A 42,220-nucleotide genomic window follows, 5' to 3' on the forward strand; every position below is an offset into this window, starting at 1 on the left:
ATGGGTGTACGGACTCATAGCCGAGTTCTCCTTGTAGTTGGTGTTGTGGTGATTCCATTTTACAAGGACTCAGGCTATGAGTCTTTTCTATTTGACTAATTTGTTGCACTTGAATTGTAAATCCGTCCCGACTAAAAAAAGTGGTGAGAAATTCACTGACGGCCAGTGGCATACGGTCAAAGTTGACTGGGCCCCCGATACCGCAAAAGACGGCGGTGGGAGTTTAACTTTTAGTATTGAACTCAGCTCAAGCCACACCTTCAGCAAGACCATGACGTGGACGGCAGCCGACATCACCAAAATCTTCGGTGCCACTGCGATTTCTCAAGGGGTTAGCTGGGGCTTTACCGGCTCTACCGGGGCCCAAGCCGAAGAAGGTGTTGTGACTTTCGAAACTATTCCTGGCTTAGTTGATGCTAGTGTGGCCGCCACCGTCACCAGTCGTGATGGCTCCGCTGCGCCGAAGTCGATTTATGAAGGCGACGCGCTTGCCCAGACTTACACGATTACTTATAACAGTAGTAACAGTAAGCAGAATTGGCCGGTGCAAAATTCGACGAATACGGCGACATTGACTGGCACGCTGCGCACGACCACTGGTTATGGCTTTGAAGTCAATGCTAATGGCCAAGTGAACGTCACCATCCTCCAGAATGGAGTGCCACGGACGGCGGTGGGGACACCGACCAAAACGGCTCAGGTGACTGATAAGTTTGGGCAAACTAAGACTTATGCGACCCAGGTTGATGTCAGCTTACCAGGGTTTCTGAATTCAATTAGCGGGGCTCAAAGTTATACCGTCACAGCTCCAATCTTGGCCGCAAAGAAGAATGATGCTGCTACGGAAGGGGCCGGGGTCGTTGTGGGTAACAACGCTCGTTATACGACAACCGTGACCACGCCAGCCGTACTCGAAAATCCACTGGGCATTGGCGCGCCGAATTTTCTCTTTAAAAATTTGAGCGTCGGCCAGATCATCAAAGGGCTCTCCGGGGTCAGCGGCACGATGGATGGCACTGGCAATCTTGCCGCCGCGGCTCCAACGGGCGTTCATACGACAATTACTGCTTCTATGACGCCAGTTAACTTCGAAGCCGGCACTGGCTACACGGCTGGCAACACGACCATTAGCTTCACCTATAGTGGCAAGACGGTAAACCTGCCGGATAACAACTCCACACAGACTGTTTACAGTGCTAATACGCCGCCAACCACTGGTGCAATCACCAATCTGAAGTTGAACATGGCGCCGTACCCGCAAATCAAACTTGGTAACTATTCCTCGACGATTACTTGGACCATTGCGGCAACACCGATCGCCGGTTAAAGAGAACGAACATAACGTGTCAAAAAGAGCCGACCAACTTGGCAATCAAGTTGATCGGCTTTTCGTTTACACTGAAGTTGTAGCGGTAAGAAAGCAACGAGCTTATTCTGTCGGTGCCACCCGCCGCATCTCCGCATACTCCGGTTTCGTTTCGAATTCATGCCGGGCAAAGGAGCACAGCGGCTCGATCTTCTTACCTTCCTCGCGGGCCTGGTCCACCACAGCTTTCACCAGCTTGCCGGCGATGCCTTGGCCGCGCAGAATGGGGTCAACGTAGGTGTGGTCGATGACATAATTCTGACCATCATCGATGGGCTGGAAGGTCACTTCCGCAATCAGTTTCCCGGTATCGTCATTTAAGAAGTAACGGCCGGTTTCATGTTGAAAGGTCATCATAAATCCCCCTTTTGGCTCGGCTAGGCGAGTCTTCTTTGACTATATGGTAACAATTTGAAAAGGTTAGTTCAAGAAAGCGCTGACAGCCGCAAAAAGCGGGACGGCTCGTGGTAGAATGTGACGTATACCATTAAGGAGGAGACACGATGCGAAGTCGCGGCTTTGAAATTGTTTCGGCGTTTGAAAATCAGGGAGTGAAGCTTCCGGAGCGGCAAACCAAAAATGCCGCTGGGTATGACTTTTTTGCTCGGGAGGATTTTGTCCTCAAGAGTATTTGGCGCTATGACTTTATTCGCTTGTTTCGGCTGATCAAAAACGAACACCCGTTGACCGAACAGGACTTCACGCGGGCCACGAAGATCCTGAAGCCGTTGTTGGTGCCGACGGGGGTCAAGGCCTACATGCAGCCCAATGAAGTGCTGATTTTGGCTAACCGTTCCAGCAACCCGTTGAAGCGTGGGTTGGTGATTCCGAACGGGATTGGCGTGATCGACGCGGATTATTACAACAACACCAGCAACGAAGGCGAAATCTTTATCCAAATGCTCAACTTCTCGCCGCGGGATGTGGTGATTGAGCAAGGTGAGCGCATTGGCCAAGGCATCTTCATGCCGTATCTGCTGGCCGATGGCGACACGGGGAACGAGAATGCCCGCACTGCCGGGTTTGGCTCCACTGGGAAGTAATAGCAAAGGAAGCGAGTAGATGGCCAAGGCGAGAACCAAATATGTTTGTCAAAATTGTGGCTATATCTCGGCCACCTTCCTCGGCCGCTGCCCGAATTGTGGGGCGTGGAATTCGCTGGTGGAAGAAACCGAAGCACCAGTGAAGACGGCGGCGCCGCGCAAAACCAGCGGCGGCACTAAAGTCACCCCGCAGCGGCTCAATGAGGTGTCGCTCAAAAAAGAGCCACGCGTGGCCACCGAACTCAATGAGCTGAACCGCGTGCTCGGCGGCGGAATTGTGCCAGGCTCTTTGATTCTGATTGGTGGCGATCCTGGAATTGGGAAGTCGACGCTGCTGACGCAGGTGTCAGGGTACCTGGCCCGCGGCGGGGCGAAGGTCCTGTATGTGTCCGGGGAAGAAAGTGCCAGCCAGATCAAACTGCGGGCGATGCGCCTGGGCGTGGGTGATTCAGGGATGTACTTGTATCCGGAAACGGATATGCCCAGCATCACTGCCGCCATCGATGACATGGCGCCAGATTACGTCATCATCGACTCGGTGCAGACCATGAACGTACCGGATATGAATTCGGCAGTGGGCTCAGTCAGCCAAATTCGCGAAGTGACAGCCGAACTGATGCGCATTGCCAAGACTAACCAGATCACGATTTTCATTGTTGGCCATGTCACCAAGGAAGGTGCCATCGCGGGACCGAAGATTTTGGAGCACATGGTGGACACGGTGCTGTACTTTGAAGGCGACATGCACCACACCTACCGCATGCTGCGCTCGGTGAAAAACCGCTTCGGCTCCACCAATGAAATCGGCATCTTCGAGATGCACCAAAGCGGCTTGGCAGAGGTGGCTAATCCGTCCGAACTCTTTCTCGAGGAACGCTTGGCTGGTGCCACTGGTTCGGCGGTGGTGGTGTCGATGGAAGGCACGCGACCGATTTTGGTTGAGTTGCAAGCCTTGATGACGCCGACGATGTACGGCAACGCCAAGCGGACGTCTAGCGGTTTGGACCATAACAGAGTCAGCCTGATTATTGCCGTGCTAGAAAAGCGCGCCAACCTGATGCTGCAAAACCAGGACGCTTACCTCAAGGCGACTGGTGGGGTGCGGCTGGATGAACCGGCGATTGATTTGGCGATGGCGCTGGCGATTGCTAGCTCGTATCGCGATACCGAAATTGCCCCGACGGACTGTTTTGTCGGCGAAATCGGCTTGACTGGCGAGGTGCGCCGAGTCAATCGGATTGAGGATCGCATCAAAGAAGCGGCAAAATTGGGCTTTAAACGTATTTTTGTCCCTAAGAATAACCTGCAGGGCTTCGCTTCCCGTGATAAAATTAAGGTGATTGGTGTTGCCAGCGTCAGTGAGGCGCTGCAAGTCGTATTCAATCAGAAAGGAGGAACGAAATGAGAAAACGTGTGATTGCAATCGTGTTTGGGTTAGTCGGCGTCGGCGTTGGTGTCAACACGCTGCCGTTCTTGTGGATGCTGTTGCATCTGGACAGCATTGCGTGGTTGAACAACGCGATCGTTGACGGGTTGATCGGCGCCGTGGTGTTCTTGGCCATTTCTGAAGTGGCGTCCGGTTGGATTATCCGCAAACTCGATCAAGCAGAAAAATATCTCAGCACGAAATCGGCATCGTTCCTGTTGTTTGGTGTGTTAGGCACGATTGTTGGCCTGGTGTTAGCTGCCATTATTTCAATTCTCTTTTATAATCTCCCCGGGCCATGGGGCGTGCTGTTGCCGCTGGTTTTGATGATGTTGCTTGGTTACTTCGGCTTTCGGCTGGGGACCACGCGGCGCGACGAATGGCGCAAGCTCTTCGGCCAGCGCAATCGTGACCGCGATCGTGATAAAAAAGAGGATGACAACGCGGCGCTGCTTGATCGCCGGGTGGGGGACAACTTCCGCAAGTACAAGTTGCTCGATACCAGTGTGATCATTGACGGCCGTGTGCAGGCGATTGCCAAAACTGGTTTTTTAGAAGGCACGTTGCTCGTGCCAACCTTCGTGGTGCATGAGTTGCAGCTGATTTCCGACTCGGCCGATGCCTTGAAGCGCGGCCGCGGCCGCCGCGGGCTGGATATCATTAACCAGATGAAGGCCGATGACGAAATCAACGTGGAAATGTACGACGGCGATTTCGAAGACATGACTGAAGTGGACAGCAAGCTGCTGAAGTTGGCCAAGATGTTGGATGGGATTGTGGTGACCAATGACTACAACCTCAACAAAGTGGCGCAGTTCCAAAACGTGCCCGTGCTCAACATCAACGAGCTGGCCAATGCGCTGAAGCCGGATCTCATTCCAGGCGAGCCGATGACCGTCACGGTGATCAAGTCCGGGACTGAGCGGCAGCAAGGGGTCGCCTACATGGAAGACGGCACGATGGTTGTGGTCGAAGATGGCCAGTTCTACATGAACAAGCCCCTGAACGTCATTGTGACCTCTGCCATCCAAACGGCAGCCGGCCGGATGATTTTCGCCAAGCCTGCCCATCAGCAGCAGTCCTTGCGCGATGAAGCCGGCAAGGATGCCAAACCAGAGGCGTCAGAACCGAAGAACGCTAAAAAGAAAAAGTAAGGCCGAGGCGCTCGCCGTCTAGCCGACCGAGTCGCCAGTGCTTCGTCGCTGGCGGCTTTTTTTGCAGAAAAACGGCGCTGGTGCCGCAATGAAAACTCGCAACCGGGCGTGTTCGAAGCCGCCCCTTGTGGTACACTGTCAATGCAAGTGCACTGCGCTTTATTTGGTGCACGCCCCAGTTTGGGGAACAAAATTATGGAGGCATCGTGCATTGACAGATCGACCAATTCGGGTGCGTTACGCACCGAGTCCAACCGGACATTTACACATCGGGAACGCGCGGACGGCGCTGTTCAACTATTTGTTTGCCCGGCATAACAACGGGACAATGGTGCTGCGGATCGAAGACACAGACACCAAGCGCAACATTGCAGATGGGGAAAAGAGTCAGATCGAAAACCTGCACTGGCTAGGGATCGACTGGGATGAAGGCCCTGATAAAGGCGGCGACTTTGGCCCTTACCGGCAATCTGAACGCAAGGCTATCTATGAACGCTATATCCAGGAACTGATGGATAAAGGCCAAGCTTATGAATCCTACAAAACCGAAGCCGAATTGGAAGCCGATCGTGAAGCTCAAAAGGCCAATCATGAAATGCCGCATTATGTCTACGAATACGAAGGCATGACCGAGGCCGAAAAACAGGCTAAAATTGCCGCTGCTAAGGCGCAAGGCCTACAGCCGGTCATTCGCTTCCACATTCCAACGGACAAGACCTACGAATGGAATGATATCGTCAAAGGCGACATTTCCATCGAAGGTAAAACCATCGGTGGCGACTTTGTCATCATGAAACGCGATGGCATGCCAACCTATAACTTCGCGGTGGTGGTTGATGACCATTTGATGGAAATCACCCATGTGCTGCGTGGGGATGACCACATTGCCAACACGCCCAAGCAAATCGCGATTTACGAAGCGCTGGGCTGGGAACCACCGGTATTTGGCCACATGACTTTGATTATCAATGGCGAAACCGGTAAGAAGCTGTCCAAGCGTGACGAGTCCGTGCTCCAGTTCATCGAACAGTATCGTGAACTGGGCTACCTGCCAGAAGCCATGTTCAACTTCATCACCTTGCTGGGTTGGTCACCAAAAGGGGAAGACGAAATCTTCTCCAAGAAGGACTTCATCAAGCTCTTTGATGAAACCCGCCTGTCCAAGAGTCCGGCGCGCTTCGATAAGAAGAAGCTGGAATGGGTCAACAACCAGTACATCAAGAAGACCGATCCGAACGAACTGACCGCCTTGGCCAGTGAGAACCTAATCGAATCCGGCCGGTTGCCTAAAGATCCAGATCCGAAGACCCTGGAATGGGCGCGGCAACTGATTAGCCTGTATATCCCGCAGATGAGTTACACCGGCCAAATCACCGAGCTGTCCAGCATTTTCTTCGAAGCCCCTAAGGCTTTGGATGAAGCGGCGCTGAAGGAATTGGCTGACGACAACGCTTTGCCAGTCATTCAAAACGTGGCCACCAAGCTGCGCGCTTTGGATACCTTCTCGGCTTACTTCATCAACCAGGCGGTTTACCACACCCGGCTTGAAACCGGCGTGAAGGGCCGCAAGCTCTACATGCCAATTCGTATCGCCACCACCCGTGAGATGCACGGCCCGCAACTGGCCGAAACCATCGAACTGATGGGTCGCGAAAAAGTCTTAGCTAACATCGATTACGTTTTGCAAGCTTTACAGAAGTAAGCCGGTGCATAAACAGCCACTCCCAGCGGGGTGGCTGTTTGATTCATTGCCCGGGAAATAGCGGTACCTTGCTTCAATGGAAATTGTTTTAATTAACCCTGGTAACTTCGCGCCAATCCTGTTACAATAATTGTTGCAAGTTACTTATATTGTCACAGGACGAAAGGAGCGCTTTTTATGACAACATATGCTTTAACTGCCGCGACGGGTCACTTTGGCCAAACCGCGGTCAAACAATTGGTGGCGCTAGTCGGGGCTGAGAATGTAGTGGCGTTGGCCCGCAATGTCGACAAGGCTAAGGGCTTAATGCCAGCCGGCGTGACGGTGCGGCCTGGTGACTACACGGATCAAGACCAGTTGACGGCTTCACTGCAGGGCGTGGATCGGTTGCTGTTTATTTCGTCGCTGCCAGGTGGGCAGGTGTCGCGGATACAGCAGCATCAGAACCTGATCAATGCGGCCAAGACGGCGCAAGTCAGCTTTGTCGCTTACACCAGTTTCCCTCATGCGGACCAGTCTAAGGCCCCACTGGCGGCTGATCATCAAGCGACTGAGCAGGCACTGAAGGATTCGGGCTTAACGTATGCCTTTTTGCGCAATAACTGGTACTTAGAAAACGAAGCCAATGGCCTGAAGAAGGCAGCGGCCGGCAAGCCACTGGTCTATGCGGCTGGCACTGGCCAAGTTGGCTGGGCCTTGGAACGGGAATACGCCGAAGCGGCGGCCAAGATTTTGGTGACCGATGCGCCGCAGGCCGTTTATGAATTGTCTGGCCCAGCGCGGACCTATGCGGACTTGGCGGCGGCCATTGATGGGGCGACGGCGCAGTCGCTTGATGTTGCGGCGTACAAAGAAGGGCTGGAAGCGGCGGGCTTGCCCGCCGGTGCGGTTGCTGCGTTGTCGGGCATTCAGCAGTCGATCCGCGAGGGCCAGTTGACGCCAGACGGTGATACGCTGTCCGCCGTTCTAGGCCATGAATTGACCCCGCTGGCTGACGCGATTCAGGCAGTGCTGCGAGGGTAAATCGATGAAATACTCGCATAAGCTCAGCGACGGGGTGCACATTTTGGCCTATGTCGACATCTACCAAGACGCTGATCTCTCCAGCAGTGCCATTGCTGCCAGTATCGAAGCCAATCCAAGCTTGGTGCGGCGGCTGATGGCCCAGCTGGTTAAGGCTGGCCTGCTGACGAGTCAGCCTGGAGCCGCCGCGCCGGCGCTGGGCCGACCAGCGGCTGAGATTTCGCTGCTGGATGTCTACCAGGCTTTGGAAGGCAACCAGGAGCTGCTGCACATTGATGAAAAAACCAACCCGCAGTGTATCGTGGGCGGCAATATTCAGGCTAGTCTGAATGTGGCGTACGCGCAGGTGCAGCAAGCGGCTGAAGCGCAAATGGCGGCGATTAGTTTGCAGGGGATTATCTCAGATATTCTGCAGCGTGAAGCGGCGAAACATTAGTCCGATTGAACAAAAAAGGTCAACGTCTTTAAGGCGTTGGCCTTTTCTGATGATACGAATAAGTGAGCTTGAAGGAACTGTTGGTTTAAGCCGCGTGTTTCTTGAGCAGGAACGCCCCGCCAACTGCGGCAATAATGGCCATGAAGCCCAATCCGGCCATGGCCGCTTCTTTAGCATCGCCAGTCCGTGGCAGACTGGCCTTGGTGGTCTTCTTGGCTGCCGTGGTAACCACTTTATGGCCCAATTTCTTGGCCGGGGTCTTCACGGATTTTGGCGCCGGCTTGCCTTGGTTATCCTTAGCGGCTTGCTTGCCGGTGTCGGTTGGTGTCGGGGTGGTGTCAACCGGTGTTTCTGCTTTGGCCAAGGCATCGATGGTCAAAGACAGAGGTGCGATGTCAGTCATCCCAGTGCTCAGCACGACAGCTTGCTTGGCATCCGTCAGCGGGACGTCGATTTCATACTTGCCACCGGCGCCAATCACCGTTTCGGCTAAAGGTGCGCCGTCAACAGACTTGGCATAAATGGGTTCGCCAGTTGATAGGTCTGGATCAACGACGGTACCAGTGATGCGAGCGACTTTGGCGTCTTGGTCGTAGGTCACTTTGTCCGAGGTGATTTCTTTTTTGGCCAAGTCAGCTTTGGTAATCAGACCCAGTTTGCGCTTCAAGCTAAGTAGCCGGAAGACGTGCTGGTTGATTTCGCTTTCTGACAAGTTGCCCGCTTTAACGGCATCGAGCAGTGCAGGAATGGCTTTCGCGTAATCATTATTCATGATGCCGTCGTTACCAGCTTCGGCAGCCAGCACGTCGACAGCAACGTCATTATGTTCCTGAGCAAACTTGGTGATGGCGCCCATACCCAGGCCGTCGGTGATAATCACACCTTGGAAGCCAAGTTCTTCGCGCAGCAAACCTTGAACAACCTTCCGTGATAGGGAGGAAGGATAGTCAGGATCAACAGCCTTCATCACAATATGAGCAATCATAATGGAATCAACGCCGGCTTCAATCCCAGCCTTGAATGGCAGCAGGTCCTCTTGTTCAAATTGTTCCTTGGTGCGATCAACCACGGCAAAATCCGTGTGCGTGTCAATCGCCGCACCATACCCAGGGAAGTGCTTCAACGTCGCGGCAACATTTTGCTGCCAAGCAGGAACCACCTGCGTGATGTAGTCCGCTGTGGCTGCGTAGTCTTGGCCAAACGAGCGGGCGTAGATAAAGGCATCTTTGTCGCTGGTGGTGTCTGCATCAGGGGCGAAGTTCCAGTTAACGCCCAGGTCGCGCAGCATTGCACCGACATCGGTGGCCTCTTTCAAGACTTCTGGCATGCCCCCTTCGGCATACGCCTGCTGCGGCGAAGGAAAGGCACGATAATCAGACACGACTGGATTATCGCTTAGCCGTGAAACCTTGCCGCCTTCTTGGTCGATACCGACTAGCAGCGGCAGATCAGCAGCATCTTGGAAACTCTGCATTTTGGTCTTAAATGCTGCTGCGTCTTTGACACTGGTGAAATCGGCGCCGTAAACAATCAACCCACCCAGGTGATATTTGGCGACGTCTTGGCGCACCTGCTGGTTGTCCTGCGGGGTGCGCGAGATAAACATTTGCCCAACTTTTTCTTCCAAGGTCATCCGGCTGATGTAGGCGTTGATGTCTGCGTCAGTCAGTGTGTTGTCAGCCGTTGCGGCGTGAACCGTGGTGGCACTGAACCCGCTACTCCCCAGCAGCAGTCCAGCGGTACTCAACGTGGTGACCAAAAGATTTGCCCATTTCTTCATAACCCATGTACTCCTCTCGAGCCAATAATGGCTAGTGCACTGTCATTGGTCTATACTCCTCCTTGCTCAGGGTGAGTATAGCACCGGCAAATGATTGATGGAAGCGTTTTATAATATCTTTTTGAATTTTTTCACAAGTGTGAACGCCTTTATTTTGTGGGTATGAATTAATTAAATAACAATATAATCCCGTTTGGTCTGGACCAAAGTTGGAAATGATGACGGTTAGAATACACAAAGGATAAACTGAAACCTATTTTTCGCGCTAAGACCGGCCTTGCCTGTTGTCTGATAGTTGCGCTGCGTGAGGCCAACGCCCGAGCAGTTAGCTACGCCCGAAGCCTCACCGCCAAAGAACGGCGGTGAGGCTTCAGGCTAGGCTACCTGTCGGGCTAAGTGTGGCCTCACTTCACAGCCTTTTATTTGCCGGTTTTACACAGCTTCATTTGGCGGGTAGAATAGTCTAATACGAAATGGGGGAGAAACGATGGCCAGTGCGGCGCAGAGTATTTTGAAAGAGAAATTCGGCTACGATGAGTTCCGACCGGGGCAAGGCGAAGCCATTAAGCGCGTGCTGGCGCATGAGAATACGCTGGTCATCATGCCTACTGGTGGCGGGAAGTCGCTGTGCTACCAGGTGCCGGCGCTACTACAAAGCGGCCTGACGGTGGTGGTGTCGCCTTTGATTGCCTTGATGAAGGATCAGGTCGATGCCCTCAATGAAAATGCCATTCCTGCCACTTACATCAACAGCACGGTGGCTTATCCGGATGCCCAGCACCGGCTGGATATGGCGGCGCGTGGTGAGGTCAAGTTACTTTATGTCGCACCTGAGCGGCTGGAGATGCCGGATTTTCAGCAGGACTTAGCTAGCCTGCAAATCGACTTGCTAGCGGTGGATGAGGCGCATTGTATTTCCCAGTGGGGCCATGATTTTCGGCCGAGCTACTTGCAGCTGCAAACCATCGCCGCGGCGCTGCCGTCGCACCCGACGGTCATTGCGTTGACCGCCACGGCGACAACGCGAGTGGCGCTGGATATTGGTCAGCGGCTGAACATTCCGGAAGTCGGGATGATCAACACGGGCTTTGCCCGGCCAAATTTGAGCTTTCAAGTGGTCAAGGACCAAGACAAGGATGTTTTTTTGCTCGACTATTTGAAGCTCAATCGAACGCAAAGTGGCATTGTCTACTGTGCCACCCGGAAGGAAGTTGAGCGGCTGTATCTGCTACTGGACCGCCAAGGCATTGCCGTGACCAAGTATCATGCGGGATTGTCCGAGCAGGAACGAACGGCCAATCAGGAAGACTTTCTCTTTGATCGCAAGCCGGTGATGGTGGCGACGAATGCCTTCGGGATGGGGATTGATAAAAGCAACGTCCGCTTTGTCATTCACGCCCAGGTACCAGGCGACCTTGAGTCCTATTATCAAGAAGCCGGACGCGCCGGGCGAGACGGGTTGCCGAGTGAAGCGATTTTGCTGTTTGCGCCGGCGGACTTGCAAATTCGCCGCTTCTTCATTGATCAAAGCGAAGGCGATGACGCTTACAAGCAAAATGAATATCGCAAGCTGCAGGTGATGAACCAATACGCCAACACCGGCGATTGTCTCCAGCAATTCATCCTTCAGTATTTCGGGCAGGCTTCACCGTCCTGCGGCCAATGTTCGAATTGCCGAGACGACCGCGAAGCCGTGGATGTGACGCTGGATGCCCAAAAGGCGTTGTCGTGCGTGGTGCGGATGCATGGTCGCTACGGCAAGGGCCTGATTGCTGATGTGCTGGCAGGCTCCAAAAGTCGGCGCTTGACACAACTGGGGCTGGAGCAGTTGTCCACTTATGGCTTGCTGAGTAGTTGGCGGAAAAAAGACATCAGTGGCTTTATCGACTTTCTGACGGCTGATGGCTACTTAATGCCCCAGGGCGGTCAGTATCCGACCCTGGGGCTGACGGAGCTGGGTGCGCAGGTGCTGCGCGGCGAGGCCACAGTGATGCGTAAGCAGGCCGTGAAGGCGCGCCAGTCGCTGCCGGTGGATGACGAGTTATTCCAGCAGCTGCGCAGTTTGCGCTATGACTTAGCGCAAAAGCAAGGCGTGCCGCCGTATGTGATTTTCTCTGACGAAACGCTGCGGCAGTTGTGCTTGTTGCGGCCGCAAACCGAAGCGCAGATGCTCAATGTCAAAGGCGTAGGGCAAGTCAAAGTCGATAAATACGGGGCGATTTTTCTTGAAGCCCTAGCGGCTGAGTAAACAGCGCAACTAGCAACGACGCGGGTTTTCGAGTATGATACAAGAGACATAGGGGGCGACAAAATGCTGCAACTATATAACACGCTCACGCGGCAAAAAGAACCATTCACACCGATCAAACCAGGGGAAATCAGTATGTATGTCTGTGGCCCCACGGTGTACAACTATATTCACATCGGCAATGCCCGCTCGGCGATTGCCTTTGATACCATTCGCCGGTACTTCGAGTATCGCGGCTACAAGGTGAAGTATGTTTCCAACTTCACCGATGTTGACGATAAAATCATCAACGCCGCGCATGAAACCGGCGAGGCGCCGCTTGACCTAGCGCAGCGCTTCATTGATGCGTTCATGGCCGACACTGGCAAGCTGAATATCGAACCGGCCACGGCGCATCCGCGCGCCAGCCAAATGATTCCGGAAATCATTAGCTTCGTTGAGCGGCTGATCGCCAAGGGCTATGCCTATGAATCCGAAGGCGATGTCTATTATCGCGCCCGCAAGTTCAAGCACTACGGCGAGTTGGCCAACAAAAACGTCGACGAACTGGAGCAAGGCGCCTCCCAGCATGTGGCCGATGCCGAAACCGCCCGCAAGGAAGATCCCATCGATTTTGCCTTGTGGAAAGCGGCCAAACCCGGCGAAATTGCTTGGGACTCGCCTTGGGGTCAGGGCCGACCAGGCTGGCACATTGAATGCTCCGTGATGAGTACGACCCTGCTAGGGGACACCATCGATATTCATGGTGGCGGCCAGGACCTAGAATTTCCGCACCACGAAAACGAAATCGCCCAAAGTGAAGCCGCTACCGGTAAGAAGTTCGTCAACTACTGGATGCACAATGGCTTTGTGACCATCGGGGAAGCTGACGAAAAAATGAGCAAGTCGCTGGGTAACTTCATCACGGTGCATGACATTGTCAAAACCGTTGATCCCCAAACGCTGCGCTTTTTGATGGCCAGCACCCAATACCGCCGGCCGATTCGCTATTCTGAAGCCGGCCTCAAGGAAGCCGCCCGTAATCTTGAACGGCTGAAAATTGCCCGCGATGCTGTGGCCTACCGGCAGCACGGCGCCCAGTCTGGCAGCAGTGCTGAGGTGACGGCTCAGCTGAACACCCTCAAAGCGGCCTTTATCGCCGCTATGGATGACGACATTAACGTGCAAAATGGTCTGGCCGTAGTTTACGATTTGGCCAAGCTGATGAATGAAGTCGCCGCCGCCGATACGGTTTACGCTGACACCCTGCAGGCGCTACTCGACTTGCAGGCGCAGTGGCTGGCGATTTTCGGCGTACAGTTCCAAGCCGAGCTGCTGGATGCCGATGTCGAAGCCTTGATTGAAAAGCGCAATGCCGCCCGGGCCGCCAAGGATTTTGCCTTGAGTGACCAGATTCGCGACGACCTGCAGGCTCAAGGAATTTTACTGGATGATACCGCACAAGGAACGAGGTGGCGCCGCAAATGACAGCTGACGCAAAACAATTGAATGGCATTGCCCTGGCGTACCTAGGGGATGCCGTGTATGAAGTCTACGTGCGCGAGCACTTGTTGGACCGCGGGTTAGTGCGGCCCAGCCAGCTGCAAAAAGCGGCGAAAAGTTTCGTGTCGGCCAAGGCCCAAGCGGCACTGATTGGCGAAATGGAAAACCAAAACCTGCTGTCTGAAGAAGAATGGGACTATTTCAAACGGGGGCGTAACGCCAAAAGCTACACCCACGCGAAACATACCGATGTGGTGACGTATCGCATTTCCACCGGGTTTGAAGCGTTGTTTGGCTATCTGAAATTAACCGCCCAAACGGCGCGCATTGATGAGCTTGCCGCCTGGTGCATTGCGTTTGTCGAAGAAGGAGGGACAGGCCATGGCCAATTCAAGACCAAGTGAAGCCCATCGTAGTCAGCCCAAGGATCAGGCGCACGAGGATGAATTCGTCTTCGGCCGCCATGCTGTGGCTGAGGCGCTGAAAAATGGGAGCGCCAAAACCATCAACAAGCTGTTCGTCCAAAACGGCCTGAACAGCGATCCGGTGCGGGCAATTGTCGATAAGGCGAAAAAGCAAAAAATCCTGGTCAGCCAGGTGCCGAAGACCAAGCTGGATCTGTTGACCGATGGCGGCAATCACCAAGGCGTGATGGTGGCGATGACGCCATACGCCTATGCCTCCTTGGATGAGCTGTTCGCGCACGCCGAGGGACACGACCCGTTCTTTGTGATTTTGGATAACCTGGAAGACCCGCAAAACCTCGGTTCGATTTTGCGGACAGCCGATGCGATTGGCGTGGATGGAATTATCATTCCCAAACACCGGGCAGTTGGCTTGACCAGCACCGTGGCGAAGGTTTCTACCGGCGCGATTGAGCATGTGCCAGTGGCGCGGGTGACGAATTTGGCCCAAACCATCAAGCAGCTCAAGGATAAAGGGGTTTGGATCTTCGGCACCGCCATGGATGGCCAAGACTTCCGCCAGTGGAATGCCACCGGCAGTATCGCCCTGGTGATTGGCAACGAAGGGAAAGGGATTTCCCCTGGGATTGCCAAGCTGATGGATGCCACCTTGACCATTCCGATGGTGGGGCACGTGCAAAGCCTCAATGCCAGTGTCGCCGCCGGCATCTTGATGTATCAGGGCTTTACCAGCCGCGGAGGCAAATAAATGCGCCGGCATCTGCTGATTGTGGATGGCTACAATGTGATTGGTAATTGGCCGGAATTGGCCAAGCTCAAAGCCACCGGTCATTTTGACGCCGCCCGCGATCAGCTGCTAGACGAAATCGCCGAATACCGGGCGCATGAAGACGCGGAGATCATTGTGGTGTTTGACGCGATGTATGTGCCTGGCATCGGCGAAAGCTACGATAAGTGGCAGTTCAAAGTGGTGTTCACCCAGCAGGATGAAACCGCCGATAGCTACATCGAGCGCTTGGCCAATGATTTGAATACGCCGCTGGTACAGCTCACCGTGGTTACTTCTGATCAGGCCGAACAGTGGACCGTGTTTTCCCGGGGTGCGCTCCGGATTTCTTCGCGCGAGTTCCACGGCGAAATTGCCCGATCGAAGCGCGAGTTCACCCATTCCACCGACCCGTTCATCATGCGAGAAAGCAAGCGCAACACCCCTTGGAGCAATGAGCAGCTGCGCAAGTTGGATAAGGCGCGGCGCAAGCTCACGCGGCATCCAGATCAAGATCAATAAAAAATGACCGGCCAAAGTAAAATCTTGGCTGGTCATTTTGATTCTGGAGGTGTCACTTCGAATCAAGCAACGCGTCATTGATGTCAATTTTCTTGGTGATGATGCCTTGTTCATAGAAGACATCGGCGATTTTTTGCTGCTCGGCAACAATCGCATCGGTGACTGGCGCCATCGAGAAGGTGCGGCGCTCCACGGTGAGCTTCATAATCTTCTTCGACAGTTTCAGGGTTTTGCTCAGCATATCGATCAGCTCAGTGGGGTGTTTGGTCGCCCAAGTCATATCTTGGCCCATGTACTTAATCAACAAGCTGGAGACTTTGGTGTGGTTCTTTGCATACTTACGCGTCGCGACCACGAAGTCCCGGTTCATCGCCAGGCCCTTAGCATTAGTCAGCAGCTTAGCATCCTGTTGCACTTGGGCAGTGGCGGTGTAAGGATCCCAGGTGACCCAGGCATCGACGTTACCTTTGGCAAAAGCGACACTGGCGGCGCCTTGGTCCATGTTGACCAGCGTGACATCTTTGGTGGTCAAACCAGCCTTGGCAAGCACTTGAATGATGGTGAACTCGGCGGCAGTGCCTTTGGCGTAGGCAATGCGCTTGCCTTTGAGTTGCTTAATCGAGGTGATGCCGGAGTTTTTGCCCACCAGCACGCCGGTCCCATATTCCTTCGAGGCCCCGGCGCCAATGTAGACCAGATCCAACCCACTGGCTTGGTTAACGACAGGTGGGGTGTCCCCCAACCGGGCATAGTCGATGTTGCCGGACTTCAGCGCCGTCATTAAGGCGGCACCGCTTTGGAATTCTTTGAAGACCACTTTATAGCCTTTGGCCTTCATCTTCTTGGCGAGCTCGCCGCGCTGGCGGGAAATATCCGCGGGGTCGGCTTTTTGGTACCCGACCACCACCCGCGTCAGCTTCTTGCCGTCGCTACTGGTAGAGGTGATCGTTTGGGTGTAGCCGTACACCGCCACCGCTAGCCAGGCGACTAGCGCCAAGAGCAGCAAAGCAATTTTAAAGCGCGGTTTGTGTGACATGGTCGCCCTCCTTCAGCCATTGCTTGAGCATTGGCCGCAGCACTTTACCAGTTTGATTGCGGGGAAATTCATCCAAAAACATCACTTTGGTGGGGGCTTCATACTTCGCCAGATGGGTGCGGCCGTATTCAAGCACAGTTTGGCGCTGCTCCTCCTCGTTTTCACCAGGCGTGGTAGAAATAATCGCGGCGGTGACTTCTTCGCCGTAGAGCGGGTCGGGCAGGCCGATGACGCACAGCTGGGCGATGAAGGGGAGTTCGTCGAGCACGTTTTCGACATGGGCCGGCGCCACTTTTTCGCCGCCGCGGGAAATGATTTCCTTGGCCCGGCCTTTGACAAAGAGATAGCCATCTTCGTCAAAGTAGCCCAGATCGCCAGTTAAAAACCAGCCATCAGCAAACGCGCCTTCATGCGGATCCATGTATTGATCGATGACATGATCGCCGGCAATGACAATTTCACCCAGCACAGAAGGCGCAGTGGTTAAAGTGCCATCTTGCTGGCGGATTTTGACTTTGGTGCCGAAGGGCTTGCCCGCTGAGCCAATCTTTGGCGCTTCCAGCGGATTAATCGTGCACTGGCTGGCGGATTCGGTCATGCCGTAGCCTTCGATGACATGGGTGTTGAAGCGGTTCTGGAAGGTGCGGAGCTGATCTTCTGGCAAGGCAAACGAGCTGCACCGCGTGAATATTAAATTGATCTCGGTGCGGCGCTGATGGTAGACCTGATTGGCGGTTTCGTTGAGGAGCAGAATGCCTACAATTGTCGGCACTACTGACGTCCAGTTGACGCCGTTATCGGCCACCCAATTCCAGAAACGCGAAGCCGAGAATTTCGGTGCAATCACGAGTTTGCCATCAGCCATGCGCATCGCCAAAGCCACCATGACTTGGGCGTTGATATGAAACATCGGCATGGTGATCAACGCCACTGAGTCTTCATGCATATCGTTGCTTTGGGCGTCATGCGTGGCGGCGTTAAAGATCAAACGCTGCGACAGGCCAACGCGCTTGGGCTTGCCAGTGGTGCCACTGGTGGCCAAAATCAGCGCCAGGTCGTTTTCAGTCACGGGGCCGGTTTGGGCGGGGCCGCGGTCAGCTGGTGCGACCACCAGCGTGGCAGTCGGCAGGGTGGCCAGCGTCACCGCTTGTTGGGTGAAGCCGTCACGCATCACCTGAGCGGCCATGTCCGGTAGTAGCAACATGGCGGCATAGTGATGCTCATCGCGATCGGCGAGCAGTTCACTGGCGGGGCTGGTCGGGGAGACTGGATGCACCGCGATGCCCACTTGCCAAGCGGCTTGGTCAATTGGGATAAACGCAGCCGAATTTGGCAAACACACCATCAACACATCACCGCGGCTAAGGCCAGCTTCTTGCCAGCCTGCCTTAAGGGCTTCAATGTCTTGATCTAAATCCGCGCCGGTGAACCAGCGGTCCAAGGCGATGTCTTTGACCATGGGTTGGTCCTGATGCGATTGATTTTGCTGAGTCAGATGTTTATTTAGCGGTGTCATTAAGCAAAGCTCCTTTAGGTTGACGATTATGTTTTAACAGGTGCCATTGCGGCCGGCCAATCAAGATGCCAAACGGCGGCACCTTGTAGCAGAACCAGGCGATGCCGAAGGACACGGCCAGCACGAAGACGTACCCGAGGGGAATGGCGGCGAAATAGCCCCAATCAGACAAATGAGTTTGCGCCAAAATCCAGCGCAACAGGGTCAGGCCAATGGTTTGATCCAGATAAATCCCGAAGGAGACCTTGGCCCCATTTTTCACCCACTGATCCAGCCGCGCCGGCATGCCATGCTGGCGCCAGTCCGAGTATTTCAGCCCAATCCAGAAAATGGTCAGAATCATCAGCACGTCATAAACGAACATGTATGGCTGGTGCGGCGATACCGCGTAGCTGTGGGCAAAGCCGAGCACATTGCGGTTCCAGAAATAATACGGCACGGTGCCAACGCTGAGCAGCAAAGTCGCGGTAATCAAAGCGCGGGCGTGCTTGCGAATACCTTGGACCATCTGCTGGTAGTGGAGCGATGTGTATTCACCAAAGATGAAGTAGAACTGGTAGGTGAAGACATTGACCCCGTAAGACCGCACCCACCAGGTCAGGTTGGAGCGATCCATGAATTGATAGTCGTACTTGATGAAGAACACCACTGCCAGCTGCACGAGGAAGCTGACCAGCAAAATCAAATTGTGGTTCGATACTTTTTGGAAGAGTTTCACCATGAACGGGAACAGCACATACAACTGCAAGGTGACCACAATGTAGTACAGATAGAACTGATCACCGTGCAGCAACGCAGAGGTCAACGTCGGCCAGTAAGTGGCCCAGGTGAACGGCGCAATCGCCAAGAGGCAAGACGCCGTCAGTAAGATGATGTTCCACAAGACATAGGGCCAGCCGGAGCCGGCAAAGCGTTTCTTGAAGAAGGTGGGCCAATCGTTGCGATGATAATAGTTCAAGGTCAACACCAGCCCGGTCATGAACATGAAGCCCATCCGGGTGAAGTGAATGAGCAGGTGCGTGGCCAAAAGCGTCATGTGCGGCGCCCCAGCAGCATCTGCCATCGACTGGGAAAAGGCGGTGGTGGTGTGGTTGAGCAGCACCCCGAAGATGAAAATAATCCGCATTAAGTCGACTTCATGTAAATAAGGCCGTTTCTTCTTCTTGGTCGGTTCAGGCACGAGCGGTCACCGCCTGTTCTGGCGCGAGAATGACTTCAAGGACCTCTTCAGCGACTCGGGCCACGGTTTCGGCATCCTGCCCTTTAGCGCCTTTGGTCTCATACACATTGCGGCCGCTTTTGACCACAATCACGCGGTCGGCCATGCGCGCCGCTTCATCCACGTCATGGGTGATCAGCAGCGTCGTCAGGTGTTTCTGGTCGCAGATTTGCGTGATGAAGGCCTGCATATTGCGCCGGGTCAAGGCGTCCAAGGCGCCAAGCGGTTCATCCAGCAGGAGTAGCTGCGGGTCGGCCATTAAGGCGCGGGCCAAAGCCAGCCGCTGTTTTTGCCCCCCAGAGAGGGCCGCCGGATACTGGGCGGCGAAATCGCTCAACCCCACGGCTTCGAGGGTTGCCTGGGCGCGAGCTTTGACTTTGGCATCGTGGCTGTTAAAGGAGACGTTTTGAAGCGTCGTCATCCATGGCAAGAGCCGGCCGTCCTGAAACATCACCCGCGTCACCAAGTTCGGCTGGCTGTAAGTGATGGTGCCGGCGCTAGGTTGCTCCAGTTGGGCGATCAAGCGCAGCAGCGTGCTTTTGCCGCCGCCACTCATGCCGACTAACGCGACGAATTCGCCTTGCTGAATGTCAAAACTGACATCCTTTAAGGCGTGATTATCGCCGTATTGTTTATCAATGTGGTTGAGTGTGACTAAGGCATTACTCACGGCTGGCACCTCCTTGGTTTTGCCAGTTAAGGCAGAGACTTTCTAGGGCTTTAGCAATCAAGTCGGACAACTTCCCGAGTAAGGCGTAAATCACGATACAAAGCAGCACCGTGGCCATGTCCATGAATTCCTGGGCGTTGGTGGCCATGTAGCCAATCCCGGAGTTCGACGAGATCGTTTCGGCCACAATCAAGGTGGTCCACATCACGCCTAGCGCATAGCGCACCCCGACTAGAATTGTCGGCAACGCCCCAGGAAAAATGATTTTGGTGAACTGTTCCCATTTGGACAAGCCATAAGCGTGGCCCATTTCCATCAAATTTTGATCCACACTGGTGATGCCGTGGAAGGTATTGATGTAGATAGGGAACATGACCCCGATAGTGACCAGCGAGATTTTAGCAGTTTCGCCGATCCCCAGCAGAATAATGACCAGTGGAATCAAGGATAAATGGGGGATGTTTCGCAGCATTTGAATCGAGGAATCCAGCAGCCGCCGACTGAACATGGATAAGCCATTGGCCAACCCGAGGATAAAGCCGATGCTACCGCCAAGCACAAAGCCAGTGGTGGCGCGGTACAGTGAAATGCTGATATTCTTCGGCAGTTCTCCGGTTTGCCACAGCGCAATTCCGTCTTGAATGACGGCAAGCGGCGAGGGTAACAGCTGACTGTCCACCCAACCCGCCGACACCGACACCTGCCAAATCACGATCAATAAAATAGGTAATAGAAAGGGCAAGAGCCCTGCCCAGCTAAAACTGAAAGACCGAGCTTTGTGCGTCGTTTGCGGCGAGGTCGTCGTTTGGTCCATCATGGTCATCTCCGTTTCTGAAATTTAAGACTATTGCTATTCTAAGAGATAAATTTGATGAAAATGTGAATATGCTAAGAAAAACACGGAATGACGCGATTTGTCCAGTTTTAGGCTCAATGTGTACGACGCCACAAATTCCCGCCAACACCTGTTCGCTAGGCAGAAAAAAAGTTTCCTGCTACACTACCGCCATAGACTTAGCCCGCCGCAAAGGAGGGGCAATGACTGAGGATGAACTCAGCTTGATCCAGCGGGCACGCACTGATTCTCAAGCCTTTGCGACTTTATTCAATCAATATCTGCCGCTGGTACTGAAAACCGTCAAAGCGTATTACATTCGTGATTTCACCTATGATGACTGGTTGCAAGAAGCCCGGATTGCGATGCTGAATGCGGTGCGCCGTTATGATGGCAGCAGCGGCTCCCGCTTTGGTTCGTTTTACCGCATGGTGCTGGTATCACACATTAATTCCTTGCTTCGCAATCGGCTGGCGCAAAAACGCATGGCCGATGCCAACGCTATTATTATTCCCGACCCCATTCCCACGACCTTTGGTGAAGGTACGGTCAGTTATCGCATCGAGGAAAATCTCTTCATCCGCGCCGAACTCGCCCATTTCATCGCCAGCCTCTCTGACCTTGAACGCGCCGGCCTCATCGCCCAGTTCGATCAAACTACCCCCAAACCCGACCGCCGCGCCGTCGAACGCACCCGCGCCAAGTTTGGCAGCTATTTGAAAGAACAATTGTATTAGAGGAGGTAGCGGAGAAGGGCCGTTCTTAGCTCGACGAATAGCCTAGCACTAGGCATTGCCGCTGGTTTGTAGCGGCGAGGCATAGTGCGTAGCTATTTGCTCGAGCGTTGGCCCTTCGCAGCGCAACTAAGGAAAGGCAGCGGAGCATGGCCGCTCTTAGCCGGATGGGTAGCCTAGCTTCAGGCATTGCCGCCGATTTTTGGCGGCGAGGCCTGAAGCGTAGCTAGCCACTCCGGCGTTGGCCATGCGCAGCGCGACTAGAAAGGTTGTGGAGGTAAGCCGTTCTTAGCCGGATGATTAGCCTAGCTCGCGGTATTGCCGCCCGCTCTTGGCGGCGAGGCCGCGAGCGTAGCTAATCACTCCGGCGTTGGCTTACCGCAGCGCAACTAAGGAAAGGCTGTGGAGGTAAGCCGGTCTTAGCCGGATGATTAGCCTTTCTGCCGCATGTCAGCCTGTACCTAACACAAATAGCCCACCCTTGACTGTGACGTCAAAGGTGGGCTATTTCAGTATGGTGTTCATTTTACTGTTTCCGGGTCAGCAGCGACTCAGTGAGCTGAATCAGCAAGGCGCGCGCCGGTAAATCCGGCAAGGTCGCTAGCTGTGCCTGCGCTTTCGCGGTGTAATCTGCTGCTAAAGCGCGCGCTTTGGCCACGCCGTCATATTGCTGGATCAAGGCCAGCACAGCGGCGACGTCTTCATTACTCATGGCATCTCGCTTGGCTAACAGCGGGGTAAACGCTTGGCGATTTTGGCTCATGGCGAGCACCAGCGGCGCGGAGTAGACACCTTGGCGCATGTCTTCGTGCACGGGCTTGCCCATGGTCGAAGCGGTAGCGGTGTAGTCGAGAATATCGTCTAACAGCTGAAAGGCGATGCCGATGTTCAGGCCAATCGCCTCGGTCTTCTTGGCGAACCGCAGCGACTGCCCGCTTTCATAGGCGCCGATGAAGGCTGCCAAAGCGAACAGCTGGCCAGTTTTGCCGGTGACCTGGTGCAGGTAGTCGTCAATGGTCATGTCAACATTGTAGCGGCGAGCCATCTGGGCCATTTCACCGTTCAAAATCCGTTCCATGCTGAGCGAATCTTGCTGCACAGAGCGGAGGTCGCTGGCGTAATGCGCAATCAGCTTAAAGCAGACCACAAACAGATAGTCGCCGGCGTAAACCGCCACATCATTGCCGAATTGGGCGGCAATGGTAGGTTCATTGCGCCGGGTGGCCGCTTTGTCCACAATGTCGTCATGCACCAAGGTGGCAGTGTGCAGCGTTTCAATCGCCGCCGCCAAAGCAATCATTTTCTGCCGGTCAACGGTTTTGAACTGGGAAAACAGCAGGCAGTAAGCAGGCCGCAGCAGCTTGCCGCCGCTGTTGATCATGCGCACCAAGGCTTCGGCGACTGGCTTATTGTCGGGATGCACTTCATCTTCGATCAGCTGCAAAGTCGCGCTCAATTCCGGTGCTAGCGTGGGGTAAGCCGCCCACATTGGGTGTATCTTCATGATTTTGATAACTCCTTCTTCGGGCGTTTCTGATGATCAAAGCGCAAGCGCTTGAGGGTATCGATGTGTTCGAATAGAAAATTGGCCGCCACACCAACCGCAATTCCCGATAAAATCCCCATGAACGCTAGCACCGGCAAGTACAACATCACAGTCCAACTTTGCGCAATCAGGCTGGCCACTAGCAGCTGCCCGACGTTGTGCAAAATCCCACCGGCCGCAGAAAGACCAATCATGCTGATGCGCTTTTCACCGAGCTGTTTGAGGAGCAACATGCCGCACCAACTCAGCAAGGCGCCGGCGCCGCTGTACATGAAAGTCGACAGCGTCCCGCCCAGCAGGGTGGTAAGCAGAAGCCGTAGCAACATCAATAAGAAACTGTCAGATACGGACATCGTGTACAGCGACACAATCGTAATCAGGTTGGCCAAGCCGAGCTTGGCGCCAGGGGCAAACGCGAAAGGAAAGGGAATCATCCGCTCCAGCAAGCCGATGATCACCCCTTGGGCACAAAGCAGAGCAATGTAAATCACCTGCCGCGTTCGCTCTGGGCGATAAGCGCGCCTCATTCAGTCACCATCCCGCCGGCGCCGGTGTTGGCCGCCTTGCTGGACTTGATTTCAACCAGGAGCTTGTGAGGCAAGCAGACAATGGTTTGGCCGGCCCGTTCAATCTTGCCTTTTTTGACGCACAGCTGATCCGGGCAGTCGGCATCGCTGATTTCAATTTGCTCATTGGTGGCAACGACTTCATTGTACTCATTGCCATTTTTGAAGCGAAATTTGCTGACGCCATGATGGCCAGTGAGTTGGATATGATAAACCTCTTTGCCATCATGGGTGACCACCGCAGTCAGGACTTGGTCAGCCGCTTGCGCCTTCGCCTGCTGGCGGGCAAAGACCACGTAAGGGATGAAGGAAGCCAGCATGAGCGCTAGAACGATGATGACGTCCCAGGGCCGGATCATTTTTAAATACTTATTTGATTTCGCCATGCTGTGCCTCCTTTCTGACTTGAGGGTTTGGCATAAAAAAGAGTTCCGGGGTCAAGTCTACCCCAGAACCCCTTAAGCAAGCAATGTTGCTATTTGGCTACATCACTGCCATATAACGCTTTTGGTTTTCCGTACCACCACTTGCCGAAGGTCTTCTGCAGGTAAGGGACAACCCACTTATCAAGCCCAAAGGCCCGGCCGGAACCATTCATCACGGCAATGGCCATCGGGATCATCCAGATGTTGACCCAGTAGAACATGCCAGACAGACAGAAGATGGCGGTGAACATCACTGAAGTCGCACCGCTGAGCCAGGTGAAGAGCCCAGCGACCAGCGCCAACCCAATCAGAATTTCAATGACGGTCATGGTCTTTTGCATGAAGAAGGCCACGTCTTGGTTCGGAATCATGGCTTTGGTGATGCTGTACATCCAGTTTGGCATCTTTTCAAACACCATCATCGGTTCCTTGCCGTATTGATAGGAAAGGGAGAAGACGGACTTCACGGCTTTGGCCGTGGTGGCAACGGCATCAGCGCCGGCGCCAGAAGCGGCGCTGGTAGCGTCAGCTCCAGCAGCGGAAGCACCACTGGTCGTAGCTGGTTGCAACCAGTCAAATGGTAGGCGTAGCTTGTCGATGAACCAGGATTCCTTACCAGAAATCTTGCCGGCACAGTCCACCAACCACATCAGACCCAAGAAAATCCGCGCTGGCACAGCCCACAGGACATTACCTTGGCGAGAAATGTGACCGCGCATCAGGTTGCGGTCGTCATGGGTGCGGAAGAACTCGTGCATCAAGTACTGGAAGAAATAATAGCCAGAGTAGGTCTGCAAGAAGTAAAGCATGTTGACCAGGTGCTTCATCAACATGGCGAAGAACCCGGACAGGTGCAGCCAGCCCATGATGTTGGCCACGCCGTAGCGGGAGCCCAACGAAACCATGAAGCCAGAATAGGACGCCTTGTAGTCAACATCTGCCGCTTTGCCAGCGACTTGGTTTTCGATGTTGAGCAGGGCAGTCTTGGCACTGGCTTCAGCGCCTTGCACGATTTGGGGTTCACCGCGATTGGAGTTACCAGCGAAGAACGAAACGTCCCCAACGACATAAATCGCAGGGTCATCTTGCGACTGCATGTGGCTGTTGACCACGATGCGGCCAGCGCGCGCCTGGGTCAAACCGAAGTTAGCCGCTTGGTCGGTGGCTTTAACGCCAGCGGTCCAAATCAAGGTGGCGGTTGGATAGGTGCTACCATCTTTCAGGTCAACATGGTCTTCGTGAACGCCAACCACGCCAGTGTTCTTCATGACCTTGATGCCACGCTTGAGCATGTAACGCTCCGCCTTGTCAGCATCGGAGCGATCCAGCATGTTCATGATGGTCGGCGCCATTTCCATCAAAGCAAAGGTAATCTCTTCAGGATCCAGCTTGTATTCCTTGGCCAGGCTATCGCGCCAGTCGCGCAATTCGCCAATAGTTTCGGTCCCGGTAAAGCCAGAACCAACCACCACGATGGAGAGCAGCGCCTTGCGCTTAGCTGGGTCGTGTTCTTCAGCGCCGCGGCGCACCACGTCCTCAACATGCTGCTTCAAGGCGATGGCCTGTTCCCATGAGCCCAAAGTGAAGCCATGTTCTTTGACGCCAGGGGTGCCAAAGTCATTTGGTTCAGAGCCAATGCCGAGCATCACGTAATCGTAAGGATACGCGCCATGCTTGGTTTTGACTTCTTTCTTCTCGCGGTCAATCGTGGTGACCGTGTCAGTGACCAGCTTCACGTTCTTGCGCCGGCAGAACAGCCGCTGCAAGTCGTATTGAATCGCAGCTTGAGGGACGCGATCCGCCGCCACTTCATGTAACTCTGTCATATAGGTAAAGTAGGAATGACGGTCAATCAAGGTGATCGTCACGTCTTTATCGTGTTTAAAATGTTTGGCAAGCCGCTTGGTGGCGTAGACCCCCGCGAAGCCGGCGCCAACAATAACGATATTCTTCTGCGCCATGGTAACACTCCTTAATTTTGAATAATGCCAAAAGCTTGTTCAATGCAACACCAATTATACCTTTTTAGTACAGTAATTGTCCACGATTTCACGAACCCCAAAAATGTGTTCCCCAGAGTTTGCCGCAAAAGGAACAAGTTCCCTTTTTGTAGCAATGAAAGCGTCATCAATAAAATGAGAAAGCGCTCAGAATTGTTCGGTTTTAGTTGCATTTTTCCGATGGGCTGTTTAGACTTAGTTTGTGTGAAATGTAACACAAAGTTCGCCAATATGAGGTAAAAAGGGGTAATTCGATATGAAGTTAACCAAAACACTGACCAGCGTGTCCATCATTGCATTGTCCGCCTTGACCCTTGCTGCTTGTGGCAGCAACAGCTCAGACAAGGACAGCTCCAGCAGCAAGACCAAGAGTTCCAAGGTGGCTAAGAAGTCATCTAGCAGCGCTAAGGAACAAAAGCAAACTGCCGGTGCCGCCCTTCAAGACGGCGACTACAGCTTGGAAGAAGCTGACTACTCCCATGGTTATAAAGTGGAAATGAGCATGACTGTTGCCGGGGGCAAGATCACCAAGACCACCTATGACTATGTCGACAAAGACGGCAAGTCCAAGACCCAAGACGCTGACTACGAAAAGACCATGAAGAAGCAAAGTGGCGTTGGGCCTAAGGAATACATCCCAGAACTGAACAAGTCCTTCACCAAGAATGGGGCCAACGTTGGCGCCATCGACGTTGTTTCTGGTGCGACTGACTCCAGTTTGAGCTTCAAGAACTACGCAGCCCAACTGGTCCAAGCAGCGCAGGCTGGCAAGACCGATAAGATCACCATCCAAAACGGCCAGAAGATGAAAGACGGCACCTACACCCTGGAAGAAGAAAACTACTCCCACGGCTACCGCACTGTCTTCTCCATCACCGTTGCCGGTGGCAAGATCACCGAAAGCAAGTACGACAACGTGGACAAGAACGGCAAGTCCAAGAGCAACGATGCTGAATACGAAAAGAGCATGAAGAAGGTCAACGGCGTAGGTCCTAAGGAATACACCGAAAAGCTGAACGCTTCTTTGGTTAAGAACCAAGAACCAGCCAAGGTTGACGTTGTGTCCGGTGCGACGCACAGTTCCGACTCCTTCATCCTGTATGCTGAACAGCTGATCAACGCTGCTCAGGCTGGCAACACCACACCAATCAAGGTGTCCAACATCGTTTACGCTGAATAATTTCGGCGCGATGTCTGAAAGCAGTATCCCTGCGGATGCTGCTTTTTTTATTGGCGCCAGTCAGTATAATAAGAAGCGAAAGCGAGTTGAAGAAGATGAAGAAATGGCTGATCGCGCTCACCGCGCTGATCGCACTGGCGCTGCCACTAGCCGCCTGCAAGCAGCAGGCAAAGCCAAAAGCGGCGCCGGTGATCCAGACCCCATATAAGGATACGCAGTTTTTGATGGGGACTGTGGTCAATTTGAGTGTGTATAACAAGGGTAAGGAAAGTGCCTTAGACGATGGATTTGCCCGGATCAAACAGCTGGCCAAAGAAATTACCGTCAATCAAAAAGGCTCGGAAGTGGACGCGGTCAACAAGCAGGCAGGCATCAAGCCGGTCAAAGTGACCAAATCCGTGTATGCTTTGATCAAGTACGCCAAGGCCTACAGTGAACGGTCCAATGGCAGCTTTGACCTAGCCATCGGACCGGTCACGCAGCTGTGGCACATTGGCTTCTCTGATGCCCGCAAACCGGCGCAAAGCGAAATCGATGCGGTGCTGCCGCTGGTGCATTACCAAGATGTCGTTTTGAATGACAAGCAGCAAACCGTTTATCTGAAGCAAAAAGGCATGCAGCTGGATCTGGGCGGCATCGCCAAGGGCTTCATCGCCGATGAAGTGGTGAAAGTCTTCAAAAAAGACGGCGTCAACACGGCCATTATCGACCTCGGTGGCAATATCTTCGTGATGGGCCACAGTCCGAAAGCCAAGAACCGGCCGTGGACCGTGGGCATTCAAGATCCTAAGGCGAGTCGCGGCACCTCCATCGGCACCGTGCCGGCTTCGAACATCACGGTTGTCACCAGTGGTATTTACGAGCGGCATTTGGTAGTCGATGGCCACAACTACTCGCATTTGATGAATCCCAAAACTGGCTATCCGTTCGAAAACAACCTGGCCGGGGTGTCCATTATCACCAAGAAGTCCGTCGATGGGGATGCTCTTTCCACGGCGACCTTCGATAAAGGACTCAAGGACGGCATGGCCTTCATCGAAAAGCAAAAGGATGCTGAAGCCATTTTCATCACCAAAGATAAAAAGGTTTATGTTTCCAGCGGCTTGAAGAAGACCTTTGAGCTCATTCCTGATACTGGGTACAAACTGGCCACGCTGAAGTAGCCACCAAAAGGGGGAGTCCGGGACCAATGTCATTGGCCGTTTTCTTGGATTTAGTTGAAGCACGCACCAAACTTGCCAGTATTTTGCCGTTTGCAATCGGCATCGCGTTCACCCTGGCCTACTTTCACCAGTTGAATGGGCTGAACACGGTGCTGTTTTTCGTGGCGATGCTACTGTTCGACATGATGACCACGGCGCTGAATAACTTGATGGATTACCAAAAAGCTAAGGATCAGCACTACAAAGCGAACGTCAATATCATTGGCACCGCCAAGCTCAAGGTACAAACCGTGCAGACTTTGATTATCACCTTGCTGGCTGTGGCCACTGGGTTGGGCCTGATTTTGGTCTGGCGTACCGGCTGGCTCCTGCTAGTGATTGGGGCGGCGTGCTTTGTGATTGGCATTTTCTATACCTTCGGACCGCTGCCCCTGTCGCGCTTGCCGCTGGGGGAGGTCTTCTCTGGCGTCACCATGGGCCTGGGCATTCCGTTAATTGCGGTGTACGTCAATGTGGACACGGCGAAATTGTTGGACCTGCAGCTGGCCTGGCCCCAGCTGGCTTTGACCGGCGACTGGCGGGCGCTGCTGGCGCTAGGTTTGGTGTGCGTGGCACCGATGGGCACGATTGCCAATATTATGCTGGCCAACAACCTGTCAGATTATGAGCAGGATGTGGCCAATCACCGCCTGACGTTGCCGATGTATTTGAGCCGCGCCGCCAGCGGCCGCCTGTATTGGAGTTTGGCGCTGGTGGGGTTTGCCGCGGAAGTGCTGCTGGTCGTGCTTGGACTGTTGCCTTGGCCGGTATTGATCGGCTTGCTGGCATTGCCATTAGTGTGGCGTCAAAGCGCGCAGTTCGTCGCCAAGCCCGATAAACGGCTGACTTTCCCCAATGCGATTAAGACGCTGGTTGCGGAAAATGGGGCGTTGATTGTAGGCCTGTTGGTGAGCTGGGGGGTGAGCCGATGACGGAGGCACCTTATCGCAAGTTAACTTGGCCGCTGTTCATTGAACTCATTCGCCTGCCAGCTAAACTTGGCAGTTTTTTGCCGTTTGCGTTTGGCGTGGCGTATGCCTGGTATGGCTTCCACCAGTTCAACTGGCTCAACACCCTGATCTATTTCATTGGGCAAATGAGTATTGCCTTGTTTGTCACAGGATTTAACAACGTGCAGGACTTTTATAAGGCCAAAGATGAGCACTATCGCCAGACCCAAAACATTCTCGGCCGCGAGCACCTAGCGCCGCACCGCATTCTGGCGCTGATGCGGGTCTTCTTGGCCATTGCGGTTGGCGCCGGCCTGATCTTGGTGTGGCGCACGAATTTAAGCCTGCTGCTGATCGGCGGCGCCGCGATATTCGTGGCGATTTTCTACACCTATGGACCGGTGCCGCTGTCGCGCATTCCTTCCGGCGAAGTGCTGGCCGGGATGGTGGAAGGGTTTGGCACGGTGTTCATCGCTTTGTTTGTCAATATCGTGCCGCAGCCCATCATGCTCGGCTTCACGGGCAATCACTTTAGCCTCAGTGGCAACCTGCCTGTCATCCTCACGGTGTTTTTAGTGGCGCTGCCGATTGTGATTTTGGATGGCACGTTAATGTTTGCGGATAATATCTGTGACCTGGCCCAAGATCAGCGCAACCAGCGCTACACCTTACCTTATTACCTGGGCAAAAAGCGGGCGCTGCGCATTTACCCCTGGCTGCCAGCCAGTGCCTATATCCTGATCGTCTTGGCGGTGGGTCTGCGTTTTTTGCCATGGCTCGTGCTGCTGGTGCTGCTGATGTGGCCGCGAGTGCGCAAAAATATTCAGCGCTTTGAAGCCGTGCAGGACAAAGAAAAAACCTTCAACACTGCAGTGGCGAATATGCTACTGACATCAGGCACCGAGACGATTTTGCTCATCGTGGCTATTGGGCTAAACCTTGCATGGCCCGGGGTTTTCTGATAAGCTGTTGAGAGCGAATGGAGGGCGAACATGTCAGTTAAAAAAGTTGCGCTGGCGTGCAGCGTGTGTGGCCGCCGGAATTATTTTGTGCCGGAGAACCCACGCCGCACTGAACGCCTAACATTAAACAAGTATTGTAAATATTGCGGGCGCGTCACTGAGCACCGCGAAACTAAGTAGGAGGCGAGCTAGATGAAGTTTATCAAGAGTGTTATTCATGAAATGACCTTAGTCACATGGCCAACCGCCAAGGAAACCCGGCGCGACACCACGACGGTTATCATCACTTCCTTGATCTTCGCCGCGTATTTTGCGCTGGCCGATTGGGTCATCCTGCTTTTGCTCAAAGCATTTGTGTTCTAAAGTTGAAATTCACCGCTGGCATGGCGTATACTGATGTCAGCGAAAAAACCGCGGCCCTCGGGCAACGGTTTTTTATTTGCGCTTTAGCCAAGACATTCATTAAAGGAGAACAAACATGGTTGAATCAGCTGAAAAGCTTTGGTACGTGCTGCACACCTATTCTGGTTACGAAAACAAGGTCAAGACGAACCTCGAATCTCGAGTTTCTTCAATGAACATGGACGATTACATTTTCCGTGTCATCGTGCCTGAAGAAGAGGAACACGACGTTAAGGACGGCAAAGATAAGGTCAAAATGGAAAAGACCTTCCCTGGCTACGTCTTGGTCGAAATGGTCATGACCGACGAATCCTGGTTCGTGGTACGGAACACCCCAGGCGTCACCGGCTTCGTGGGTTCCCACGGGGCCGGCTCCAAGCCAAGCCCGCTGATGCCAGATGAAGTGGCCACGATTTTGCACTCCTTAGGGATGTCCACCACGCATGCGAACTTGTCCTTTGAAGTGGGCGAAACCATCACCATCATCGCCGGCGCCTTTGCTGGCATGAAAGGCAAGATTACCGCTAATGATCCGGACAAGATGAAGCTGAAGGCCACCATCAACATGTTCGAACGTGAAGTGTCTGCCGACCTTGATTACGATCAGGTCGACAAGCTGTAAGATGCTGGCGCTGATGTTAATCGGTTGCGGTGCCGTATTGGCTGCCGCAGCCGATTTTTATTACCTCGGGCACCCGCAAAAACACCGGCAAGTGACAGTCGGGGATGAGGTCCCGACGGTGTTTTTGCCTGGCTATTGGGGTAGCCGCTTTTCCTTCGGTCACATGCTGCGCCGCCTGGTGATGGATAAACAAGTCGTCGCCATCGTCAAACCCAACGGCCGAGTGCAACTGCGCGGCCACTTGCAACTCGGCCCGCATGTGGCGGTGCAGGTGCTGTTTACGCAAAAGCGCCTGCGCCCTGATCGCCAGCTGGCTGGCCTACAAGCGGTGGTTGTGGCGCTGCAAAAGCAGGCGGACTTCGCTGCCATCAACTTGGTGGCGCACTCCATGGGTGGCATCACCGCCTTGATGTACATCATCAGCCAACCGCCGGTCCCGGTGCGCACCTTGGTGTCCATCGCGGCCCCGTACAACGACCTAGAAGTCGCCAAAAACGACGCCATCCGCAACTGGCCACTGCTGCCCAGCGGCCCCAGCCAAACCGCACCGGTCTACGACTTCTTTCAAGCACACCGCCAGGCCTTGCCAGCCAACCTGCGCTGGCTAAACATCGCCGGCGATCTCTTCACCGGCGCTGCCCATGACGGCGTCGTCGGTGTCAACTCCAGCTTCGCCATCCGCTACCTTGCCCAAGACCAAGTGGCCGACTACCACGAAGTCCTCATCCGTGGCCCCCGTGCCGCCCACAGCCTGCTCCATGAAAATCGCTTGGTCGATCATGACATCGAACAATTTATCTGGGGCAAATAATGTAATCAGGTGGCGTGGCACATGGCGCTTACGCTCAAAGACACTCATAAGCAGAGGCAAGACAGTATTAGCTTACAGTCAGACTAATCGTAAAGTGAGCGCTACTGTAGGGCCGGGCAACCGGAGCGGGGAGGGGCTCAGTGGTGAAATTGTTCTTAGCCGGTGGGCTACCGGCTTAGAACAAGCCGCGACTTTGAGACTCGCACTTTGAGGCTCAAAGCGCTGGCCACCACGTTCCAGCCCCTCTCCGCGGAGGTTGTCCGGCCCGGCCGCTAAATCTCACCACACCAGTTGGTTAACTATTGCGTTTTGCGCTGAATCATGATAGCCTATTCAGGTATGTTTTGAGCATACGCGTGGGAGGCCAAATCGACTGGCCATCATCACCACATCACGGACTTAAGGAGGTTATGTTTCGTGGCTAAAAAAGTAGCAAACATCGTTAAACTCCAGATTCCTGGCGGGAAGGCAACTCCAGCTCCCCCTGTTGGCCCTGCACTGGGCCAAGCTGGGATCAACATCATGGGCTTCACCAAGGATTTCAACGCTCGGACCGCAGACCAAAATGGCATGCTGATCCCTGTTGTCATCACCGTGTATGAAGATCGTTCATTCGACTTCATCACCAAGACCCCACCAGCTGCTGTTCTTCTGAAGAAGGCAGCCGGCGTGGAACACGGCTCCGGCGAACCTAACACCAAAAAGGTGGCTAAGGTAACCAAGGACCAAGTGAAGCAGATTGCTGAAACAAAGATGCAAGACCTTAACGCCGCAGACGTAGAAGCTGCGATGCGCATGGTTGAAGGGACAGCACGTTCCATGGGCTTCGAAGTCGAAGGCTAATGCATGTCCGGATTGTCAGCGAAAGCTGAATGAATCAAGTGGAAGGGCAAGTGCCCGCTGACCACATTTGCAAGGAGGAAAATTCCAGAATGGCTAAGAAAGCAAAGAAGTACCAAGACGCTGCCAAGCAGGTTGAAGCTGGCAAAGCTTACACCCCAGATGACGCAGTGGCATTGGTCAAAAAAATCGATTTTGCCAAGTTCGACGCAACCGTTGAAGTTGCTTACAACCTGAACATCGACGTTAAGCAAGCAGACCAGCAGATCCGTGGCGCCATCGTGCTGCCAAACGGGACTGGTAAGACCCAACGCGTGATTGTCTTCGCTGAAGGCGATCAGGCTAAGGCCGCTGAAGAAGCTGGCGCTGACTTGGTTGGCTCCGACGACTTGGTCCAAAAGGTTCAAGACGGCTGGCTCGACTTTGACGTTGCCGTGGCTACCCCACCAATGATGGCGAAGGTTGGTCGTTTGGGCCGGGTCCTCGGGCCTAAGGGCTTGATGCCTAACCCAAAGACCGGCACCGTGACGATGGACACCGCTAAAGCGGTTAACGACGTCAAGGCCGGCCAAGTGGCTTACCGCGCTGACAAAGCTGGGATCGTTCACGCCCCAATCGGCAAGGTTTCCTTTGATGATGCTAAGCTCGTTGAGAACTTCAAAGCCCTCAACGACACCATCCTCAAGGCACGCCCTGCGTCTGCTAAAGGGACTTACATCCAAAGCTTGACCGTTACTTCCACCTTTGGCCCTGGGGTCAAGGTTGACGTTAACGCCTTCTAAGGATCATTTGCAAACGGCCTTTCCTCGCTGAGGGAAGGCCGTTTTTGCGTGCTTAGAAATGGGCGATGGGGGTGCTGGTGCGTTCGTGGTAGTTACGCTCGAAGTGACGATTATACAAGCAGGCGTAAAGCGTATTGAGTACATAGCTGATGGCGATTTGGGAGGAAAAATCCGACACTTTCATTTTGGCGGTTTCGCTCATCGGCACGGTGAGCACCACTTGCGCGTACAGCGCTAGCGGACTTTCCGGGTCGGCGGTGATGGCAATGATTGGGGTGTGATTTTGGCGAAACAGTTTGGCATCGTTGACCACCTCGGCAGTGCGACCGCTGTAGGAAATAATCAACGCCACGTCTTTTTCGTTGGCATGGTAGGCCAGATAATATTGCTCTGCCTGCAGGTCAAGCAGATTAACCGTGTAATTGATTTTCAGCAGTTTGAGCTGAAAGTCGCGGAGACGAATGTAGTTGCCGCTCACTGCAATGCCGAAAATCGTGCGGGCCCCTAGCAGCAAATCCACGGCCTGTTTCAGCTGGGCCGGCACCACTGCCTGAGCAGTTTCCTCGATGGTTTCGGTGGACAGCTTGGCAATTTTCCGAGCCACTTCAGCATCACTGTCTGTCGGCAAAAACGGCACGTTGGCATTGACGTGAGGGCCGGCACTGGCGAGCTGCGAGCAGCATTGCGCTAGTTCAATTTTGAAGTCACGGAAGTTGCTGGTGGCACACTTTTTACATAAGCGGGTAATGGTGGCCGGCGATGTGTGACATTGAGTTGCCAGGTCATAGATTGAGGCGTCCAGCACCGCCGCTGGGTCTTTTAAGATGCAAGTGGCGACGGCCTGTTCGCTCCGGGTGAGCTGGGATTGATTTTTAAGGGTGGTGATTAAATTCGTCATAGGGGCCTCCGTGAAAGAAAGTATCGCTAAAAGCGTTATTTTGAACAATTCCTTTGTGAGTTTGTAACAAAGTCCGCGTTATCGTTTACATCAGCAACTGCACCTTGGTAGCCTGAAGAGGAAGAAAGGGGAGAATAAGCATGGATAAAATTACTACTTGGGTTGAGCACAGCGTAGTGCCCACAGTGTCCAAGGTCACTGATAAACGCTACTTCCAAGCCCTGCGAGCCGGCTTCTTTGCCATTATGCCATTAACGATTATTGGCTCGATTTTTATGCTGATTACTGATTTTCCAATTGCCGGGTACGCCGATTTCATGGCAGGCATTTTTGGGAAAAACTGGGCGAACTACATTTCACCCGCCTATCGCGCAACGTTTAACATGATGGGGATGATGTTCGCCGGCACCATGTCGTACAAGCTGGCCGAGCAATATGACCTCGACAAGCTCACCGCGATGGTGCTGGGGCTGGTGTCCTATGTCATTGTCATTCCTAAGACCGTCATCGGCCCGAAAGGCGAAGTCGTCGAAAAGGTCATGTCTTTCGACTGGACCGGGACGCAAGGCGTCATCACCGCGATTTTTACCTCCATCATCACGGTCGAAGTGATTCGCTTCTGTGTGAATCGCAATATCACGATTAAGATGCCAGACAGCGTACCAGAAATGGTCAGCAAGGCCTTTAGTGCCTTAATTCCCGGCTTTTTCATCGCCGTGATTCTGCTGGTGCTTAACGGCATCGGCACCGTGATTTCTGGTTCCTTCCCGCAAATGATTTACTCCGCTTTGCAAGTGCCGATTCAAGGGATTATCGGCACGCCGATCGCGATTATCATTGTGTCTGGGTTAAACGGGCTGCTCTGGTGGTTCGGGATTCATCCGACGGTCATCAACTCCATGATTTACCCGATTTTGTATGCCAATGCCGACAAAAACCAAGCTTTGTTTGAAGCCGGCAAGTTGACCGCCCACACCGGGAACTTCGGGACGGTGCAAATGCTCGATCAGTTTGCCACGATTGGCGGGGCGGGGTGCACGATTGGCCTGGCGATTGCGATGTTGATTGTGGCCCGGTCCTCGCGAATGAAAGCCATGTCCAAAATCGCCAGTGTGCCGGCCATTTTCAACATCAACGAACCGCTGATCTTCGGGCTGCCGGTGATTTTCAATCCGCTGATGCTGATTCCAATCACCTTGGCGCCGATTGTGACGGTGCTGGTGGTGTACCTGGCCATGTCGATCGGCTTTATGCCAATGTTTCGAGGGATTCAAGCGCCATGGGCGACGCCGTTTTTCTTCTCTGGCTTTATTGTAGCCGGTTGGCAAGGCGCCGTCACGCAAACGATTGCTGTGGCGCTATGTGTGGTCATTTATTATCCATTCGTGAAAGCCTTGGATCACCAGTATCAGCTGGAAGAACAAGGCGACAAGAGTATCAAACTGTAAGCAAAGTGAGGTTATGTCTATGGGATTGCGGAAAGATTTTCTCTGGGGCGGCGCAGTAGCGGCCCATCAACTCGAAGGTGCCTGGCAAGCCGGCGGCAAAGGGGTGTCGATTGCCGATGTGATGACCGTGGGCGCGCATGGCGTGCCGCGGCAGATTACCGATGGGGTCTTGCCAGGGCAAAACTACCCCAACCATACGGCAATCGATTTTTATCATCATTATCCCGAAGACGTGAAGTTGCTGGGCGAATTGGGGTTGAAGTGTTTCCGCACCTCGATTGCCTGGACCCGCATCTTCCCTAATGGCGATGAAGATCAGCCGAATGAGGCCGGCTTACAGTTTTATGATGACCTGTTCGACGCGCTGCTAGCGCAAGGCATTCAGCCGGTGATCACGCTATCGCATTTTGAAATGCCGTATCATCTCGTTGAGGCCTATGGCGGCTGGCGGTCGCGCCAGCTGATTGGGTTCTTCACCCATTTTGCCGAGGTGGTGTTTAACCGGTACCGCGACAAGGTGAAATACTGGATGACCTTCAACGAAATCAACAACCAGAATAGTCTCGATGTCTATGACCTGTGGACCAATTCCGGCATCAAGCCGCAAGCGGATGAAGACGCGGAGCGCTTGCTGTACCAGGCTGGCCACTACGAACTGGTGGCCAGTGCCTTGGCTGTGCAAATTGGCCACCGCATTAACCCGAATTTCCAAATCGGGTGTATGGTCAACATGCGCCCGGTGTATCCGGCTAGCCCGGCGCCGCAAGATGTGTTTAAAGCTTCCCGCATGATGCAGGCGAACTACTGGTTTGTCGACGTCCAGGTCAACGGCCGCTACCCAAACTGGCTAGCATGTTATCAAAGCAATCAAGACTTTGGGCTGGATATCACCCAGGAAGATCTGGATGTGCTGGCGCAAGGCACCGTGGACTATATTGGCTTTTCCTATTACCGGTCAGAAACGGTGTCAGCGCGGGCTGACGAGCCGGCCTCGTATGTGACGCTCGGCGCCAACCACATCGTCGAAAACCCTAAAATTGAAACGTCGGAATGGGACTGGGGCATCGACCCCATCGGCCTACGCTACGGCCTGAACTGGTTCACCGACCGCTATCACGTACCGCTATTCATTGTCGAAAACGGCTTTGGGGCGCGGGACACAGTCGAGCACGGTCAGGTGCATGATCCGTATCGGACCCAGTATCTGGCGGCGCACATCAAACAGATGAAATTGGCAGTCGAACAAGACGGGGTGGACCTCATCGGTTACACGCCTTGGGGCATCATCGATTTGGTTTCTGCTGGCACCGGGCAAATGGACAAGCGCTATGGCGTCATTTACGTGAACAAAAACGATGCCGGCGCAGGCGACCTCAGCCGGCTGAAGAAAGATTCGTTTGCTTGGTATCGCCAGGTGATTGCGTCCAACGGGGAACAGCTTGATCCAGTATCAATTACAAATTAAAGCTGAGTTCGGGGGAACGCAAACAGCCACTTCGCAATGAAGTGGCTGTTTTGCGTCTCTGCCTGCAAGTGGTTAAAGCTGGGGCGATTGGAGCGAGCTTGGACGGTCGTTGGCCAAAAAGGCAATCGGCGTCCCAGCGACCATCTGATCATAAGTCTCGGCTTTCAGCTGGCTGGAAAAGGCATATTCATCGCTGGCTTCAGGCAGCTGAGCGAGGTGCAACGCATCAACGATGGGTAGCTGGCCAGGCTGCCGCACCAGAAATTGGGCCGCTAGCCCACCAGGGACCGCGAGATAAAAATCGTAATCTGGGGCCAGCACATGCAGGCCAGTCGCATACGCGACATGGGTCCACAACCACGGGGCGCGTTTATCCATATTGATTTTGGTCAGGAACACGTCAAGCTGCGTTAAAGCAAGCGTTAACGGCGCTGCGCCGCGGGCCGTGATGGTCAGCGTCTGGTCGGCCAAAGTAGCGGTTACGCGCGAGCGCATCAGCTTGGCGAAGGTCCCTTGATCCGGGAAGGTCTGATCAGCCACGTGCAAGGTGTTCACACTTAAACCGCGCCCATTCAGCAAGGCTGGTGGGTCAGACAGGGTTAAAAAATACGGCTGACGATAAGCTGCTTTCAAATTATCCATCACGTATCCCTCCTCGCTAGGAAACGATAACGACTCCATTGATGCCCTTATTATACCGCCATAAGAAAGCGCTCACTATAATGGTGAGCAGACTATTCACTAACAGTCCAGATACAAAACCGGCAAAGGCGGTGTGTTATCATGGAGGCGTGAAGGTAAAGGAGGATGGAAAATGGCAACTGCTCAACCAATCGTCCAATATCTGGACGTCAACAAGGTGTACCGCGGTGGCAACGTGGCCGTGGAACACATCAATTTAACCATCGAGCGCGGCGATTTTGTGTGCTTGATTGGGACCAGTGGTTCAGGGAAGACCACCACCATGCGCATGATCAATCGCATGCTGGAGCCTACCGGAGGCCAGATTTTATTCAATGGTGAAGATATCCACAAGAAAGATCCGGTCAAATTGCGCCGGCAAATCGGTTATGTGATTCAGAACATTGGCCTGATGCCGCATATGACGCTGTATGAAAACATCACGCTGGTGCCGAAACTCTTGAAGTGGCCGGAAGCCAAGCGCCGCGCCAAGGCGGAATCCCTCATCAAAATGGTGGAGCTACCGGTGGACTATCTCGACCGTTATCCGGCCGAACTGTCTGGCGGGCAGCAGCAGCGCATCGGCGTGATTCGGGCGCTGGCTGCGGATCAGGATCTGATTTTGATGGATGAACCCTTTGGCGCGCTGGACCCAATCACGCGTGAAAGCCTCCAGGAGCTGGTGAAGTCGCTGCAGGAAAAGCTCGGTAAAACGGTGGTCTTTGTCACCCATGACATGGATGAGGCGCTCAAGCTCGCCACTAAAATCGTGGTGATGGACGGCGGCCACATCATTCAAAATGCCACCCCAGCGGAATTGCTGCAGCACCCGGCCAACCAATTTGTCCGGGATTTGATTGGCGAAGAACGGCTGATTCAAGCGCGGGCCGATGTCACCACGGTGGGCGCAATTATGCTCAAGAACCCCGCCGTGATCACCCCAGGCAAGTCCCTGCCGGAAGCCATCGCGCTGATGCGCAAGCACCGGGTTGATACCTTGCTGGTGGTGGATGACAACGGCTATCTGAAGGGCTTCATCGATGTGGAATCGCTGACTCATCAGTATCAAAAATCCACCGCTGTGGCCGACATCATGCAAACCAAATTGTTCTATGTGCAAGAAACGGCTTTGCTGCGTGACAGTGTCGACCGGATCCTGAAGCGCGGCCTCAAGTATGTGCCGGTGGTGGACGCCGACAACAAGCTGCGCGGCATTGTCACCCGGGCGTCCTTGGTGGACATGGTTTATGACACCATTTGGGGCGGCGATAATGACAACGGCGAAGCAAGTAACCCGGCACCGGTCGATCAAGAACCAGCGGAGGGAGGCGGCGTCAATGAGTAGCTTTTTGGCGGCGCATGGTACTGAACTGGTCGTCAAAACCTGGGAGCAGTTGTATATCTCAGCGATTGCCCTAGGTTTAGGGATTCTGGTAGCAGTGCCGCTGGGCATTGCCTTGACCCGCTTTCCGCGGACGGCCAAAGTCGTGATTGCCATTGCTAGCATGTTGCAAACCGTGCCGAGTTTGGCCCTGCTGGCTTTGATGATTCCCTTGTTTGGGATTGGGCAAGTGCCAGCGATTGTGGCGTTGTTCATTTATTCGTTGCTCCCGATTTTGCGCAACACGTATATCGGTATGGAAGACGTTTCGCCAACGTTGAAGGATTCGGCGAAGGGCATGGGCATGACCCCATTGCAGTCGATTTTCCAGGTGGAAATTCCCATGGCGATGCCAGTCATCATGGCGGGCATTCGTTTGTCGGCAGTGTACGTGATTGCCTGGGCGACCTTGGCCTCCTACATCGGGGCCGGCGGCTTAGGGGATTTGATTTTCAACGGCCTGAATTTGTTCCAGCCGGATCTGATTATCGGCGGCACCATTCCGGTTACGCTGCTGGCGCTTTTGGTGGACTATGCCTTAGGCCGCTTGGAGAAGCGGCTGACCCCGCACACTGGGCGTGAGGAGGTGGGCCAATGAAACGATGGTGGCAAGCATCACTCGCGTTAATTGGGTCCCTGCTACTACTGACCGGCTGCGGCTTTCCTGGGATTGCTGGCACGCAAAAAGGCACCGTGCGCATCGCGGCGTTGAGCTCAACGGAAAGCAGCATCATGGCCAACATGTTGGCTGAGCTCATCACGCATGAAACTGGCATGCCAACCACGCTAGTGTCCAACCTCGGTTCAACGACGGTGACCCATCAGGCGATGATTCGCGGTGATGCCGATATTGCGGCGACGCGCTACACCGGCACTGACCTGACCGGTACGCTGAATTTGCCAGTTGAAAAAGATCCAAAAAAGGCCGGCGCGATCGTGAAACGCGTGTTCAAGCAGAAGTATCACCAGACTTGGTACCCGACTTATGGCTTTGCGGATACTTATGCCTTCATGGTGACCAAGGAATTTGCCAAGGCCCACAATGTTCAAACCATCAGTCAGCTCAAACCGCTGGCGCCTACCATGAATGCCGGGGTGGATAGCTCCTGGATGAACCGCAAAGGCGATGGCTATCCCGACTTCGGCCAGGCCTATGGCTTTGATTTCAAACGTGTTTACCCGATGCAAATCGGGTTGGTGTATGACGCCGTGGAAGCCGGCAAAATGCAGACCGTGCTGGGTTATTCCACGGATGGCCGCATTCGCAGCTACAATTTGACGGTGCTGAAGGATGACAAAAACTTCTTCCCGCCATATGATGCGTCGCTCGTGGTCAATGACAGCCTATTGAAACGCTACCCGAAGCTGAAACCATTGCTGCACCGGCTAGATGGCAAAATCAGCCTGAAGACCATGCAAGATTTGAATTACCAGGTGGATGATCAGCTGAAAGAGCCATCAGTGGTGGCCCGCGAGTTCTTAGAGAAACATAACTATTTTCGGGGAGGTGAACAGTAATGGCTGATATGAATACCTGGCAACAGTTCTGGTACTACATGAGCGAGAATGGCGCTTATGTGTTGAGTCAATTCACTCGCCATTTTCTGATTTCGATCTACGGCGTGCTGATTGCGGCTGTGATCGGCATTCCGATTGGGTTGTTCATCGCCCGGAATCGCAAATTATCCAGCACCATTATCGGCATCGCCAATGTCATTCAGACCATTCCGAGTTTGGCGATGTTGTCGATTATCATGCTGGGGCTGGGCCTGGGGGTGAATACCGTGATTGTGACGGTATTCCTCTACTCGCTACTGCCGATTATCAAAAACACCTACACCGGTATGGCCAGCGTCGATCCCAATGTGATTGACTCGGCCAAGGGGATGGGGATGACGAGTTTCCAGCGCCTCTACATGGTGGAAATTCCGCTGTCCTTGTCCGTTATCATGGCAGGCATCCGTAATGCCTTAGTGGTCGCCATCGGCATCACTGCTATTGGGGCCTTTGTTGGCGCCGGCGGCCTAGGCGACATTATCGTCCGCGGCACCAACGCGACCAACGGCGGCGCCATTATCCTCGCCGGCGCGCTCCCGACGGCCTTGATGGCCATCATCGCCGATCTCGTGCTGGGCGCCGTGCAGCGGCGCTTGGAACCGAAGAAAGCCCGGAGTTAAATGCGGCGAAGCACGACTTTGAAATCAAAGTCGTGTTTTTTTGTGGAGACAGGCGCGGGCGGCGGCGGTGGGCTCCGCTTGGCCGGGGGTGCTGGCGGTGCAGCCGGTCCGAGCCGAAAACCGGTCTCGGACCTAGTTTTGAAGCCGCAGTCGCTAGCGCTCCAGTGCGTCTTCAAAACTGCCGCGATTAGCTCTGGGAAGCCCTGCACAAAAAGCGTGCCGGTCTTCCGGTCGCTAATCGTTTCACTGCCAGACCCCCGCCAAGCTCCGCCCACCGCCGCCACCCGCTTGATAACAGTAACGATTTGGTTGCGTGCTGATGTAGCATCAGATTATCCTTGGGGGTCACTAAAACAAAAAGAGGCCCGAATCTGCACTTGGCCCTGTCAAGTTGACAGATGAAATAATATAAAGTTTTGTCTGTTTCTAAACGGCTTCACTCCAGTATTCATCAGGGGTGAGGCCGTTTCTTTGTGCTGAGCGATTGTGGTGATTGAAG

42 protein-coding genes are annotated in these 42,220 nt (G+C 54.0%); 29 read left to right on the forward strand and 13 right to left on the reverse strand.

The window, feature by feature from the left end; translation table 11 throughout:
* Nucleotides 1–76 precede the first annotated feature (76 nt).
* Nucleotides 77–1,327: a hypothetical protein gene (locus AAA927_RS10935; RefSeq protein WP_338217863.1), complete on the forward strand. Its 1,251-nt coding sequence runs from the start codon at nt 77–79 to the stop codon at nt 1,325–1,327.
* 102 nt (nt 1,328–1,429) lie between these two features.
* Here AAA927_RS10935 and AAA927_RS10940 read toward each other — a convergent pair whose 3' ends face one another.
* Complete coding sequence (locus AAA927_RS10940) at nt 1,430–1,720, reverse strand: GNAT family N-acetyltransferase (RefSeq protein ID WP_338217864.1); 291 nt, start codon at nt 1,718–1,720, stop codon at nt 1,430–1,432.
* Nucleotides 1,721–1,869: 149 nt separating this feature from the next.
* Between AAA927_RS10940 and AAA927_RS10945 the strand changes: the two genes are divergently transcribed.
* From AAA927_RS10945 to AAA927_RS10970, 6 genes are all read left to right on the forward strand, one after another.
* Nucleotides 1,870–2,409 carry a dCTP deaminase/dUTPase family protein gene (locus AAA927_RS10945; RefSeq protein WP_125579935.1) on the forward strand — a complete coding sequence of 180 codons (540 nt, stop codon included), beginning with the start codon at nt 1,870–1,872 and terminating at the stop codon, nt 2,407–2,409.
* A gap of 19 nt (nt 2,410–2,428) precedes the next feature.
* Entirely contained in the window at nt 2,429–3,814 is a 1,386-nt protein-coding gene (gene radA, locus AAA927_RS10950) for a DNA repair protein RadA (RefSeq protein ID WP_338217865.1), read from the forward strand.
* On the forward strand, nt 3,811–4,989 hold the full coding sequence (locus AAA927_RS10955) for a PIN/TRAM domain-containing protein (RefSeq protein WP_338217866.1): 1,179 nt from the start codon (nt 3,811–3,813) through the stop codon (nt 4,987–4,989). The genes radA and AAA927_RS10955 overlap by 4 nt, the downstream gene beginning before the upstream one ends.
* 211 nt (nt 4,990–5,200) lie before the next feature.
* On the forward strand, nt 5,201–6,691 hold the full coding sequence (gene gltX, locus AAA927_RS10960) for a glutamate--tRNA ligase (RefSeq protein ID WP_338217867.1): 1,491 nt from the start codon (nt 5,201–5,203) through the stop codon (nt 6,689–6,691).
* 177 nt (nt 6,692–6,868) lie between these two features.
* Nucleotides 6,869–7,714 carry an NAD(P)H-binding protein gene (locus AAA927_RS10965; protein WP_338217868.1) on the forward strand — a complete coding sequence of 282 codons (846 nt, stop codon included), beginning with the start codon at nt 6,869–6,871 and terminating at the stop codon, nt 7,712–7,714.
* A 4-nt stretch (nt 7,715–7,718) separates the two neighbouring features.
* Nucleotides 7,719–8,150: an Rrf2 family transcriptional regulator gene (locus AAA927_RS10970; RefSeq protein ID WP_338217869.1), complete on the forward strand. Its 432-nt coding sequence runs from the start codon at nt 7,719–7,721 to the stop codon at nt 8,148–8,150.
* 85 nt (nt 8,151–8,235) lie between these two features.
* Here the strand turns inward: AAA927_RS10970 and AAA927_RS10975 are convergent, their stop codons facing one another.
* Entirely contained in the window at nt 8,236–9,930 is a 1,695-nt protein-coding gene (locus tag AAA927_RS10975; RefSeq protein ID WP_338217871.1) for a glycoside hydrolase family 3 protein, read from the reverse strand.
* Between the two features lie 487 nt (nt 9,931–10,417).
* Between AAA927_RS10975 and recQ the strand changes: the two genes are divergently transcribed.
* The 5 genes from recQ (at nt 10,418) to AAA927_RS11000 (ending at nt 15,373) form a co-directional block, all read left to right on the forward strand.
* Nucleotides 10,418–12,178, forward strand: a complete 1,761-nt coding sequence (recQ, locus tag AAA927_RS10980; RefSeq protein WP_338217872.1) for a DNA helicase RecQ — start codon at nt 10,418–10,420, stop codon at nt 12,176–12,178.
* A 63-nt stretch (nt 12,179–12,241) separates the two neighbouring features.
* The gene (gene cysS, locus AAA927_RS10985; protein WP_338217873.1) at nt 12,242–13,645 is read left to right on the forward strand and encodes a cysteine--tRNA ligase; all 1,404 of its coding nucleotides are present in this window, start codon (nt 12,242–12,244) and stop codon (nt 13,643–13,645) included.
* Nucleotides 13,642–14,064 carry a Mini-ribonuclease 3 gene (locus AAA927_RS10990; protein ID WP_338217874.1) on the forward strand — a complete coding sequence of 141 codons (423 nt, stop codon included), beginning with the start codon at nt 13,642–13,644 and terminating at the stop codon, nt 14,062–14,064. The genes cysS and AAA927_RS10990 overlap by 4 nt, the downstream gene beginning before the upstream one ends.
* Nucleotides 14,042–14,833, forward strand: a complete 792-nt coding sequence (rlmB, locus tag AAA927_RS10995; RefSeq protein WP_338217875.1) for a 23S rRNA (guanosine(2251)-2'-O)-methyltransferase RlmB — start codon at nt 14,042–14,044, stop codon at nt 14,831–14,833. Before AAA927_RS10990 ends, rlmB begins: the two co-directional genes overlap by 23 nt.
* Nucleotides 14,834–15,373, forward strand: a complete 540-nt coding sequence (locus tag AAA927_RS11000; protein ID WP_338217876.1) for an NYN domain-containing protein — start codon at nt 14,834–14,836, stop codon at nt 15,371–15,373.
* Nucleotides 15,374–15,425: 52 nt separating this feature from the next.
* Here the strand turns inward: AAA927_RS11000 and AAA927_RS11005 are convergent, their stop codons facing one another.
* Genes AAA927_RS11005 through AAA927_RS11025 form a run of 5 tightly spaced genes read right to left on the reverse strand, consistent with a single transcriptional unit; the run spans nt 15,426 to nt 20,628 of the window.
* Entirely contained in the window at nt 15,426–16,409 is a 984-nt protein-coding gene (locus AAA927_RS11005) for an aliphatic sulfonate ABC transporter substrate-binding protein (protein WP_338217877.1), read from the reverse strand.
* Complete coding sequence (locus AAA927_RS11010; RefSeq protein WP_338217878.1) at nt 16,387–17,925, reverse strand: AMP-binding protein; 1,539 nt, start codon at nt 17,923–17,925, stop codon at nt 16,387–16,389. Before AAA927_RS11010 ends, AAA927_RS11005 begins: the two co-directional genes overlap by 23 nt.
* A complete protein-coding gene (locus AAA927_RS11015; RefSeq protein WP_338217879.1) occupies nt 17,909–19,105 on the reverse strand; it encodes an acyltransferase in 1,197 nt (398 codons plus the stop codon). Before AAA927_RS11015 ends, AAA927_RS11010 begins: the two co-directional genes overlap by 17 nt.
* Complete coding sequence (locus AAA927_RS11020; RefSeq protein WP_125579909.1) at nt 19,098–19,814, reverse strand: ABC transporter ATP-binding protein; 717 nt, start codon at nt 19,812–19,814, stop codon at nt 19,098–19,100. The genes AAA927_RS11015 and AAA927_RS11020 overlap by 8 nt, the downstream gene beginning before the upstream one ends.
* Complete coding sequence (locus AAA927_RS11025) at nt 19,807–20,628, reverse strand: ABC transporter permease subunit (protein ID WP_338217897.1); 822 nt, start codon at nt 20,626–20,628, stop codon at nt 19,807–19,809. The genes AAA927_RS11020 and AAA927_RS11025 overlap by 8 nt, the downstream gene beginning before the upstream one ends.
* A gap of 224 nt (nt 20,629–20,852) precedes the next feature.
* On the opposite strand from AAA927_RS11025, the gene AAA927_RS11030 reads away from it, so the two are divergent.
* Complete coding sequence (locus tag AAA927_RS11030) at nt 20,853–21,386, forward strand: sigma-70 family RNA polymerase sigma factor (RefSeq protein ID WP_338217880.1); 534 nt, start codon at nt 20,853–20,855, stop codon at nt 21,384–21,386.
* 523 nt (nt 21,387–21,909) lie between these two features.
* On the opposite strand, the gene AAA927_RS11035 is transcribed toward AAA927_RS11030, so the two are convergent.
* The 4 genes from AAA927_RS11035 to AAA927_RS11050 form a co-directional block, all read right to left on the reverse strand.
* Nucleotides 21,910–22,887 carry a polyprenyl synthetase family protein gene (locus AAA927_RS11035; protein ID WP_338217881.1) on the reverse strand — a complete coding sequence of 326 codons (978 nt, stop codon included), beginning with the start codon at nt 22,885–22,887 and terminating at the stop codon, nt 21,910–21,912.
* Nucleotides 22,884–23,456, reverse strand: a complete 573-nt coding sequence (locus AAA927_RS11040; protein ID WP_125579901.1) for a Gx transporter family protein — start codon at nt 23,454–23,456, stop codon at nt 22,884–22,886. The genes AAA927_RS11035 and AAA927_RS11040 overlap by 4 nt, the downstream gene beginning before the upstream one ends.
* Entirely contained in the window at nt 23,453–23,881 is a 429-nt protein-coding gene (locus AAA927_RS11045; RefSeq protein ID WP_204119583.1) for a NusG domain II-containing protein, read from the reverse strand. Before AAA927_RS11045 ends, AAA927_RS11040 begins: the two co-directional genes overlap by 4 nt.
* Nucleotides 23,882–23,970: 89 nt before the next feature.
* Nucleotides 23,971–25,881, reverse strand: a complete 1,911-nt coding sequence (locus AAA927_RS11050) for an FAD-dependent oxidoreductase (protein ID WP_338217882.1) — start codon at nt 25,879–25,881, stop codon at nt 23,971–23,973.
* 295 nt (nt 25,882–26,176) lie between these two features.
* Between AAA927_RS11050 and pplA the strand changes: the two genes are divergently transcribed.
* From pplA to rplA, 10 genes are all read left to right on the forward strand, one after another.
* Nucleotides 26,177–27,100, forward strand: a complete 924-nt coding sequence (gene pplA / locus AAA927_RS11055) for an extracellular electron transfer flavoprotein PplA (protein ID WP_338217883.1) — start codon at nt 26,177–26,179, stop codon at nt 27,098–27,100.
* 95 nt (nt 27,101–27,195) lie between these two features.
* Entirely contained in the window at nt 27,196–28,263 is a 1,068-nt protein-coding gene (locus AAA927_RS11060; protein ID WP_338217884.1) for an FAD:protein FMN transferase, read from the forward strand.
* Between the two features lie 26 nt (nt 28,264–28,289).
* Nucleotides 28,290–29,234 carry a 1,4-dihydroxy-2-naphthoate polyprenyltransferase gene (locus AAA927_RS11065; RefSeq protein WP_338217886.1) on the forward strand — a complete coding sequence of 315 codons (945 nt, stop codon included), beginning with the start codon at nt 28,290–28,292 and terminating at the stop codon, nt 29,232–29,234.
* Nucleotides 29,231–30,214: a UbiA family prenyltransferase gene (locus AAA927_RS11070; protein WP_338217887.1), complete on the forward strand. Its 984-nt coding sequence runs from the start codon at nt 29,231–29,233 to the stop codon at nt 30,212–30,214. Before AAA927_RS11065 ends, AAA927_RS11070 begins: the two co-directional genes overlap by 4 nt.
* Before the next feature lie 30 nt (nt 30,215–30,244).
* On the forward strand, nt 30,245–30,394 hold the full coding sequence (gene rpmG / locus AAA927_RS11075) for a 50S ribosomal protein L33 (protein ID WP_125579887.1): 150 nt from the start codon (nt 30,245–30,247) through the stop codon (nt 30,392–30,394).
* Nucleotides 30,395–30,406: 12 nt separating this feature from the next.
* Nucleotides 30,407–30,577, forward strand: a complete 171-nt coding sequence (gene secE / locus AAA927_RS11080; protein WP_125579885.1) for a preprotein translocase subunit SecE — start codon at nt 30,407–30,409, stop codon at nt 30,575–30,577.
* A gap of 115 nt (nt 30,578–30,692) precedes the next feature.
* Complete coding sequence (nusG, locus tag AAA927_RS11085) at nt 30,693–31,238, forward strand: transcription termination/antitermination protein NusG (protein WP_125579883.1); 546 nt, start codon at nt 30,693–30,695, stop codon at nt 31,236–31,238.
* 13 nt (nt 31,239–31,251) lie between these two features.
* Nucleotides 31,252–32,049 (forward strand): alpha/beta fold hydrolase, encoded by a 798-nt coding sequence (locus AAA927_RS11090; protein WP_338217888.1) that lies wholly within the window; start codon nt 31,252–31,254, stop codon nt 32,047–32,049.
* 417 nt (nt 32,050–32,466) lie between these two features.
* Entirely contained in the window at nt 32,467–32,892 is a 426-nt protein-coding gene (rplK, locus tag AAA927_RS11095) for a 50S ribosomal protein L11 (protein WP_125579879.1), read from the forward strand.
* 89 nt (nt 32,893–32,981) lie between these two features.
* Nucleotides 32,982–33,671 carry a 50S ribosomal protein L1 gene (gene rplA, locus AAA927_RS11100; RefSeq protein WP_338217889.1) on the forward strand — a complete coding sequence of 230 codons (690 nt, stop codon included), beginning with the start codon at nt 32,982–32,984 and terminating at the stop codon, nt 33,669–33,671.
* Nucleotides 33,672–33,723: 52 nt separating this feature from the next.
* Here the strand turns inward: rplA and AAA927_RS11105 are convergent, their stop codons facing one another.
* The gene (locus AAA927_RS11105) at nt 33,724–34,569 is read right to left on the reverse strand and encodes a MurR/RpiR family transcriptional regulator (RefSeq protein ID WP_338217890.1); all 846 of its coding nucleotides are present in this window, start codon (nt 34,567–34,569) and stop codon (nt 33,724–33,726) included.
* A gap of 140 nt (nt 34,570–34,709) precedes the next feature.
* Here AAA927_RS11105 and AAA927_RS11110 point away from each other — a divergent pair, with 140 nt between their 5' ends.
* Together AAA927_RS11110 and AAA927_RS11115 are read left to right on the forward strand one after the other, a co-directional pair.
* Complete coding sequence (locus AAA927_RS11110; RefSeq protein WP_338217891.1) at nt 34,710–36,017, forward strand: PTS sugar transporter subunit IIC; 1,308 nt, start codon at nt 34,710–34,712, stop codon at nt 36,015–36,017.
* Nucleotides 36,018–36,036: 19 nt separating this feature from the next.
* Nucleotides 36,037–37,482, forward strand: a complete 1,446-nt coding sequence (locus AAA927_RS11115) for a 6-phospho-beta-glucosidase (protein WP_338217892.1) — start codon at nt 36,037–36,039, stop codon at nt 37,480–37,482.
* Between the two features lie 72 nt (nt 37,483–37,554).
* Here the strand turns inward: AAA927_RS11115 and AAA927_RS11120 are convergent, their stop codons facing one another.
* Nucleotides 37,555–38,124: a hypothetical protein gene (locus AAA927_RS11120; RefSeq protein ID WP_338217893.1), complete on the reverse strand. Its 570-nt coding sequence runs from the start codon at nt 38,122–38,124 to the stop codon at nt 37,555–37,557.
* Nucleotides 38,125–38,296: 172 nt separating this feature from the next.
* On the opposite strand from AAA927_RS11120, the gene AAA927_RS11125 reads away from it, so the two are divergent.
* Genes AAA927_RS11125 through AAA927_RS11140 form a run of 4 tightly spaced genes read left to right on the forward strand, consistent with a single transcriptional unit; the run spans nt 38,297 to nt 41,721 of the window.
* On the forward strand, nt 38,297–39,508 hold the full coding sequence (locus AAA927_RS11125) for a betaine/proline/choline family ABC transporter ATP-binding protein (RefSeq protein WP_338217894.1): 1,212 nt from the start codon (nt 38,297–38,299) through the stop codon (nt 39,506–39,508).
* Nucleotides 39,501–40,142 (forward strand): ABC transporter permease, encoded by a 642-nt coding sequence (locus tag AAA927_RS11130; RefSeq protein WP_125579865.1) that lies wholly within the window; start codon nt 39,501–39,503, stop codon nt 40,140–40,142. The genes AAA927_RS11125 and AAA927_RS11130 overlap by 8 nt, the downstream gene beginning before the upstream one ends.
* Entirely contained in the window at nt 40,139–41,062 is a 924-nt protein-coding gene (locus tag AAA927_RS11135) for an osmoprotectant ABC transporter substrate-binding protein (protein ID WP_338217895.1), read from the forward strand. The genes AAA927_RS11130 and AAA927_RS11135 overlap by 4 nt, the downstream gene beginning before the upstream one ends.
* Nucleotides 41,062–41,721 (forward strand): ABC transporter permease, encoded by a 660-nt coding sequence (locus AAA927_RS11140; RefSeq protein ID WP_338217896.1) that lies wholly within the window; start codon nt 41,062–41,064, stop codon nt 41,719–41,721. The genes AAA927_RS11135 and AAA927_RS11140 overlap by 1 nt, the downstream gene beginning before the upstream one ends.
* Nucleotides 41,722–42,220 lie beyond the last annotated feature (499 nt).

The organism is Lacticaseibacillus salsurivasis, assembly GCF_036246225.1.
GTDB classification, from domain to species: Bacteria; Bacillota; Bacilli; order Lactobacillales; family Lactobacillaceae; genus Lacticaseibacillus; species Lacticaseibacillus salsurivasis.

What these genes read in the sequence shown, in the direction of transcription:
- AAA927_RS10935 (WP_338217863.1), top strand. Translation starts at nt 77, where the DNA reads ATGAGTCTTTTCTATTTGACTAATTTGTTGCACTTGAATTGTAAATCC.
- AAA927_RS10940 (WP_338217864.1), bottom strand. Translation starts at nt 1,720, where the DNA reads ATGACCTTTCAACATGAAACCGGCCGTTACTTCTTAAATGACGATACC.
- AAA927_RS10945 (WP_125579935.1), top strand. Translation starts at nt 1,870, where the DNA reads ATGCGAAGTCGCGGCTTTGAAATTGTTTCGGCGTTTGAAAATCAGGGA.
- radA (WP_338217865.1), top strand. Translation starts at nt 2,429, where the DNA reads ATGGCCAAGGCGAGAACCAAATATGTTTGTCAAAATTGTGGCTATATC.
- AAA927_RS10955 (WP_338217866.1), top strand. Translation starts at nt 3,811, where the DNA reads ATGAGAAAACGTGTGATTGCAATCGTGTTTGGGTTAGTCGGCGTCGGC.
- AAA927_RS10965 (WP_338217868.1), top strand. Translation starts at nt 6,869, where the DNA reads ATGACAACATATGCTTTAACTGCCGCGACGGGTCACTTTGGCCAAACC.
- AAA927_RS10970 (WP_338217869.1), top strand. Translation starts at nt 7,719, where the DNA reads ATGAAATACTCGCATAAGCTCAGCGACGGGGTGCACATTTTGGCCTAT.
- AAA927_RS10975 (WP_338217871.1), bottom strand. Translation starts at nt 9,930, where the DNA reads ATGAAGAAATGGGCAAATCTTTTGGTCACCACGTTGAGTACCGCTGGA.
- recQ (WP_338217872.1), top strand. Translation starts at nt 10,418, where the DNA reads ATGGCCAGTGCGGCGCAGAGTATTTTGAAAGAGAAATTCGGCTACGAT.
- cysS (WP_338217873.1), top strand. Translation starts at nt 12,242, where the DNA reads ATGCTGCAACTATATAACACGCTCACGCGGCAAAAAGAACCATTCACA.
- AAA927_RS10990 (WP_338217874.1), top strand. Translation starts at nt 13,642, where the DNA reads ATGACAGCTGACGCAAAACAATTGAATGGCATTGCCCTGGCGTACCTA.
- rlmB (WP_338217875.1), top strand. Translation starts at nt 14,042, where the DNA reads ATGGCCAATTCAAGACCAAGTGAAGCCCATCGTAGTCAGCCCAAGGAT.
- AAA927_RS11000 (WP_338217876.1), top strand. Translation starts at nt 14,834, where the DNA reads ATGCGCCGGCATCTGCTGATTGTGGATGGCTACAATGTGATTGGTAAT.
- AAA927_RS11005 (WP_338217877.1), bottom strand. Translation starts at nt 16,409, where the DNA reads ATGTCACACAAACCGCGCTTTAAAATTGCTTTGCTGCTCTTGGCGCTA.
- AAA927_RS11010 (WP_338217878.1), bottom strand. Translation starts at nt 17,925, where the DNA reads ATGACACCGCTAAATAAACATCTGACTCAGCAAAATCAATCGCATCAG.
- AAA927_RS11025 (WP_338217897.1), bottom strand. Translation starts at nt 20,628, where the DNA reads ATGGACCAAACGACGACCTCGCCGCAAACGACGCACAAAGCTCGGTCT.
- AAA927_RS11030 (WP_338217880.1), top strand. Translation starts at nt 20,853, where the DNA reads ATGACTGAGGATGAACTCAGCTTGATCCAGCGGGCACGCACTGATTCT.
- AAA927_RS11035 (WP_338217881.1), bottom strand. Translation starts at nt 22,887, where the DNA reads ATGAAGATACACCCAATGTGGGCGGCTTACCCCACGCTAGCACCGGAA.
- AAA927_RS11040 (WP_125579901.1), bottom strand. Translation starts at nt 23,456, where the DNA reads ATGAGGCGCGCTTATCGCCCAGAGCGAACGCGGCAGGTGATTTACATT.
- AAA927_RS11045 (WP_204119583.1), bottom strand. Translation starts at nt 23,881, where the DNA reads ATGGCGAAATCAAATAAGTATTTAAAAATGATCCGGCCCTGGGACGTC.
- AAA927_RS11050 (WP_338217882.1), bottom strand. Translation starts at nt 25,881, where the DNA reads ATGGCGCAGAAGAATATCGTTATTGTTGGCGCCGGCTTCGCGGGGGTC.
- pplA (WP_338217883.1), top strand. Translation starts at nt 26,177, where the DNA reads ATGAAGTTAACCAAAACACTGACCAGCGTGTCCATCATTGCATTGTCC.
- AAA927_RS11060 (WP_338217884.1), top strand. Translation starts at nt 27,196, where the DNA reads ATGAAGAAATGGCTGATCGCGCTCACCGCGCTGATCGCACTGGCGCTG.
- AAA927_RS11065 (WP_338217886.1), top strand. Translation starts at nt 28,290, where the DNA reads ATGTCATTGGCCGTTTTCTTGGATTTAGTTGAAGCACGCACCAAACTT.
- AAA927_RS11070 (WP_338217887.1), top strand. Translation starts at nt 29,231, where the DNA reads ATGACGGAGGCACCTTATCGCAAGTTAACTTGGCCGCTGTTCATTGAA.
- rpmG (WP_125579887.1), top strand. Translation starts at nt 30,245, where the DNA reads ATGTCAGTTAAAAAAGTTGCGCTGGCGTGCAGCGTGTGTGGCCGCCGG.
- secE (WP_125579885.1), top strand. Translation starts at nt 30,407, where the DNA reads ATGAAGTTTATCAAGAGTGTTATTCATGAAATGACCTTAGTCACATGG.
- nusG (WP_125579883.1), top strand. Translation starts at nt 30,693, where the DNA reads ATGGTTGAATCAGCTGAAAAGCTTTGGTACGTGCTGCACACCTATTCT.
- AAA927_RS11090 (WP_338217888.1), top strand. Translation starts at nt 31,252, where the DNA reads ATGTTAATCGGTTGCGGTGCCGTATTGGCTGCCGCAGCCGATTTTTAT.
- rplA (WP_338217889.1), top strand. Translation starts at nt 32,982, where the DNA reads ATGGCTAAGAAAGCAAAGAAGTACCAAGACGCTGCCAAGCAGGTTGAA.
- AAA927_RS11105 (WP_338217890.1), bottom strand. Translation starts at nt 34,569, where the DNA reads ATGACGAATTTAATCACCACCCTTAAAAATCAATCCCAGCTCACCCGG.
- AAA927_RS11110 (WP_338217891.1), top strand. Translation starts at nt 34,710, where the DNA reads ATGGATAAAATTACTACTTGGGTTGAGCACAGCGTAGTGCCCACAGTG.
- AAA927_RS11115 (WP_338217892.1), top strand. Translation starts at nt 36,037, where the DNA reads ATGGGATTGCGGAAAGATTTTCTCTGGGGCGGCGCAGTAGCGGCCCAT.
- AAA927_RS11120 (WP_338217893.1), bottom strand. Translation starts at nt 38,124, where the DNA reads ATGGATAATTTGAAAGCAGCTTATCGTCAGCCGTATTTTTTAACCCTG.
- AAA927_RS11125 (WP_338217894.1), top strand. Translation starts at nt 38,297, where the DNA reads ATGGCAACTGCTCAACCAATCGTCCAATATCTGGACGTCAACAAGGTG.
- AAA927_RS11130 (WP_125579865.1), top strand. Translation starts at nt 39,501, where the DNA reads ATGAGTAGCTTTTTGGCGGCGCATGGTACTGAACTGGTCGTCAAAACC.
- AAA927_RS11135 (WP_338217895.1), top strand. Translation starts at nt 40,139, where the DNA reads ATGAAACGATGGTGGCAAGCATCACTCGCGTTAATTGGGTCCCTGCTA.
- AAA927_RS11140 (WP_338217896.1), top strand. Translation starts at nt 41,062, where the DNA reads ATGGCTGATATGAATACCTGGCAACAGTTCTGGTACTACATGAGCGAG.